We start from the raw sequence: 56,680 nt of genomic DNA on the forward strand, positions 1-56,680 counted from the left end.
CGAAAAGGATGCGCGTGACAATCTGGGTGAGATGGTTTTTAAAACAAAGATACCCAGGAATGTGCGGGTCAGCGAGGCGCCATCCTATGCGCTGCCGGTATTGCAGTATGACTCGGGATCACTTGGTGCGATGGCGTATCGGCATCTGGCCCGTGAGATCATGCATAAGAACAACAAAACCGCAGCATGAGCGGTGGTGAGGAGGCCGACATGAGCACCAGGAAAGCGAAATCCAGAGGGTTGGGCCGGGGATTGTCCGCACTCATGGCGGATGTTAATCCGGAAGCGGGCAACCGGGTATCATCTGACGCGCGCAGACCTGATCTGAAAGTTCCGATCGAAAAGCTGAAGGCAAACCCAAATCAGCCGCGACGCACATTTCAGCCCGAACAATTGGATGAGCTTGCCGCGTCGGTTCGGGAAAAAGGTATCATCCAACCCTTGATCGTACGTCCAACAGGGGTTGGAGAATACGAAATCGTCGCTGGTGAACGCCGGTGGCGGGCTGCTCAGATGGCGCAGCTGCACGAGATCCCTGTGATTGTGCGCGAATTTGATGATACCGAGGTACTGGAAGTTGCGATCATCGAAAACATCCAGCGCGCTGATCTGAACGCAGTGGAAGAGGCCGCCGGATACAGGCAGTTGATGGATCGCTTTGGCCACACGCAGGAAAAGCTTGCTGAGGCTTTGGGGAAAAGCCGCAGCCATATTGCGAACCTGTTGCGGCTTTTGTCTCTGCCAATTGACGTGCAAACTCTTGTTATTGAAGGGAAATTGTCGGCTGGTCATGCGCGCGCACTGATTACGGCGGAAAATCCCTCGGAATTGGCAAAGCAGATCGTCAAGGATGGCCTGTCTGTGCGCGCGACCGAGGCGTTGGTCAAGAAACAGCAGCAGGGCGACACTCCACGACCTGCTTCCAGATCCAGGAATCTGGATGCCGGTAAAGATGCTGATACGCGCGCGCTGGAAAAAGACTTGTCCGCTATTTTGGCCATGAAAGTCTCAATCAACCACAAGGCGGGAACGGAATCCGGTCAGGTTGTTCTGACATATGAAAACCTGGATCAGCTTGACGATCTTTGTGCAAAGCTCAGCCGCTAGGGCGTGTCCAGATAAATATAAGGACGCCGCCCAGAACAATGACCTGAATGATCAGCACGAAGGGCGGAACGGATAGAAGTAAAGACACCCCGAAAACGGCGGCGACCGATAAGGTTGCTGCCTTTTTTGCGGCCGGGCGTATTGCGCCCGAACTCTGCCAATCCAGTATCATTGGCCCGAAAATCCGGTGCAACAGAAGCCAGTTGTGCAACCGTGAAGAGGATCGCGCAAAGAAAAACGCTGCCAGCAACAAAAACGGAACTGTTGGAAGAAGAGGCAGAACAACCCCAATCGCGGCCATCGCAACGCAAAGCAATCCCAGCCCCGCCCAAAGATACTGCATATTCAGCCCATCAATTCCCGGATTACAGCATTCAGCACGGCGCGCCCCGCTGGTGTTGCTCTGAGTCTGTTGTTATCACTTTCGATCATATTAATGCCGACCAGATGGTCCACGGTTTCGTCTGGAAGTGGACGGCCTGACAGAGCCTCCCACCTATCTATATCTAGTCCTTCTGAAATCCTCATACCCATCATAAGGTATTCGTTCGCCTGATCTTCAGGCGAAAGGACATAGCGCTTCTTTTCTCCGTCACCCTTCGCGGCGGCGTCAACCCAACGCTGCGGGTTCAGATGGGTCTCGGTCGCGTGTTTTTGACCACCCACAGTAATTCGCCCATGGGCACCGGGACCAATGCCGACATAATCTCCGTAACGCCAATAGACCAGATTGTGCTGCGACTCTGCACCGGGGCGGGCGTGATTGGACACCTCATAGGCGGGCAGGCCGTGTTTCTCGCAAATCTCTTGTGTTGCAAGGTACATGTCGGCCGCACTGTCATCTTCAGGCAAGCCGCGCAGCTTTCCGACAGCATAACGATCGCCAAAAGCCGTGCCTTCTTCGATTGTCAGCTGATACAGGGACAGGTGATCTACGGCCATGGACAGCGCTTCGTTCAACTCGGCCCACCAAGCGTCCAACGTTTGGTGTTGCCTGGCATAGATCAGGTCAAAGCTCACCCGTTCAAAACAATCACGGGCGATGTCAAAGGCGGCGCGTGCCTCGGCCACAGTGTGAATTCGCCCCAATCGGCGCAGGTCTTCGTCGTTGAGCGCCTGCACGCCCATCGAGATCCGGTTGACGCCTGCGTCACGATAGGCCGCGAACCGTCCGGCCTCGACCGAACCGGGATTGGCCTCGAGAGTGATTTCCATGTCATTGGCGGGCCGCCACAGGGCGCGGGCGGTGTCAATCACGGCAGCAACAGTTTCCGGGTCCATCAGCGACGGGGTTCCACCACCGAAAAAGATCGTGTTCAGCACCCGATCCGGGGTTTCGACGGCCGAGCGCCGCAATTCACTCAGATAGGCGTCAAGCCATTGTTTTTGATCAATGTTTCTGGAAACATGGCTGTTGAAGTCGCAATAGGGGCATTTGGCCTCGCAAAAGGGCCAATGCACGTACAGGCCAAAGCCCCCGCTGCGCCAATCATCCGCCAAAGCAGCCTTTCACGAACTTCTCAACCGCGCGACCGCGATGGCTGATCTTGTTCTTTTCCCAGCGATCCATCTCGGCAAAGGTAATGTCGTATCCTTCGGGAACAAACATCGGATCGTAACCGAATCCACCTGCGCCGCGGATAGGCCAGACCAGATGACCGGGGGCAACGCCCTCAAACACCTCATCATGCCCATCAGGCCAGGCCAGCACCAGCGTGCTGCGGAATTGCGCGGTGCGGGGATGGGGGGCATTCTTTGCCTCAAGCTCAGTATGGGCGCGGGTCATCGCCATCAGGAAGTCGCGCCCATTGGCGGTTTCGGCCCAATCCGCGGTATAAACACCCGGCGCGCCGTCCAGCGCGTCGATGGTGATTCCAGAATCGTCTGACAGGGCGGGCAGCCCGGTGGCTTTTGCGGCGGCGTGGGCCTTGATCCGGGCGTTGCCGACAAAGGTGTCCTCGGTCTCTTCCGGTTCAGGCAGGTCCATGTCCGCCGCACCCACAACCGTCACGCCAAAAGGTTCGAGGAGATGCGCCATCTCCTCAAGCTTGCCTTTGTTGTGGGTCGCAACCAGAAGCCTGTCGCTGTCAAACTTACGGGTCATGCGGTGGCGGCTTTCTGGGCTGCGGCCAGCTCGGCAACACCTTTTTCCGCAAGATCCATCAGCTGATCCATCTGGGCACGGCTGAATACAGAACCTTCGGCGCTCATCTGGACCTCGATCAGTTTGCCTGACCCGGTCATGATAAAGTTGCCGTCGACACCGGCCTCGCTGTCTTCGGGATAGTCGAGATCCAGAACAGGCTGGCCCGCATAGATACCGCAGGACACGGCGGCGACCGGATCAACCAGCGGATCTGAAATCACGTCACCTGCCTTCATCAGTTTGTTGACGGCCAATCGCAAAGCAACCCAGCCGCCGGTGATCGAGGTACAGCGGGTGCCGCCATCGGCCTGGATCACATCGCAATCAACCGTGATCTGACGTTCGCCAAGTGCAACCCGGTCGACGCCGGCCCGCAGGGCGCGACCGATCAGGCGCTGAATTTCCACCGTACGGCCACCTTGCTTGCCCGAGGCCGCTTCACGCCGCATCCGGGTGTTGGTGGCGCGGGGCAGCATACCGTATTCGGCGGTGACCCAGCCAAGCCCCGAACCCTTAATGAAAGGGGGTACCCGATCTTCGATCGTGGCGGTGCACAGCACATGGGTATCGCCCATCTTGATCAGGCAGGAACCTTCGGCATGTTTGGTGAACCCCGTTTCGATTGAAACGGTGCGCATTTCACTTAAGTCTCTTCCAGAGGGTCGCATGGGAAATCCTTTGTTTGCTGGGTTGGGGATACCGCCCCGCAGCGTTACGATGCAACCCCGATTGACCTTTCATTTGCCTGCTATTTAATGATGAACCAGCAGGGGAAAACGCATGAGTGAAGCGAGCAAAATTCTGGACGAGATGAACGACCGGTCGCGCGAGGTGTTCCGGCTGATCGTTGAAAGTTATCTGGAAAGCGGAGAGCCGGTCGGAAGCCGAACCCTGACGCGCAGCCTGTCGGAAAAGGTCAGTGCCGCAACCGTGCGCAATGTGATGCAGGACCTGGAGTTTCTGGGTCTTCTGGACAGCCCGCATATCAGCGCGGGTCGGGTACCGACGCAGCAAGGACTGCGTATGTTCGTGGACGGTTTACTTGAGGTTGGCGATCTGGGCGTCGACGACAAGCAAAAACTTGAAGAAACATTAGGCTCTAACGCGGGCGATGTTGGCGGAATGCTGGATCGGGTCGGGTCAGCTTTGTCACACCTGACGCAAGGTGCGTCGCTGGTCCTGACACCAAAGCATGAAGCAGAAATCAAGCATATCGAGTTTGTTTCCTTGGGGCATGACAAGGCTTTGGTGGTTCTGGTCTTTTCGGACGGCCATGTCGAAAATCGTCTGTTCACTCCACCACCCGGCCAGACGCCCAGTTCGATGCGCGAGGCCGCGAATTTTCTGAATGCGCTGATCGAGGGGCGCACGCTTAGTGAAGTACGCCGTCAGATGCAGAAACAGATTCAAGCGCGCAAGCAGGAAATCGATGTATTGGCGCGCGAGCTGGTCGAAAGCGGGCTGGCCGCTTGGGACGGAGACGGAGCCGACTCGGCTCGTCTGATCGTGCGGGGACGGGCGAATCTGTTGAACGAACCCGGCCAGGCCGGAGAGCTGGAGCGCATTCGCAGCCTGTTTGATGATCTGGAACGCAAGCGCGACATCGCGGATTTCCTTGAATTGACGGAAAGCGGCGAGGGTGTGCGCATTTTTATTGGGTCTGAGAACAAACTTTTCTCACTTTCGGGTTCCTCTTTGGTGGTGTCTCCATATATGAACGCTGATCGAAAGATAATCGGTGCGGTCGGGGTCATCGGGCCCACGCGTCTGAATTATGGACGGATCGTGCCGATCGTGGATTATACGGCGCAACTGGTCGGCAAGCTGATATCCGACCGGAGCTAGAGGGTAAGAGATGGCAGAGCCCAAGAACGAAGATTTTCTGGACGATATCATGGCGGCAGAAGCGGAAGAGCTGGCCGAGGAGTTTGCTGAGATCAGTGACGAGGCGCTCGAGCTGGACGAGCTGCGCGCCGAGCGGGATGAGTATAAAGACAAATTCATGCGCGCGCTTGCCGATGCCGAGAACGCACGCAAACGTGGCGACAAGGCGCGCCGCGATGCCGAGCAGTATGGCGGTTCCAAGCTGGCCCGTGATATGCTGCCCGTTTACGACAACATGAAGCGCGCACTTGAGGCCGCGACTGACGAGCAGAAAGAGGTCGCCGCCGGGCTGCTGGAGGGCGTCGAACTGACCATGCGTGCCCTGAAGGATGTGTTCCAGAAACACGGGATCGAAGTGATTACGCCCCAGGTTGGCGACCGGTTTGATCCGAATGTGCACGAAGCAATGTTCGAGGCCCCGGTGCCGGGCACGCGGGCAGGGGACATCATTCAGGTGTCTGCCGAGGGTTTCATGCTGCACGACCGCCTGTTGCGTCCGGCTCAAGTCGGGGTCTCTTCAACGCCAGCAAGCTGATTGGCTTTTCAAAGCCAAGCCTTCGGCGAGAGTATTTTTGAAAAGATGAAGGGCGGTCAGGATCTGGCCGCCTCTTTCAGTTTGTAGATCAGATCCAGCGCTTCGCGCGGGGTCAGTTCGTCGGGCAGGACACCCTCCAATATCTTGGTCACTGGCGAAGTTTTCGGTGCGGGCGGGGGTGGCGGCGCGGCTGCTGAGAACAGCGGCAGGTCATCAATCAGCGCTTTTTGTTTGCCGCCTTCGCGTTCGGTTTTTTCAAGCTGGTCCAGAACCATCCGGGCACGTTCGACAACAGAAGCGGGTAAACCGGCTAGTTGCGCAACCTGCACCCCATAAGACCGGTCAGCCGCGCCCTTGTGAACCTCGTGCAGGAAGATGACTTCGCCATCCCACTCTTTGACCGCTACGGTGGCGTTATCGACACCTTCGAGTTTACCGGCCAAAGCCGTAAGCTCATGATAATGCGTGGCAAACAATGCGCGACATTTGTTGGCCGCGTGTAGGTGTTCCAATGTGGCCCAGGCAATCGAGAGGCCATCATAGGTGGCGGTACCACGGCCGATTTCGTCCAGGATCACCAATGCACGGTCATCGGCCTGATTCAGGATGGCGGCGGTTTCCACCATTTCGACCATGAACGTCGACCTCCCCCGCGCCAGATCGTCCGAGGCTCCTACGCGGCTGAACAGCTGACTGATGACGCCGATATGCGCCTCTTCGGCCGGGACATAGCTGCCCATTTGGGCAAGCAGTGCGATCAGGGCGTTCTGGCGCAGAAAGGTTGATTTACCGGCCATGTTCGGACCCGTCAGTAACCATATAGCCGCACCGTCTTGGACACTCAGATCGCAATCATTGGAAATGAATGCACCGCCACTTTGCTGCCGGAGGGCGTGTTCCACAACCGGATGGCGACCACCCTGCACATTGAATGCGCGAGAGCCGTCAACCTTTGGACGGCACCAGTTTTCACCCCGCGCAAGATCAGCCAAGGCGGTCGTCAAGTCCAGTTCGGCAAGCCCGCGGGCGGCCTGATTCAATCGGGCAGCGAGGTCCAGTATCGCGCCAGAAAGCCTTTGATAGAGCCGCTTTTCAATCTCCAGCGCCAGATTTCCGGCGTTCAGGATACGAGTTTCGATCTCGGACAGTTCGACGGTTGTAAACCGCACCTGGTTGGCTGTCGTCTGGCGATGAATATAGGCTTCGCTAAAGGGAGGGTTCAGCATCTTTTCGGCATGGGTGGCCGTGGTTTCGATGAAATAGCCCAGCACGTTGTTGTGCTTGATTTTCAGCGAGGTGATGCCGGTGTGTTCGACGTATTTTCGTTGAAACCCGGCGATGACGGACCGGCCTTCGTCGCGCAGGGTGCGGGCCTCGTCCAGTTCAGTATCAAAACCTGGCGCGATAAAGCCTCCGTCGCGGGTCAGAAGCGGGGGTTCGGCCACCAGCGCTTCGTCCAGCAAAGTCAGCAAGTCATCGAAACCAACAAGGTTCTGAAGCGCGGTCGCCAGCAACACAGGCAAATCCTGATCGGTGCAGATTTCGGCAATCGTGGCCGCCTGTGTCAGCCCGTTGCGTATGGCTGTCAGGTCACGAGGTCCGCCGCGCTCGAGTGACAAACGCGACAGGGCGCGGTCCAGATCCGGGGTTTTGCGCAAGGCTTCGCGCAGATCAGACGCGATCAAGCTGTCACCAGCGGCGAAACTGACTGCGTCAAACCGGGCATGGATCACATCCAGATTTCGAGAAGGGCTTGAAAGCCGCTGTTCCAGCAATCGCGCGCCGCCGGGGGTAACAGTCCGGTCAACGACAGAAAGAAGCGATCCTGCGCGCCCGCCAGACAGGGAACGGGTCAGCTCAAGGTTTCGACGCGTTGCAGCGTCGATCTGAACGACTCGATCCTCAGTTTCTTTCAGCGGCGTTTGTAGCAGGGGCAGTTTGCCCTTTTGCGTAATCTCCAGATAGTCGATCAGCGCACCCATCGCGGACACTTCGGCGCGGCCGAAATTGCCGAACGCGTCCAAGGCACCCACGTGAAACAGCCCGCAGATGCGCTTTTCCGCCGCCGTGCTGTCGAAACTGGCGCGCCCGACCGGCGTCAGTGAAATCCCCAGATCAAGCAGCGTTTCGTTCAGCTTTTCCTGCGTTCCATCGGCCACGATCAGTTCGGAGGGCGCAAGCCGGGCAAGCTCGGGGCTGAGCCGGACCGAGGTCAGGGGCATCACGTGAAACGCGCCCGTTGATATATCCGCCCAGGCAAGCGCGGCCTCGTCCCGGACCTCGGCATAGGCAGCCAGAAAGTTGTGTCGGCGCGCCTCAAGCAACGCATCCTCGGTCAGTGTTCCAGGCGTGACGAGTCGCACGACATCACGTTTTACGACCGATTTAGAGCCTCTTTTCTTTGCTTCAGCCGGGCTTTCCAACTGTTCGCAGACCGCAACGCGAAAGCCCTTGCGGATCAGGGTCAGAAGGTACCCTTCGGCTGAATGCACCGGCACGCCGCACATCGGGATGTCTTCGTCATTGTGCTTGCCGCGCTTGGTCAGCGCGATATCCAGCGCCTCGGCAGCGTTGACGGCATCCTCGAAAAACATCTCATAGAAATCACCCATGCGATAAAACAGCAGGGCATCCGGGTGGGCCTCTTTGATTTCGAGGTATTGCGCCATCATTGGCGTGACTGTGGACAAAAGCGGCCCCCTTTTGGCGTATTCCGGGCGCGACCTTACAAATCCCGCATCTTCTGTAAAAGCCGAAAACTCATTCTCGTTGAGGCGGGCGTTCTCCTGCGCTATGAGGCGTCAGCCCTGAAGTCATGGAAACGACATTTAAGATGCCCAAAGCGAAGATCACCAAAGAAGAGGCATTGGCCTTTCACCTGGACCCCACCCCCGGCAAGTGGGAGGTGCAGGCCACCGTCCCCATGACAACGCAGCGAGATCTGTCGCTGGCCTACAGCCCGGGTGTGGCCGTTCCCTGCGAGGCTATCGCGGAAAACCCGGAAACGGCCTATGATTATACCAACAAGGGCAACCTGGTGGCCGTAATCTCGAACGGGACGGCGGTGTTGGGCCTTGGTAACCTCGGCGCGCTGGGCTCGAAACCGGTGATGGAAGGCAAATCGGTCCTGTTCAAACGGTTCGCCGACGTGAACTCGATCGATATCGAGCTGGACACCGAAGACCCGGACGAATTCTGCCGTGCAGTGCGTCTGATGGGGCCAACCTTTGGCGGCATCAATCTGGAAGACATCAAGGCGCCCGAGTGTTTCATCATCGAACAGCGACTGAAGGAAGAGATGGACATCCCCGTCTTTCACGATGACCAGCACGGCACGGCCGTGATCTGTGCGGCGGGCCTGCTGAACGCGCTGCATATCTCGGGCAAGAAGATCGAGGACGTGAAAATCGTTCTGAATGGCGCAGGTGCCGCGGGGATTGCCTGTATCGAACTGCTCAAGGCAATGGGCGCGCGGCACGAAAACTGCATTGTCTGCGATACCAAGGGCGTGATCTATCAGGGCCGGACAGAGGGCATGAACCAGTGGAAATCGGCCCACGCGATCACAACCGACTTGCGCACATTGGAAGACGCGATGAAGGGGGCGGATGTGTTCCTGGGCGTTTCGGTGAAAGGCGCGGTCACGCAGGATATGGTTGCCAGCATGGCCGACAATCCTGTCATCTTTGCGATGGCCAACCCCGACCCCGAGATTACTCCAGAAGAAGCGCACGAGGTTCGCGTGGATGCGATCGTTGCCACCGGGCGCAGCGATTATCCAAACCAGGTCAATAACGTTCTGGGCTTCCCCTACCTGTTCCGAGGCGCGTTGGACATTCACGCCCGCGCCATCAATGATGAGATGAAGATCGCCTGCGCCCACGCACTTGCCAATCTGGCGCGCGAGGATGTGCCGGATGAGGTCGCCATGGCCTATGGCAAGTCGCTGACCTTTGGGCGTGACTATATCATCCCTACTCCGTTCGACCCGCGTTTGATCCACCGTATCCCGCCGGCCGTTGCAAGGGCGGGGATGGACACCGGTGCCGCGCGCCGTCCGATCATCGACATGGACGCGTATGAGCTGAGTCTGAAATCCCGGATGGACCCGACCGCCAGCATCCTGCGCGGTTTGAACGCCCGTGCGCGTCAGGCGCAAAGCCGCATGATTTTCGCCGAGGGCGACGATCCCCGGGTATTGCGCGCAGCGGTCATGTATCAGCGGTCAGGTTTCGGCAAGGCGCTTGTGGTGGGTCGGCCAGACGATGTTAAGGCCAAACTGGAAGCCACGGGCCTGGGCGACGCTGTACGCGAAATCGAGGTCGTGAATGCCGCCAATACCACGCATCTCGAAACCTATTCGAACTTCCTGTATCAGCGCTTGCAGCGTAAGGGATTTGACCGCAAAGATATTCACCGTCTGGCCGCACGGGACCGGCATGTGTTTTCGTCGCTGATGCTGGCCCATGGGCATGGTGATGGTCTGGTCACCGGCGCAACCCGCAAGTCTGCGCATGTGCTCGACCGGATCAACCATGTGTTTGATGCCGATGCCGCCAATGGTGCCGCCGGTGTGACAGCTTTGCTGCATAAAGGCCGGATTGTCCTGATTGGCGACACACTGGTGCATGAATGGCCTGACGAAAACGATCTGGCGAATATTGCCGAACGTTCGGCCGCAGTTGCCCGGCATATGGGGTTGGAGCCCCGCGTGGCTTTTGTCAGCTTCTCAACTTTTGGCTATCCGGTGTCAGAACGTGCTGAAAAGATGCACCGGGCCCCGGCTGTGCTGGATCGGCGCGGCGTTGACTTTGAATACGAGGGTGAAATGACGGTGGACGTTGCCCTGAACGTCGAACAGCAAACGGCCTATCCGTTCTCGCGCCTGACCGGTCCGGCGAATATCCTGATCGTTCCGGCCCGGCATTCGGCATCAATCTCGACCAAGCTGATGCAGGAAATGGGTGGAGCCACCGTGATTGGCCCGATCCTGTCAGGCATCGACAAGCCGATCCAGATCTGCTCGACCGTCTCGACCGCGAACGATATTCTGAATATGGCCATTCTGGCCTCTTGCGACATCGGATAAATCATGACGATCTGGAATCTCGGCTCGATCAACGCGGATATGGTCTATGACCTGCCGCATCTGCCTGCGCCGGGGGAAACCCTGGCCGCCCGTCGGCTGGATCGGTTTCTGGGCGGCAAGGGGGCCAACATGTCGGTGGCCGCTGCGCGTGCGGGATCACGCGTCAGCCATATAGGTGCCGTGGGGCCCGATGGGCGCTGGGCCAAGGATCGACTAACAGAATATGGTGTGGATACACGCCATATCTCTGAGGTGGATGTTCCCACGGGCCACGCCATCATTGCGGTGGATGCCGAGGGTGAAAACCTGATTATCCTGTATCCCGGCGCCAATCACGCATTGGAACCCGCCCATCTGGGGCAGGCGCTGGCCTCGGCAAACACCGGTGATCTGCTGATCTTGCAGAATGAAACCAATGCCCAGGTCGAAGCGGCGCAGCTGGGGCGCAAGCTTGGCTTGACCGTCTGTTATGCCGCAGCCCCGTTTCAGGCACAGGCCGTTCAGGGCGTTCTGCCTTTTCTGGATTTTCTGATCCTGAATGAGGTGGAGGCCGAGCAACTGCGTCAGGAAACCGGTCTGAGCATCGCCGATCTGCCTGTTCGGCATGTCATCGTTACCCTCGGCTCAAAAGGCGCGAGGTACTTGCAGCAGGGCAACGATCCGGTCGAGTTTCCCGCGCATAAGGTGCGGGCGGTGGATACCACAGGGGCAGGCGACACCTTCACCGGCTATGTGCTGGCAGGCATGGATCGCGGAATGCCAATGGAACAGGCCATATTGCAGGCAAACCGCGCCGCAGCTCTGATGGTCATGCGGCACGGAACGGCGGATGTCATTCCCGATCTGAAAGAAGTGCGTGACGCATCCTTTGACTAGGACCCTGCAAATGGCGCTTCCCCGCCCCAAAGCTGCTTGACGCGCGCGTCACGACCACAGGCTTTGCGATACGCTTTGTAGGCGTTGTGCTGACGCTTTGGTCCAAAGCGGGTAAGGACCAGTTTGTTGCCTTTGTAATAATTCTGATGATACGCCTCGGCGGGGTAAAAGGGTCCTGCGCTCAGAACCGGGGTGACAATGGTCTGCCCCAGCGCTTGCTGCGCGTCTGTTTTGGCTTGTTCCGCCAGCGCCTTTTCTCCTGTGTTAGAGACGAATATCGCAGTTCGATAGCTTTCGCCCCGGTCGCAGAACTGGCCACCGGCGTCTGTCGGGTCAACCGACCGGAAAAACATGCTCAGCAACGATGCGCGAGAGACCCGCGCCGGATCGAACGTGATCTGAACCGCCTCGTAATGGCCGGTCCCCCCTTTTGAAACCTGATCATATGTCGGGTCCGCAGATGTCCCGCCGGTGTACCCCGACACCGCATCGATAACGCCGGGCACGGATTCGAAATCGGATTCCACGCACCAGAAACACCCTCCGGCCACCGTCAGCGTTTCGGTTCCTGCAGCCGGGGCAGGCAGCGCGCGCAACAGGGCAGCCAATGCAATCAGTGTAAACAGAAGGGCTGGTCTGACGGTTTCGAAATAAGCAGTCCGCATCATGTCAGGTCTCCTTTTAAGATGAGATTGACGCGGGTTCGACCGCCTTGCAATTGCCTGTCATGCAATGTCACGCGCTGGTGAGACGAGTTTATCGTCTGCGATCACCTGTATACGGCTCATTTGAAGGGTGGGCGAAACCTCCGCTCATTTGCAACAGATCATGCGCGATAGGTATCCCGATGCGGAACTGCGATACACCGCGGGTGGAACCGCCAGTCTGGCTGGACTCGGACCAAAGGCCAGCTTTGCGGCAAATTCAGCCCAGCAGTTGCCCCAGCTTCATCGCAACACCCATATTGCCCGAGATCTTGAGCTTGCCCAAAGCAACGCCGGTCATCGGGTTCAGCTTTCCGGTCAGCAGCTTGGTCAGGTTTTCCTGCGAGATGCGGATTGTGCAATCCGTGTCCCGGTCCTGCGTCGATGCCTGATTGTCCGCCAGAACAATCACACCGTCCGCGCCGCAATCGAATTTGAGCGAACCGTCAAAGCTTTTGCCGTTCAGCCCTTTTTGAATTCCATCGGCGATGTCCTGAAGCATTCGGGATCCTTTCACGGTTTCCGAATGCGTAATGCGTCAGGTGCCGAACAGGCAAGGCTGACCCAACTGGAACTTCTGATCACGATGCGCCGAGGATCTGAACCGTCCGGTCACAAGGCTTACCGCCATAGAAGGCGTCCAGAACAGCACGAAACTCGGGCGGAGCATCTGCCACAGACGAAAACAATGTCATCGAAGATCGCAGCTTTTTCGCGTCAATCCCGCCCAGAACGTCGCTGGCATCGCGTCCTGCGTGCAGCAACATCAGCGAGGCCGCCTGCCTAAGCCGGTCGCGCAGTTCCGGGTGGTTCAGATAGCGTGTCGCCTCGTCCAGATCTTCAATGCCGTAGAGCTGTGCCATATGGGATTGACCTAGCTCGGCCAGTTGTGGAAACACGAACCACATCCAGTGGCTGGTTTTCTGCCCCTGTTCAAGTTCGCGCAGGACATCGGCCCAAACCGTGTCCTGCGCCTCGATGAACATGTCGAGTTCGTCGTCGCTATCGTCTTCGTCGATCACTTGGACAAGCGCTTGTTGCGCGCAGCCAGCAGTTTCAGACGCAGGGCATTCAACTGGATAAAGCCTGCCGCATCTTTCTGATCGTACGCACCTGCATCCTCTTCGAAGGTCACATGCGCCTCAGAGTACAGCGAATGATCCGACCAGCGACCCACGGTCGAGGCCAGACCTTTGTACAGCTTCACGCGAACGGTGCCGGTGACATGCTCTTGCGACCTGTCGATGGCGGCTTGCAGCATCTCGCGCTCGGGGCTGTACCAGAAACCGTTATAGATGAGTTCCGCATATTGCGGCATCAGCTGGTCTTTCAAATGCATCGCGCCACGGTCCATGGTGATGGATTCAATGCCGCGGTGCGCTTCCAGCAGGATGGTGCCGCCGGGTGTCTCGTAGATACCGCGCGACTTCATGCCTACAAAACGGCCTTCGACCAGGTCCAGACGGCCAATACCGTGCTTGCCGCCGTATTCGTTCAGCTTGGTTAGGATCGTAGCCGGGCTCATCGCTTCGCCGTTGATGCTGACCGCGTCGCCTTTTTCAAAGCCGATCTCGATGAACTCAGGCTCGTTCGGGGCGTCCTCGGGGTGGACGGTGCGCTGATAGACATAGTCGGGCGCCATATCGGCAGGGTCTTCCAGAACCTTGCCCTCGGATGAGGTATGCAGCAGGTTCGCATCGACCGAGAACGGCGCCTCACCACGCTTGTCCTTGGCAATCGGAATCTGGTTCTGCTCGGCGAATTCAAGCAGCTTGGTACGGCTGGTCAAATCCCACTCGCGCCAAGGGGCGATCACCTTGATATCGGGGTTCAGCGCATATGCTGCCAGCTCGAACCGGACCTGGTCATTGCCTTTGCCGGTTGCACCATGGGCGACGGCATCAGCACCGGTTTCGGCAGCGATCTCAATCAGGCGTTTCGAGATCAGCGGCCGCGCGATCGAGGTGCCCAGCAGGTACAGACCTTCATATTGCGCATTGGCACGGAACATCGGGAACACGAAATCGCGGACAAATTCCTCGCGGATATCCTCGATATAGATGTTCTCGGGCTTGATCCCCAGCAGTTCGGCCTTTTGGCGCGCGGGCTCCAGCTCCTCGCCCTGACCCAGATCGGCGGTGAAGGTCACGACCTCACAGCCATACTCGGTCTGCAGCCATTTCAGAATGATCGAGGTATCAAGGCCACCGGAATAGGCCAGAACAACTTTCTTGGGCGCGGACATCTGACTTCCCTTTATGCGTAGAACGATTGGCCCCTAGCGGGTTTTGGACGCGGGGGCAAGTTGTGAGGATTGACGCAGTACCTGAAATGGGGTGAAACGGGTGCAGAGAATAACAAGCATTGGTTGAAGGGGCGGTTTCAAATGTTGGGATGGCAGATTTTCTTGCATTCTGTGCGGATGGTATTTGGAAACATCAAGCAGGCGCTACAGATAACGGTTGGCCCTGCTCTAATTGCGACAATCATCATCGTGGGCGTGTTTTTGGCGCTTGGTATTCCGCTTGAGGCGCTTGAAGACAACACAGGCGCGTTGCCGCCAGGTGCAACCGCAGGTTCAGCCTTTGTCTTTGTGGTCGTTTTACTGGCGGTAATGTCCGTTACCATGTTCTGGATCGCGGTGTCATGGCACCGCTTCATCCTGATGGAAGAATATCCCACGGGAATACTCCCGACATTCCGCTTCGACAGGATTCAGGCCTATTTCGGTCGCTTTCTGATGTTGGGAATTTTGATGGCCATTGCATTCCTTCCGATGGGCTTTGTTATGTCAGCACTGAGTGGCGGCTCATTCGGATTCGCGCTTGTCGCTGTTTATGCCATCTTTCTGGTTGTCTGCTTTTATCGCCTTTCTATCGTCTTGCCAGCGGCAGCTATCGGGCACCCGGCGACTCTGGCAGATGTATGGAACAGCACTCAGGGTGCATCGGGGGCTATTATTGTTCTTTTGATCGTGAATTTTCTGTTCCAATTTCTGGTTCAGCTAATATTCACCGGGTTGGCGTTTATTCCTCTGTTAGGCATCTTACTGACATTGTTTTTTGGAATGCTGATCCTGCCGTTGATCAACGTCAGCATCCTGACAACCATGTATGGCGTCTTTATTGAAAAACGCCAACTCTCCTGACCCGCGTACACATATGTATTCCTTGCCCTTATCGCGCTGATGGGGCAGGGAATGCCGCATGACTGACTTCATGACTCGCGCCCGCGCCGCCGAAAAGGCGATGCGCTCTGTGTTCCCGGCAACGCCGTTGCAGCGCAATGCCCACCTGTCCGAACGTTATGGGGCGGATATCTGGCTCAAGCGCGAAGACCTGAGCCCGGTGCGCTCCTACAAGATCCGCGGTGCCTTTAACGCCATGCGCAAGCAGCAGGGGCAGGACCTGTTCGTCTGTGCCAGTGCGGGCAATCACGCGCAGGGCGTGGCCTTCATGTGCAAGCATCTGGGCGTCCGGGGCGTGATCTTCATGCCGGTCACGACGCCTCAGCAGAAGATCCAGAAAACCCGCATTTTTGGCGGGGATAACGTCGAGATTCATCTGATCGGTGACTATTTCGATGACACGCTCGCTGCCGCTCAGGCGTGGTGCGTACAGCAGGGCGGGTATTTCCTGTCGCCTTTTGACGATGCCGATGTGATCGAAGGGCAAGCCTCGCTGGCGGTTGAAATCGAAAGGCAGATGGGCGGTGCGCCCGATCACATTGTACTTCCCGTGGGCGGAGGCGGCATGTCCGCCGGCGTGGCCACTTGGTTCGGGGACCGCACCCATTGCCTGTTCGTCGAACCGGCCGGAGGGGCCTGTCTGCGCGCAGCCCTCGCAGCAGGACACCCTGTTTCGCTGGATCGAGTAGATACCTTTGTCGATGGCGCGGCGGTCGGGCGGATCGGTGAAAAGCCGTTCGAGTTGTTGAAATCACGTCACCTGTCGGATGTTCTGGTCCTGTCCGAGGATCGTATCTGCACCACCATGATTGAGATGCTGAATGTTGAAGGCATCGTGCTGGAACCTGCGGGGGCGCTGGCGATCGAGGCAGTAGGCGATATCCAAAGTTTTGTTCGCGGAAAGACCGTGGTCTGCCTGACATCCGGCGGCAATTTCGATTTCGAACGCCTGCCCGAGGTCAAGGAACGTGCGCAGCGTTATTCCGGTGTGAAAAAGTACTTCATCCTGCGCCTGCCGCAGCGACCCGGCGCCCTGAAGGAGTTCCTGAATATTCTCGGCCCCGAGGATGACATCGCGCGGTTTGAATACATGAAGAAATCGGCGCGCAATTTCGGTTCGGTTCTGATCGGGATCGAAACCCGCAAGCCCGAAAACTTTATGCGCCTGTTTGCCCATCTGGACGATGCCGGGTTCACCTATACCGACATCACCGAGGACGAGACGCTGGCACAGTTCGTGATCTAGTTCAGGTTCTTGTTCAGCTCGGCTTCAAACACGGTTTTTGAGCTGTCGAAAGCGGCCAAAAGCGCCGGCAGATCAACCTCGGCCCCTTTCCCTCCCGCCGCCTGCCGTTCCCCATCCTGGCAGAGTTTCGAGAATTGATCGAACCCCAGGCTCAACGCGCTGCCTTTCAGGAAATGCAGGTTCTGTTCCAGCTCGGCCCGGTTGGTATCGCGGCGCAGGCGGGTGATCACGTCCTGCACCTCTTCCAGAAATATCTCCACCACCTCATCGAATTCCTCGGGGCCGACTTCATCCCGCAACTGCCTGACTCTGGCCCAGTGGATCATCCTATACACCAGCTAATGAATGGTCATGGTTCTGAATAGACGCGTCCGGTAAAAAGCAGGTTAACGGGGCCACGCTTCGGCAATCGTCACTCTTCACCGGATGTTAAATCAGTCGGCGATAGGTTCGCCATAAGTGACGAAACTCATCAGAGCAGAGGGTAAATGGTGCCGGGGGCGAGTCTTGAGGAAACCAGAACTGATCTGGATTTCGGCGCGATCCGCACGGTGCTGGTGGTGGATGACAGCCGCCTGCAACGGCGCATTCTGGTGGCCTCGCTCAGGAAATGGGGGTTCGAGGTGATCGAGGCCGATACAGGCCATGCCGCTTTGGCGCTTTGTGTCGATAATCCGCCCGATCTTGTGCTGAGCGACTGGGTCATGCCGGGGATGAGCGGCCTTGAATTCTGCTGTGCCTTTCGGGCCTTGGAAACGGATCAATACAGCTATTTCATCCTTCTGACATCCAAAAGCGAAAAGCAGGAAGTCGCGCGCGGTCTGGATGCCGGGGCCGACGATTTTCTGATCAAGCCGCTTGAGGCGGACGAACTGCGCGCCCGGATTTCAGCTGGTGCGCGCATTCTGGACATGCAGCGCGAGCTCTCCCAGAAAAACCGCCTGATTGAATCCGCGCTCAAGGAACTCAGGCTTGCGCATGACGCGATCGACAAGGACCTGATGCAGGCGCGGAAAATTCAGGAATCGCTGGTTCCCGAACTGACCCGGACATTCGGCAAATCGCGGGTCAGTTTGTTGCTGAAACCTTGTGGTCATATCGGCGGTGATCTGGTGGGGATGTTCTCGCCCGGGGTGAACCGGCTTGGGTTCTACAGCATCGACGTATCCGGGCATGGTATCACCTCGGCCATGATGACGGCGCGATTGGGGGGGTATCTGTCCAGCAAACATTTTGACCAGAACGTCGCGATGGAGCGGAGGTTCGACAAGTTTTACGCACTTCTACCACCGAAACATGTGGCTGAAACGCTCAATTCCCGGCTGATGGCCGATGAAGGTATCGAAGAGTATTTTACGATGATCTACGCCATCGTCGACCTGCGCAACGGGCATCTGAAGATGGTGCAAGCCGGGCATCCGCATCCCCTGCTGCTGCGGCAGGGTGGTCGCGCCGAGTTTCTTGGTGACGGAGGCTTGCCCATAGGATTGATCGAAGATGCGCGCTTTCAACAAATCGAAACGCAGATGCAGCCCGGCGACAAGCTGCTGTTGTACTCGGACGGGTTTACAGAATGCCAACTGGCTGGTGGAGGTTTGTTGGACGAAGACGGTTTGCGTCAGATGGCCCAACAGAGCATCTCGGAAAGGGGCGGGTCAGAGTTTCTGGACGACTTGTTCTGGCGTTTGACGCAAGTGATGTCACCGAAAGACGGTATCGGAGACGACGTCTCGGCCGTCTTCTTTGAATATAACGGACCTTAAAGCGAGCCGAGGTGTATTTCGGCAAAATGCCGGTCACCGTCATTTCCCAATAAACCGACGGCGTCGGCGGTTTCCATCCACAACGCTTCGTGAAACGCCTCGGTCGGCGGGCCTATGCGGCGTACGGGGTGGGCGCGATAGATCAGGCAGACCTTCTCGGCCCACAGGTCGTATTCCGGCATATAAGTGAAGCGTCGAAAGGCGCCAATCCGTCGAGGTGCAGCAATAAGCCACCCGGTTTCTTCAAAGACTTCACGATGCAGGGCGGTAACAGGTGATTCGCCCGGATCAATACCACCGCCGGGCAATTGCAGGTCGGGTCCGGGTTCTGTCTGGCAGGTCAGCAAAAGGTGACTTCTGCGGGGCAAAAGTGCGTAAACACCGACCCGTCGCGTGTATTTCCGCCCCGGCTCTGGGGTTTCACCGAACCGCCTGATCATGTATGGCCCCTTAAAACCTAATCTGTTCGACCTATATGGTGCCGGTATGCCAACCTGTGGCGCGTAAGGAAACCCCATGTCTCTTGGAACGAAAATCGCGTGGGACGATACCGTCCTGCCCTTTCAACTCGATGTATCGGATATGCGTGGCCGTGTGGCTCGTCTGGATGGTGTGCTGGATGGCATCCTGAAGCAGCATGACTACCCCGAACAGGTCGAGGCGCTGGTGGCCGAGATGGCCCTGCTGACCGCATTGATCGGGCAGACGGTTGCGCTGCGCTGGAAGCTGTCGTTGCAGGTGCAGTCCAAGGGGCCGGTGCGCATGATTGCGACCGACTATTACGCACCCAAGACCGAAGGCCACCCTGCGCAGATCCGGGCCTATGCCAGCTTTGACCGTGAACGTCTAACCAATTCAGCACCCTTCGACCAAGTGGGCGAGGGGTACTTTGCCATCATGATAGATCAGGGCAAAGGCACGCAGCCCTATCAGGGCATCACTCCGCTGACCGGGGCCTCTCTCAGCGCCTGCGCCGAGGCCTATTTTGCGCAGTCCGAACAGCTGCCAACCCGGTTCTCGCTGAGCTTTGGCAAATCGACCGAGCCCGGCGTGAATGAACACTGGCGTGCCGGTGGTATCATGTTGCAGCATATGCCCAAAGCCTCGCCATTCGCCGCCTCGGGGGAAGGCAATGGCGAGATTCTGACCGCCAGCGATCTGGTCGACGGCGAAGAGGGCGAAAACTGGGGCCGGGTCAATATCCTGCTGGACACAGTCGAGGATCTTGAGTTGATCGGTCCTTCAATTGCGCCGACTGAATTGTTGGTCCGGCTATTCCACGAAGAACAGCCACGGGTCTATGATGCGCAGTCCGTGCAGTTTGGCTGCACCTGCTCCGAAGACCGGGTACGGCAGAGCCTGTCGATCTATTCGGCAAAGGACCTCGAAAAGATGACGACGCCCGAAGGTCAGGTCACTGCCGATTGCCAGTTCTGCGGCGCACATTACGTGCTTGATCCGTCAACGGTTGGCTTTGAAGCCGAAGACCGCAAGGGTGCTTGACCCGATTGAACAGATCCGGACGGCACTGCGCCGTCCCGGTCACGGGTCCAGCGACTTTGACCTGAACCCGGACACTGTCCTGCCGCCCGGGCGCCGCCTGCGCCCGGCGGGGGTTCTGGTTGCAATCTCGCTTGCAGATGACACCCCTCGGGTGATTCTGACGAAACGGTCCTCGGCCCTCAAACACCATCCGGGTCAGATCGCGTTCCCCGGCGGCAAACAGGATGAAGGGGATGCAGATGTCACGGCTACGGCCCTGCGCGAAGCACAGGAAGAGATTGGTCTTCCCGCGGATCTTCCAGAAATTCTGGGTTACCTGCCGACGCATGAAACAGTCACCTCTTTCACGGTTACACCCGTGGTGGCCGTTCTTCGAAAGGGATTCCAACCTGTTCCGGAACCCGGCGAAGTCGACGAAGTCTTTTCGACCCCCCTTGCGCATCTCTTGAATCCCAAGAACTATCTGGTTGAATCGCGCCGCTGGCGTGGCCAGAAACGCAGATATTACACAGTTCCGTACGGCCCTTATTACATATGGGGCGCGACGGCCCGCATATTGCGCGGGCTTGCTGCACGGGTGAATGAATGATGCAGATTGAAGAACTTTGGGTCAGCGAACCGGCGACCCAAAAGGTATGCGCCGCCCTGACCTCATCCGGGGCGCAAGCGCTTTTTGTGGGCGGGTGCGTGCGCAATGCGCTGCTGGGCGCGCCGGTTTCGGATATCGACATTGCCACTGACGCCCGGCCTGAACAGGTTGTCGAGATGGCGCAGGCTGCGGGCCTCAAGGCCATCCCCACCGGTATCGACCATGGCACGATTACTGTGGTCAGCGCCGGTATCCCGCACGAGATCACCACTTTCCGGCGTGACGTCGAAACTGATGGCCGCCGCGCCGTCATCGCCTTTTCCGATCACGTCGAAGAAGATGCCGCGCGGCGCGACTTTACCATGAATGCGCTTTATGCACTGCCAGATGGCACCGTGTTAGACCCGCTTGGCGGGCTTCCCGACCTTCAGGCCCGGCGCGTGCGGTTCATCGGCGAGGCTCAAGATCGCATTCGCGAAGACTATCTGCGGTCACTGCGCTATTTCCGGTTTCACGCCTGGTATGGTGACCCGGATGCCGGTTTCGACCCGGACGCGCTGGCGGCCATTGGTGCCAATCTTGATGGGCTGACCTCGTTGTCGCGGGAACGCGTCGGGGCCGAGCTGCTGAAACTGCTGGGCGCACCCGATCCGGCCCCATCCATTGCGACGATGCGCAGCACCGGCGTATTGGCGCAATTGCTGCCGGGCGCGGATGACCGGTCGCTGGCACCGCTGGTCGCTTTGGAACATGCTGCAGGTGCCGAGCCGAACCCCCTGCGCCGTCTGGCGGCTATCGCGACGCCCGATGATGCCGCAACCCTGCGCCTGAGCCGTTCGCAACTGCAACGCCTGACCGGAATGCGGACCGAAGCACAGTCAACCACCAGCGTGGCTGAACTGGGCTATCGGTATGGTGACGAAGGCGGGTTGAACAAAACCCTTTTGCGGTGCGCCTTCTTTGAACAAGCCTGGTCCGAAAACTTCAGACAGGACCTGCACGCAGGTGCAGCCGCGCGTTTCCCGATACAGGCCAAGGACCTGATCCCCGGGTTCACCGGCCCGGCGCTGGGCCAGAAACTGGCCGAGCTTGAAAGCCTCTGGATCGCGTCGGGTTTTGAGCTGTCACGCGAAGACTTGCTTGCAAGCTGATGTTTAGTCTCAAAAGGGAATGACAACTTTTGCCCATTGTGGTTAGGTGCGCCCGTCATATGGATGGAGGAATGCGAATGTATTACGGGATCTGGTTCGGCTAAAGCCGGGACACTTGCCCCGTAAAGGGTGGTGTTCAGGCGCCATCTGTCTTCGCACGTCTTTTTCTCTGCTCAATCGGAGCACACTCCATGTTTCGCTATTTCGAAAACCTTGTTGACCCTTTTGTCGCCTATCATGAGGCTGACACGCCGCCGACCCGGCTGTGGCCGTTCCTGCTGGACTATTCGCGCCCGTTCTACCGGGTCTTTGTCTGGGCTGCGCTGATTTCCATTATCGTCGCCGGTGTCGAGATCGGGTTGATCTATTATATGGGTCGTGTCGTCGACCTGTTGGGCGGTACCCCAACCGAGGTTTGGCAGAACCACGGGACCGAGCTGCTGTTGATCGCGGCCTTTGTCCTGTTTCTGCGCCCTTTGTTGCATCTTGTCGATGTACTGATCCTGAACAACACGATCCTGCCGAACTTTGGCACTCTGATCCGATGGCGCGCCCATAAACACGTTCTGCGTCAGTCGGTTGGCTGGTTCGAAAACGATTTTGCAGGGCGGATTGCCAACCGGATCATGCAGACACCGCCCGCAGCGGGTGAGGTGATCTTTCAGGTCTTTGACGCGATTTCCTTTTCACTGGCCTACCTGGTCGGTGCGGCGATCCTGCTTTATGTAGCGGATGCGCGCCTGTTGATCCCGCTGCTGATCTGGTTTGTGTTCTACGCGATGCTGGTGCGCTGGACGGTTCACCGTGTCGGGCCGGCCTCCAAGGCGGCCTCCGATGCGCGGTCAACTGTTACCGGCCGCGTCGTGGACAGCTATACCAACATTCATTCCGTCAAGATGTTCGCCCATGGCCCGCAAGAACTGGACTATGCCCGCGAAGCGATCGAGGAAACGCGCCGGACATTCCAGATCGAGATGCGGATTTTCACCATCATGGATGCGGTTCTGGTCACCCTGAACGGGGTGCTGATCGTGGGTGTCGTGGGCTGGGCAATTGCCTTGTGGATGCAGGGTTCCGCTTCGGTCGGCGTCGTCGCGGCAGCAACCGCACTGACCCTGCGCCTGAACGCCATGACCGGATGGATCATGTGGGCGCTGACCAGCTTCTTCCGCCAGCTTGGTATCGTGGCTGAGGGGATGGAGACCATTGCCCAACCCATCGATCTGCTTGACGCGCGCGACGCCAAACCCCTGCGGTTGACCAGGGGTGAGATCCAGATCCGCAATCTCTCGCACCATTACGGGCGCGATGCCGGTGGGCTTGACCACATCAACCTGACCATTCAGCCCGGCGAAAAGATCGGCCTCATTGGGCGGTCGGGTGCCGGAAAATCGACTCTGGTAAAGCTGCTTTTGCGATTTTATGACGTCGAACGCGGTGCCATTCTGATTGATGATCAGAACATTGCGGGTGTCACACAGGACAGCCTGCGCAGCCATATCGGCATGGTCCAGCAAGATAGTGCGTTGCTGCATCGCTCTGTGCGTGACAACATCCTTTACGGTCGTCCGGACGCGACCGAGGCGCAGATGATTGCCGCAGCCAAACAGGCCGAAGCGCACGCGTTCATCCTTGACCTGCAAGACCCGCAGGGGCGCACCGGGTATGATGCGCATGTGGGTGAGCGGGGCGTAAAGCTGTCTGGTGGTCAGCGGCAGCGGGTAACGCTGGCTCGGGTGATCCTGAAGGACGCACCAATCCTTTTGCTGGACGAGGCGACATCGGCGCTGGATTCCGAGGTCGAAGCGTCAATTCAGGAAACGCTCTACGGAATGATGCAGGGCAAGACCGTGATCGCCATCGCCCACCGTCTCAGCACCATTGCGCAGATGGATCGCATTCTGGTGATGGACGGGGGCCGCATCGTCGAAGAGGGCGCGCATTCTGATCTATTGGCGCAGGGTGGCCTTTACGCGCAGTTCTGGGCGCGGCAATCTGGCGGCTTCATGAACCCGGAGGCCGCTGAATGAAGATTGCCGATCTCATCTATCCGTTCAGGACCACAGAAACGCCCCCGCCGCAGACATTGGGGGCGTTCATTCGCTGGAGCCTTTCCGGTGCTTGGCCCATGCTGTTTGTCGCCGCGTTCTTTTCGGCCCTGGCTGGCGCGATGGAGGCTGGAACAGCGTGGATTCTGGGGCGTGTGATCGATGTGGCAACATCCAGCGGGCCCGAGCATTTCATGACCGCCGGGAATATGTGGATGATCTTTGGGGCGGTGGTGTTCTTCATGCTGCTGCGCCCGATCCTGTTTGGGCTGTCTTCGATTTCGAACAACTATATCGTGATGCCCAACATCACGCCTTTGGTGCTGGCCAAGCTGAACCGCTGGACGCTGGGCCAGTCTGTCACCTATTTCGACGATGATTTCGCCGGGCGCATTGCCCAGAAACAGATGCAGACGTCGAACGCCATGGCCTCGGTCGTGTCCGAAACGATCAGTGCGATTGTGTTTGCGTTGGCGTCGCTAGCGGGCTCTTTGCTTTTGTTAGGGTCTATTCATCCTTTGGTGATGCTGCCCTTTGCAGCCTGGCTGGTGGTCTATTTCCTTCTGGTGCGCTGGTACCTGCCGCGTATTCGCATACGCTCGGCTGCGCGTGCCGGGGCGCGGGCGATGGTTTCGGGGCAGGTGGTCGACACGATCACCAACATCAAAACCGTCAAGCTTTTTGCGCACTCGGATTTCGAAGATCAGGCCGCGCGGCACTCGATGGTCGAACTGCGGAAAAAATCACTGGCGTTTGGCAAGCTGTCGGCCAGTTTCCGGTTCGTCCTGATGGCGCTTGCCGGCATTTTGCCTGTTCTCCTGCTGGGGGCGACGCTGTGGTTATGGCAGTTCGGATTGGCGACTGCGGGTGACATCGTTGCCGCTGGCGCCGTGTCGGTTCGTATTTCGCAGATGACCGGATGGGTCAGTTTCACGCTGATGGGCCTCTATGCCAATGTGGGTGAGATCGAAAACGGGATGAAGACGCTGGCCAGACGGGACAGGGTCGAGGATGCGCGCAGCGCGAAAGATCTTGATGTAACCGAAGGATCCATCTCGTTTGAAGATGTCAGCTTTGCATACGGTCGGGATGTGGGCGGTGTTACGGACCTGACGCTTACCGTGCAACCGGGCGAGAAGCTGGGAATTGTCGGTGCCTCAGGGGCGGGCAAATCAACACTCGTTTCGCTGCTTCTTCGGCTCTATGATAGGGAAAACGGCGCTATTTGCATCGACGGGCAGGACGTGTCGCAGGTCACGCAGGACAGTTTGCGCCGCCAAATCGGCATGGTCACGCAGGAAACGGCGATGTTCAACCGGTCCGCCCGCGAAAACATCCTCTATGGCCGCCCGGACGCGTCCGAGGCCGAGTTGATCAAGGCCGCAATCAAGGCCGAAGCGCATGACTTCATCCTGAGCCTCAAGGACGCCCAGGGCCGTACCGGCTATGACGCTCATCTGGGCGAGCGTGGCGTAAAGCTCAGCGGTGGCCAAAGGCAACGGATCGCCCTGGCTCGCGCTATTCTTAAGGACGCGCCCATTCTGGTTCTGGACGAGGCAACCTCGGCCCTTGATTCCGAGGTCGAGGCGTCGATTCAATCGGCGCTTCATCGGGTGATGCAGGGCAAAACCGTTCTGGCCATCGCCCACAGATTGTCAACGCTCAGCGAGATGGACCGGATCATCGTTCTGGATCAGGGGCAAATCGTGGAAACCGGAACCCACGAAGACCTTTTGGATCAGGGCGGGCTTTACGCCCGGTTCTGGCATCGGCAATCTGGTGGCTTCATTCAGGCAGAAGCTGCCGAATAAGGGTTTTGTTGCACCCAAAGCCCGGATATCAGGCGCCTCATGACGCAGTATTACACAATCACCCGGCTTGGCCATCAGGGCGACGGCATCGCTGATGGGCCCGTTTATGCCCCGCGCACCCTTCCGGGTGAGGTTGTCAGCGGCACCCTTGTTGATCAGGTGCTGACCGATATCCGCGTCGAGGTGCCGTCTGATGACCGGGTAAAGGCCCCGTGTCGCCATTACAAAGCCTGCGGTGGCTGTCAGTTGCAACACGCCTCTGATGCGTTTGTCGCCGACTGGAAACTGAGCATTGTCCGCAACGCCCTGTCCGCGCAGGGGGTTGAGGCGCCGATGCGTCCGATACACACATCTCCCGAACACTCACGCCGACGCGCCACGATTGCCGTCAGGCGGACCAAGAAAGGCACATTGGCCGGGTTCCATGGACGTGCATCGGATACGATCACCGAAATCCCGGACTGCCGTTTGCTTGACCCGGCCCTGATCGCCGCAATTTCCGTGGCCGAGGCGCTGGCGGTTCTGGGCGGCAGCCGCAAGGGCGTCTTGGCCGTCACGCTCACCCTGTCCGAAGGCGGGCTGGATGTGGCCGTCAAGGGCGGCAAGCCTTTGGATGGGCCGCTGGAGCTGGCACTGGCGCAAGAAACCGAAAAACACGGTCTGGCGCGGCTCAGCTGGGATGGTGAAGTGATCGCCATGCGCCACGCTCCGGTTCAGCGCTTTGGGGCCGCCGTCGTCACGCCGCCGCCCGGTGCCTTCCTTCAGGCGACCAAAGACGGAGAACAGGCTCTATTACAGGTCGTTTCCGAGGCAACACGGGGTGCGAAACGGATTGTTGACCTGTTTGCGGGCAGCGGCACATTCTCATTGCCTCTGGCAGAAAAAGTCGAGGTTCACGCGGTCGAAGGTGCCGCAGAGATGATGCAGGTACTGGATCAGGGCTGGCGCAGGGCGCAAGGTCTGAAACGCGTGACGACCGAGGCCCGCGACCTGTTCCGTCGTCCGTTGATGCCGGATGAACTGAAATCGTTTGACGCAATCGTACTGGACCCGCCCCGCGCCGGTGCCGAGGCGCAGGTGGCCGAGCTGGCACAGGCCAGACGCCCGGTGATTGCCTATGTCTCGTGCAACCCCGTCACCTTCGCGCGCGATGCAAAAATATTGGTTAACGCTGGCTATACCCTTGAATGGGTGCAGGTCGTTGACCAGTTTCGATGGTCGTCACATACGGAACTTGCTGCGCGGTTTACCCTGAACGCCGCATCTTGATCAGACAGGAGAAAGCGACCCATGGGTTTCAGACAGCGTCTGCTGAACATCATCGAAGCGCCTGCATTCGGGCAATTCATAACGGCTGTCATCATCTTTAACGCAGTGCTTTTGGGGATGGAGACGTCGCCGACCCTGATGGAAGCCGCCGGGCCGCTGATCGTGATGCTGGACAAGCTGTGCCTTGCGATCTTTGTGGCGGAAATCGCCATGAAGCTGACCGCGACCGGACGCAGGTTTTTCACAAACGGTTGGAACAATTTCGATTTCCTGATCGTCGGCATTGCGCTTGTTCCCAGCGCCGGAGGCCTGTCCGTTTTGCGAGCCCTGCGAATCCTGCGGGTATTGCGCGTGATTTCCGTTGCGCCAAGACTGCGCCGGGTGGTTGAAGGGTTCATCTCGGCCCTGCCGGGAATGGCCAGTGTGTTCCTGCTGATGGCAATTCTGTTCTATATCGGTGCCGTGATCTCGACCAAGCTGTTCTCGGCAACCTTCCCGGATTGGTTCGGCGATCTTGGCCGGTCAGCCTATACACTGTTTCAGATCATGACGCTGGAAAGCTGGTCGATGGGGATCGTCCGCCCGGTGATGGAGGTTTATCCCTATGCCTGGCTGTTCTTCGTCCCCTTCATTATGGTCACCACCTTTGCGGTGGTGAACCTATTGGTGGGTCTGATCGTAAATTCCATGCAGGACGCGCACCATGCAGAGGATGAGGTCAAAACTGATGCGTATCGTGATGAGGTTCTGGAACGCTTGGAGAGCATCGAGCGGCATCTGACCGAAAACTTGAACATCAAAAAGTGATTTCAGTTTTCGCGTTTTTTGGCATAATAAGCCCCAAAAAACAAAGCAGGCAGTGAAACATGGATCGTCGAGCATTCGGATTGGGGGCGATGGCAACGCTGGGCCTTTCGGCTTGTGCATCAGCCCGACCAAATTTTCTGACTTATGATGGGCCCGAGGTCACCTCGCTGGTGGTCAACAAGGGCGCGCGCAAACTTTATTTGTTGCACCACGAAAAAGTCCTCAAGGAATATGATGTGGATCTGGGATTTGCGCCGCAGGGCACAAAAACCAAACGCGGAGACGGCCGCACACCCGAAGGAAGTTACCTGATCGATCGGCACAACCCCAACAGCCGGTATCACCTGTCTATCGGGATATCGTATCCCAACTCTCAGGACATCGCCAAGGCCAAGGCTGAGGGAGTTGATCCGGGTGGGGACATCTTCATTCACGGGCAGCCAAATCTGCGATCCGAGTTCAAACGCGCCAAGAAAACTCCGGATTGGACCGCGGGATGCATCGCGGTCAAGAATGACGAGATCGAAGAAATCTATGCGATGGTCAACCGAGGGACGCTGATCACTCTGCGCCCTTAGGGGGCACAGGCGCCCACGCTGCAATCCCGAATGTTTCATAGTCGTGCTGGTAGACCTCGGATGCCAGCGCTTCAAGCTGTTCGTCATAGATCTGATCCAGCGTATACGGAACATCTTGCGCGCACGGGCCCGGAACCGGCGGATTGGGGTGGCCTGTTGAGCGGGCCAGATCCGGCAGAGCCGTGATCAGCTCCTCTTCCCGCAGAATCACGTCGGGCATCAGAAAGCTGGCAATGCCATCCAGCGTGCGGGACTGGCTGCACCACGTCCCGTCAACGCGGATCGGCGTCTGACCTTTGAGGTTCATGCGCAGGAACCCGAGGAACGCCAGAAATGCATTCCGATGCTGTTCGACCGAGTAATTGTTGTCGCGCACCTGCCCTGGGATCGGCAGGTCAAGGCGGTTGCGCAGATAATTGCGGACCATCTTGTAACTGCCCGCCCCGGTATCCAGAATGTACTGGCAGAACGCCGAATGCGCCCGTGCCAGCGGGTGGCGCAACACGGTGAACTTCCGGTGTCCGGGGTGGTCTTGCATCCAAGCGCGGATTTCCTTGCGGTTCCGGTTTGTGACCAGATCGTCAGTAGAACAGCCATCCAGCTCGGCCATCCATTGAACAATAATAGGCTCTATTCCGCCGCGAATGGGCAAATACATCAATGTTGATCTGGCTGCGGCGACGTATTGCGGCACCGCCGCGCCCCGGTTTGGTTCGAAACGGGCGGGCTGGTGCAATCCGAACCTGTCCAGCTTGGACAGGGCGTCTTGCATCTCATCGGGGTTGGTGACTTTCGATACGGCAGGAGCCGGGTTTTGCGGTTTCAGAGTATCGTCAAGTTTGCTCAGCCGAGCCTCAACCCCCAGCCATGCGGCCAGACCGTTCAGAACGTCCAACTCGGCCAGGTCGTCATAGGTAATGAAAAAGGCAGACTGACCGGTCTTCTGTAAATGCCGCCGCAACATGTGCTGGTGGCTGTGGACCTGATCCAGATACTCAGAAAACTCGGCCCCGTCGAACGCAACCTGTGCATCGACTCGGCGCTTCACGTTCTTCAGCAGCCATTGCTGCGTGGCGCGCGCGATCTTCAGGGACAGAAAACTGTCCAGCGGATTGCGCGTGAGAATGATCTTGGCACAGCGCGGATCGTTCAGCACTGGCTTCAGAATGCGTGGATCGTGGTCTTGGAAATACCGAAAACCGTTCAAGTCACCCGGTGCCGAACGGATTGCCTTCAACAGCCGCATCGGATCTGCATCGCGGTCTTCCAGCGACAGACCCAGAAGGGTATCGGATTTCAGGTTGCCGGCAAAATGCGGGTTGAAGGCTTCGCCATGGCAGGAAACCCCGTCCAGCGCGTTCAGATTGGCCTCAAGCAGGTTCGACCCTGTGCGCATGGCAGCCAGAACAACGAAGTAGTCAAAATTGGCCGGCATGGATGTTTACTGCACCAGATAGGGTTTGCGATAGGGTTTCGTCTGACGGCCGAACACATCGTCCGAAGGAAAATCGCCCATCAGGTAAGGGTGCATTCCCTGGTTCTTGAGGTTTTGCAGGAACTTCCCGAACCCGGACAGATCGACCATGGTGGGCACTTCGGTCAGGTGGCTGGCCTGATGCGCGCCAATCTCGTCCAGGATTGTCTGCAAGGGCTCCATCGGTGCTTCAATGAAATCGGCCAGAGACCAACTGCGCATCCGCGCCTTGGTCCAGACCGAGGTCAGAACCTCAAGCTGTTTGGTTTCGATCTGTTGCAGACGCGCGGCCTCGCACCGGATATCCGAAAAATTCAGGTTCGACCGGAATAGCGGAATTGCCCAGGCCCCGGTGATGACCGAGATTTGCGCATTCTTGTCCCGCGCCAGAAACCAATTGATGTCCTGCGTGTCGCGGGGGCTGAACTGGAAACACTGGCGTTCGCCGCGTGTGTTCCAGATCAGATTCGACAGAAAGGCCGTCGGATTGTAATCGCGCAGCAAAGCACAATCGCTAAGCGCACCGTTTGTGATGGTTTCACCCTTTGCAAATTCCGCACGCTCGGGTCCAAACAGATGCCCGTGCACGCGAGTGCCAGTGGCCGCGGCCAGCCAATCTTCGAAATCTTCAAACAGTTCGGAAAAGCCCTGAAATACGGAATAGGGTGACGAGGTAAGGCCGTTTTCACTGCCGTGCCGGGGAAACCGGCTTTGCATGTAAAGCCCGTCACGCCCCCGTGTCCGCCGCTCGACCGCCTTGGAAAACACGCGGTCAATCTTGCCGGGATTGGGTTCTGCCGGTTTCATCGCACTGGCCTGATCGGTCAGAAACGCCTGATACAGCCGTTCCGCACGGGGCCAGATCTTGCGGGCAACAAAACAGTCTGATCGCCGCAGCAATTGCAGATGATCGTCGTAAAAAATGTGCGGTCGGCCCTGATAGTCGAACTTGGACAGGGTCAGGGATCGGCTCTCGATATGTGTAGAATACAGCCGCGCCAATGTCTGGAAATAGCTTTCATCCGGAATCCACACATGGCGGAAGTAGCTGTCATATTGTTTGCGCTTGGGGTCCTGTAGAATGGCAGACAGTGTTTGACGGGTCAGGCACCACCACTGGCTGCCCATATGCGGGACGAGACCGTCGGGGATTTTCCTGCGAAACCCGACCGCGCGCTGAAGCTTTACATATGCGTCGAACAATCCGCGCTGTTTTCGCCAGGAAAACGGGAACCGTAGCGTAAACCTCTCATGATCCAACCCGCCGATTGTCCAGCTGACATCAGACGTTGTCGCGCTTTCGATGAAATCGACACGAGGCCGGTCGGCCAGGTAATCGATCAGCTCCTGAACCGGGCGCAGCGGCAGGCAGGCCCCCGACGACAGGAAGACGTGGCGCGTTTCCGGAAATTGCTCCAGCATCAGTTCGGACGCGCTTTGTGAGGCAGCAACGATGCCCCACCCGCCCCAGTCGCATTGATGCCGGTCAGAAAATGCGATCCGGGGGTTGTCGGAACAGGACGCGACGCATCGCGCAAATTCTTCACCGGGCACCTTGCGATCCACATGGATCACAACCGGGCATCCGGCAGCGGTCCAATGACGCGCGACCTGTTCGGCCCGGTCCAGCGAGGTATGAACCAGCATGACGATGCCCAGACCGCTCATGCCCAGTTTCCTTTTGACATCAGGCCCAGAATCTCAAGCTGCCGCCAGTTGATATAGGCCTCAGACCATTCGCACCAGAATACGGGCTTGTCTTCAAGCTGTGCGGCATAGGCCTTGTATTCGCCCGAACCGCTATAGTGCTGGCTGCGCTGCAATTCTTCGCGTGCCTTGTCGCCAAGGGTGTCGATCAGCTTGGCATGAAGCAAAGAACCGCTGGCCTTTTCCCCACCCCATTCGTCGTACACCTGATTCAGCCCGCGCGGCAAAAGCGAGTGGGTCGAGCTGACATAGACATACCGCCGATCCCATTTGACCAGCGGGATCTTGTTCAGTGCCGGGGCTTTGGATGGCTTGTCGCGAAAGAACACCCGCGCCCGCGCGCCCCCCTGAATCCACAGGTTCTTGTAATCGGGGTTCTTGGTGATCGTGTAATTCCCCGGATCGAACCACCGTGCGATTTCAAAGGGATCCTGCCCCTCGCGATAGGTTTCGGCATCGACAGGCCCTTCGGGATACATGTCGATCAGCATGGTGCCAAAGCTGCGCACGGCACTTCCGTCCAGCCAGTCTGTCAAGGCGCGGATCGGGCGGGTGTCGCAGAAGGGGTAGATGAAAAACTCATCCGGGTCGACGCTCAGAACCCAATGTCCATGCGCGTATTTGCGCAAAAGGTAATTCGACCAGTCAAGACCATAGCTTGCACGTTTGTAGCTGCTTGTCGTCCGCCAGACCGATACATCGGCCTGCTCTTTCAGGAATTCGAAACTGCCGTCATCGCTGTCATTGTCGATGAACAGAAAATGGTCGATGCCCAGTTTGCGGTAATATTCCAGAAAGTAGGGCAGGCGAATTTTCTCGTTTCGCACAACGCTCATCAACAGGATATCGTCACGGCGGATGGCAGACGTGTTGGTGCTGGCGGGCTTAAGTTCGCGCCGACGTCTGAGGCAGCGCAGAATACGGCGCTTGCGCCGCAATCTCATCTTGTATGAATCAAACAGGCTCACGCGACTGCCCAACCTTTATTATGACGCGAGCTTTCCCCGAACCTGCCGTGACCTTTGGTTGCGACAGGACATTGTCGGTTTATGCCACTTCTACCTCTTCTGAGGCAACTTTTTTAAACCCCGGAAATGGTAAAGGTGCCGTTGATCCCCCTCGATTTGTTTTCAACGCCAGCCGCCGTCACGCATCAGCCCCATCTCCAGCAACTGCGACCAGCCGGTATATCGCACTGAAAGCGGGGTCCACATGTCTGGTTGATTGAGTATCTGATCGTAATACGCGCCGAACTGGTTCGGGTCATGAAAATGCTGGCGGCGCAGCTTTTCAGTTTTGGACTTTTCAATAATGTCCGGCAGAAATTTCGTGTGCAGCAGAACGCCGGACGGGGTGTCGCCGCCCGGCCCGTCATACTCTGCGTTCAGGCGGCGGGGCAGGGCGGAATGGCACGAGTTTACATAGGCATAGCGCCGCGACCAGTGCATGAGCGGGATCTTGTTCAGCGTCGGGGATCGCTGCTGCGTCTGGGCAAAAAACACCCGCTCGCGTGCGCCGCCCTGAACCCACAGGTTTCCCATCGGGCTTTGCCGCTGCGCACGATACGGGCCTGCGTCAAACCAGTTCAGCACCTCGATCGGGTCCGTTTCCGGGTCATAGGTTTGGCCGCCCAACGGCCCTTTTGGATACAGATCCAGCATCAAAGCGCCAAACCCGACCCGCCCCTGCCGGTCCAGCCATTCTGTGAGCTCATGCAGGGAATGGCGGTCGTGCCGGGCATAAACCAGCAACTCATCCGCATCGACCATCAGGCACCAGTGGCCATGGCCGTAACGCATCTGTAGCCAGCTGAGCCAGTCCAGCCCAAAGCGTGATCCGCGATAGCTGGACCGGGTCTGCCAAAGGGACACATCCGGTTGCCCTTGCAGGTAGTCAGCCGAGCCGTCATCGCTGCCGTTGTCGACGATCAGAAAATGGTTCACGCCCAGCTGGCGGTAGTGACGGAAGAACCAGGGCAGGCGGGTAATCTCATTGCGCAAGGTGGTAAAGGCCAGCACGTCGCCGCCCCGTATCCTGCTTGTCTGATCTTTCAGGCAGGTCAGTTGATGTCGGCTGCGCATCGAGCGCCAAAGAAGGCGTCGCCGTTTCCATCGCAACCGGTATTCCTGTCGCCAACCGATATCAGGGAGTGTCTGAACCGTATTGGACGTCACCGGGGCCTCATTTCTCGTAGTGGCCGTTCTGATGCCAGCGCCAGGCATCCGCAATCATCGTCTCTAACGTTGACCTTTTCGGCTTCCATCCCAGTTCGGTTTGGGCGCGGACAGAGCCGGAAACCAGCTTGGTGCAATCGCCCGCCCGACGGGCACCGACCGAATACGGCACCGAGCGGTTGGTGACGGACTTGGAATGCTCGATCACCTCAAGCACGGAAAACCCCGAGCCGGTGCCCAGATTGAAAACACGGCTTTCTTTTCCCTGTTCCAGCCAGCCCAGCCCCAGAACATGTGCGTCGACCAGATCACAGACATGGACATAATCGCGAATACATGTGCCGTCCGGCGTATCGTAATCGGTGCCAAAAACGGTCAAACCCTCGCGCTTGCCATCAATCGCATCCAGCATCAGGGGGATCAGATGGGTTTCAGGCCGGTGAAACTCGCCCACTTCGCCTTCGGGATCGGCACCAGCAACGTTGAAATACCGGAAAATGACATGGCGCAGCCCATGGGCCGCTTCGAAATCCCTCAGGATGTCCTCGATCGCGCGCTTTGATGCACCATAGGCATTCAGCGGGTGTTGGGCGGTGGCCTCGTCCAGCACCACATTGTCATGCTCGCCATAGGTGGCGCATGTGGACGAGAACACGAAATCCAGACAGCCCGCCGCAACCGCAGCCTCGATCAGCGTCAGCGATCCGGTGACATTGTTCGACCAGTACAAACCGGGCTGCTGCATCGCGTCGCCCACTTGGCTGAGCGCCGCAAAATGCATCACCGCAACCGGCTTGTGTTTGGCAAATACCTCGTCCAGGCGTGCCCGGTCCAACAGGTCGCCCTGTTCAAACGGCCCGTATTTCACCGCATCCTGCCAGCCGGTGACCAGATTGTCATAGGTCACGGGAACATAGCCCGCCTGCGCAAGCGCCTTGCAGGCATGCGACCCGATATATCCGGCACCACCGGTCACGAGGATTGGTTTCATGAAGCGTCCTTTGGAACCAGATTGCCTGTCATCGAGATATGGGAACCGCGGGGCGTCATGGGCAAAACCGGCTACTCCAGCCCCATCGCAGCCATCATCTCTTCGATCTTGGGCACGTCCTGCGGGTTGTTCAGCTCCCAGAACTGACGGCTCTTGGCGTCAACCTCGACGCACAGAACCTTGCGGCCATTTTCCATGAACCTGAGTTGTTCAAGACCTTCCAGCTTTTCCAGAGGGCCTGTTGGCCAGCCCGGATAGGCCGCCAACGCATCGGGCCGATAGGCATAGACGCCGACATGGTGAAACACCGGCGTGGGTTCATCCCCGCCATAGGTTTCTGAGGTGAAAGGCACGACCTCTTTCGAGAAATACATCGCGCTGTTGTCGCGCCCGAACACGGCGGTTGTTCCGCCAACGCGGCCATGTTTGCGGTCGTTCAGCAGGCTGTTCAAAGCATCCCCGTCGCAACGCAGGACCGGTGTGGCCACGCCAGCATCGGGTGCCGCGCGCAGCCCCGTGATCAGGTCCTCGACAAACCAATGCGGTGTCAGGGGTGCATCGCCCTGAAGGTTGACCACGATGTCATATCCGCTGCCCAGAACCTTGTGCGTCTCGGCGCAGCGTTCGGTGCCGTTCTGGCAATTTTCCGAGGTCATCACCACCTCGGCGCCAAAGCCTTCGGACAGCTCGCGGATGCGGTCGTCATCGGTTGCGACCACAACCCTGTCCACGCCCGCGACAGAAGTGGCCGCCCGCCAGGACCGTTCGATCAGTGTCATCGAAACGCCGGTCGCGCCGGTCAGCGGCACCAATGGCTTGCCCGGATAGCGGGTCGAGGCATAGCGGGCGGGGATGGCGATCAGAACTGACATCAGGCCTCCTTCAACTTAACACCCGGAGCGTACGCGATAAAAAACGGGTTCGCATAGCCCTCTTTGCCATAGAGAAGCGGCGCGTGATCGTCAAACCGCACAACCCGGCCTCCGGCCCCGGCCAGTACCGCGTGCCCTGCCGCCGTATCCCATTCCATCGTGCGCCCGACCCGCGGATAAAGATCCGCCTCGCCCGTCGCAACCAGACAGAACTTGAGAGACGATCCAGCGCTTTTGCTGTCCTTGACCTGATACTTGTTGATGTAATCCTCGGTGGCCTGATCCCGGTGCGACTTTGACGCCACGACCAAAAGCGCGGAATTGTCCGGGTTAGAGACTGATATTGGGGTCAGGGTGCCGGGTGCATCCTTGTCAAACGCGCCCGTTTCCTCGACCGCCTGACCATCGGGCTGCGTATAGAACATGCGACCCCGCGCTGGGGCATAGACCACGCCCCGTGTCGGCGTTCCGTTCTCGACCAGTGCGATGTTGACGGTGAAATCGCCACGGCGGTTGATGAATTCCTTGGTGCCATCCAGCGGATCGACAATCAAAAAGGTATCCCCCTTTTCGGAATGCGAGGCGGCCTGTTCTTCGGTGATCAGCAGGATATCGGGGAAGGCCTGACGCAACCCGGCTGAAATCAGCGCATCGGCTGCCTCATCCGCTTCGGTCACAGGGCTGGAGTCTGATTTGACTTTGACGTCGAAATCGTCTGCCTCATAGATTTCCATGATCCTGTCGCCTGCCTCAAGGGCCAGACGCCGGATGACGGGAATAAGCGCGTCGTAGGTCACAAAAATGCTCCGTTCCTGTGGTTTGTTGATCCAAACTCGTGACCGACTTATGATGCGACGGTTACCGAACGGCAAGATATTCATGCCAGGTTAGGGACGACGAGGCAGGAAAGACCCTTTAAGTGTTCTATTACAAGCGCAATCAAACGCTGCTGGGCGGTGCACTGACGACTGCGGAACTGGTGTTCCACGCGGTGGTGCGGAACGTGCGCGCGCAGCATCCGAATGCGGTGATCGCGATCCTGCTTAACGTTGTGCAATTGCTGGTGATGATGGTCACCTTCTATCTGCTTATGTCGCTGATGGGCCGGGGCGGGGTCGCCAGGATCAGGGGCGAATTTCTGCTGTATGTCCTGTCGGGTGTGTTCCCGTTCATGTTGCACATACAATCGATCGGCGCGATTTCCGGGGTTGGATCCTCCAATAACCCGATGATGCTGCATTCGCCGATGAACGTAATGGTCACGATTCTCGCGGCGGCCTTCAGCACTTTCTATAAGTTCCTGCTGGCCATGTTCATCATCCTGTTCGTCTACAGTGTCGCGGTTGCTCCGCTTGAGGTGCAGAACCCCGGCGGCGCCTTCGCAATGCTGGTGCTGGCCTGGTTTACCGGCTGCGCGGTGGGGCTTGTGTTCATGGCGTTGAAACCGTGGGCCCCGACGACCGTTTCGATGCTAACCAATATATATCGCCGTCTGAACATGGTGTTTTCCGGCAAGATGTTCATTGCGAACGCATTGGGTGGCGGGCTGTTGATGATGTTTGCCTGGAACCCGCTGTTTCACATCATCGACCAGACCCGCGGGTTCGTGTTCCGCAACTATTATCCAAGAAACACCAGCTGGGAATACGCGGCCTGGGTTGGAATCGCCCTGTTGATGATCGGTCTTATGGGTGAATTCTTTACCCGTCAGCACGTCTCGAAAAGCTGGAATGCGCGCCGCTAACGCGCCACCCGCAGCGTAAGATTTATGCGCCCGCCTTTGGGCAGCAGGCGCGAGGATCCGAACCTGATCCGATCCACACCGTGATAGGCAAGCCGCGCCGGACCGCCCATGACGACCACATCCCCCGAGCTCAGCCAGATCGACTCGGTCTTGCCGCCGCGCGTCGTGCTGCCAATCCGAAACAAGGCATCGTCGCCCAGCGAAACCGACAGGACGGGCCATGAAAAATCTGCCTCGTCCTTGTCCTGGTGCAGGCCCATTTTTGCGCCTTCCCCGTAGTAGTTGATCAAACAGCAATCGGGCGCTCGCTCGGTGCTGACCAGATCGCGCCAGATATCCAGAATGGCGGCGGGGATTTCCGGCCAGTCACCACCTTTGGGGTGCTGATCCTGATACCGGTACCCCGCCTTGTCGGTCACCCAACCCAGATCGCCTGCCGAGGTCATCCGAACTGACATCTCCTTGCCCGAAGGAGTAACCGGTCGGAACAGGGGCGCGGCTTTCAGAATCGGGCGCAAATCCGCGATCACCCGCGACTGGGCCGCAGGATCAAGATAACCTTTCCTGATATCGAACCCCCGCAAAACCAATCGCGCCATTCCGGAAACCCCAATCCTTTCCAATTCCTTGCCAAAAAAGGCATCAGAATCCCTAAAACCTGCGTTCTACGGTGCTTGCAGGCCTCAGGTCTCGCCCTTATATACGCCGGGACGCGCGATGGTAGTGCTGTCGCGCACATCAGATCGGGGGCGGGATGCCGTAACGGGTCCTGTCGTCGAGACATCGCCTTGAAGAGAAAGGGATTGCAAAAATGGGAAAAGTAATCGGGATTGACCTCGGGACCACAAACTCGTGCGTGGCCATCATGGACGGTTCGCAGCCGAAGGTTATCGAAAACGCCGAAGGGGCGCGGACCACGCCCTCGATCGTCGCCTTCACTGAAGATGAGCGACTGGTCGGTCAGCCTGCAAAGCGTCAGGCGGTCACCAACCCCGACAACACGATCTTTGGCGTCAAGCGCCTGATCGGCCGTCGTGTGGATGATGCCGAAGTCGAAAAAGACAAGAAAATGGTGCCTTATACCATCGTTGATGGTGGCAATGGCGACGCGTGGGTTCAGGCCCGCGGTGAAAAATACTCCCCAAGCCAGATCTCGGCCTTCACTCTGGGTAAGATGAAGGAAACCGCGGAAAGCTATCTGGGTGAGGAAGTCACGCAGGCGGTCATCACCGTTCCCGCATACTTCAACGACGCACAGCGTCAGGCCACCAAAGACGCCGGTAAAATCGCCGGTCTGGAAGTGCTGCGGATCATTAACGAACCGACAGCTGCCGCTCTGGCCTATGGTCTGGACAAGCAGGAAACCCAAACCATCGCAGTCTATGACCTTGGTGGTGGTACCTTCGACGTGACCATTCTGGAAATTGACGACGGCCTGTTCGAGGTCAAATCGACCAACGGCGACACCTTCCTGGGCGGTGAAGACTTTGACATGCGCATCGTCAACTACCTGGCGGATGAGTTCAAAAAGGAACACGGTGTCGATCTGTCTGCTGACAAGATGGCCCTGCAGCGTCTGAAAGAAGCCGCGGAAAAAGCCAAGATCGAACTCAGCTCGACCTCGCAGACCGAGATCAACCAGCCGTTCATCTCGATGGGTTCGAACGGTCAGCCGCTGCACATGGTCATGAAACTGACCCGTGCCAAGCTGGAATCTCTGGTCGGTGATCTGATCAAGAAGTCGATGAAGCCGTGCCAAGCTGCTCTGAAAGACGCAGGTCTGTCGGCTGCTGACGTGGACGAGGTTGTTCTGGTCGGTGGTATGACCCGGATGCCGAAAGTGATCGAAGAAGTCACCAAGTTCTTCGGCAAAGAGCCGCACAAGGGTGTGAACCCGGACGAAGTGGTTGCCATGGGTGCCGCCATTCAGGCCGGTGTTCTGCAGGGCGATGTCAAGGACGTGGTTCTGCTGGATGTGACCCCGCTGTCGCTGGGCATCGAGACGCTGGGTGGCGTGTTCACTCGCCTGATCGACCGCAACACCACGATCCCGACGAAAAAGTCTCAGGTCTTCTCGACTGCCGAGGACAACCAGAACGCCGTGACCATCCGCGTGTTCCAGGGCGAACGTGAAATGGCTGCGGACAACAAGATCCTGGGTCAGTTCAACCTCGAAGACATCCCGCCCGCACCGCGCGGCATGCCCCAGATCGAGGTGACCTTCGACATCGACGCCAACGGCATTGTCTCGGTTTCGGCCAAGGACAAAGGCACCGGCAAAGAACAGAAGATCACCATCCAGGCATCGGGCGGTCTGTCCGACGAAGACATCGAAAAGATGGTCAAGGACGCCGAAGAGAACGCGGAAGCCGACAAGGAACGCCGCGAGCTAGTCGACGCCAAGAACCAGGCGGAAAGCCTCATCCACTCGACCGAAAAGTCGATGGAAGAGCATGCCGACAAAGTCGACCCGACCACGATCGAAGCCATCGAACTGGCCATCGCCGCACTCAGGGACGAGCTGGAAACCAACAATGCCGACAAGATCAAGTCTGGCATCCAGAATGTCACCGAAGCAGCGATGAAGCTGGGTGAGGCCATCTACAAGGCGCAGTCCGAAGAGGCCGAGGACGAGCCTGTCGCAGCGGATGCCGCACATGGTGATGACGATATCGTCGATGCCGAGTTTGAAGATCTGGACGACGAAAAGCGTAACTAACGGGTAACCGGGCCAATGTGGGCCGGTCCGGATGCCGGGCCGGCCTATTTACGTTGAGGCAGAAGGAAATACTGATGTCAAAACGCGACTATTACGAAGTGCTCGGTGTGTCCAAGGGCGCTTCGGCGGATGAGATCAAGAAAGGTTTTCGCACGAAAGCCAAAGAGTTGCATCCGGACCGCAACAAGGACAACCCGGATGCCGAGGCGCAGTTCAAGGAAGCCAACGAGGCTTATGACGTGCTGCGCGATGCCGATAAAAAGGCGGCCTATGATCGCTTTGGCCATGCCGCATTTGAAAACGGCATGGGCGGCGGTGGTCGGCCTGGCGGCGGCTTTGGGCAGGGCGATTTCTCCAGCGCGTTCTCGGATGTATTCGACGACCTGTTCGGCGATTTCATGGGCGGGCAACGTGGTGGTGGCGGCCGACGCGCCGCGCGCGGCTCTGACCTGCGCTATAACCTGCGCGTATCGCTGGAAGAGGCGTTCTCGGGCCAGCAGAAAACCATCAATGTACCTACAGCCGTGGCTTGTTCCTCCTGCGAAGGAACCGGTGCAGAAGGCGGGGTCGAGCCGACAACCTGCCCCACCTGTTCCGGTATGGGTAAGGTGCGGGCGCAACAGGGCTTCTTTACGGTCGAACGAACTTGCCCCACCTGTTCGGGTCTGGGTCAGATCATCAAGAACCCCTGCAAATCCTGTAAGGGTGCAGGCCGCGTCGAAAAAGATCGCGCTTTGTCGGTCAACATCCCCGCTGGTGTCGAAACCGGAACGCGTATTCGACTGGCGGGTGAAGGCGAGGCCGGAATGCGCGGTGGCCCTCCGGGCGACCTCTACATCTTTGTGGAAGTGTCTGATCACAAGTTGTTCGAACGCGACAGCGTAAACCTTTATTGCCGTGTACCGGTCAGCATGGCCAAGGCCGCGCTGGGCGGATCGATCGAGGTTCCGACAATCGATGGCGGGCGTGGGCGGGTGCAGATCCCGGCTGGCAGCCAGTCGGGTCGGCAAATGCGTCTTCGCGGCAAAGGCATGCCCGCATTGCGCGGCGGCGGTGTTGGCGACATGTTCATCGAACTGGCGGTTGAAACCCCGGTCAACTTGACCACCCGCCAGAAAGAACTTCTGCGCGAGTTTGATGATTTGGGCGAAGACAACCACCCGGAATCAAAAAGCTTTTTCTCATCCGTCAAATCCTTCTGGGACGGTATGAAAAGCTGACAACCAGGGTTACCCGGGGGCTCTGCCCCCGCCGCCCGTTCCGGGCGCCTCCCCCGGGATATTTCCAGCCAGATGAAGCAGGGATCCGTTATTCATCTGGCTCTAAATATCCCGGAGCGCGAGGCAGAGCCTCGCAAAACACTCCCTAAAGACACTCAATTGGCCTTATCAGATGACCAAAAGTGGCAATGCATTTGCCAAATTGGGTCTTGATTCCGACCGTCGACCCTGAAATTGTCCACGACAACCGTTGGGGTGCCCGTATCAGGGCTGAGAGGCGCAGCCGCGCTAACCCATCGAACCTGATCCGGGCAATTCCGGCGTAGGGAACGGTCTTATGAACACAGACGTTTTCCTTACCTCGTTGCCCAAAAAAGATGGAGCAACGAAATGGCGGCAATTGCCCTGACCATTGCTGGGTCTGACAGTGGCGGAGGCGCCGGGATTCAGGCCGATCTGAAAGCGATGTCCGCGTTGGGTGTATTCGGCGCAAGCGTCATTACCGCCATTACAGCGCAGAACACGCAAGCCGTCACTGCGGTGCATGGGGTTCCTCTGGATGTCATTGCTGCTCAAATCGACGCGGTGCTGAGTGATCTGGACGTGAAGGCCATTAAGATCGGTATGCTTGCCACGCCAGAGATCATTCACGCAGTGGCTCGAGGTCTGGAAACGTTCAAGGGCCCCATAATTCTTGATCCCGTCATGATCGCAAAATCCGGAGATGCCTTGCTGGCGCAGGAAGCGGTCCGGACGCTGCGCGAAGTGATGGTGCCAGCAGCGACTGTGCTGACACCCAATCTGCCCGAAGCGGCGTGTTTGCTGGATGCGACACCGGCGCAATCACCGGACGAGATGGCCGCACAAGGCCAGGCCCTGTGTGATCTGGGCGCAGGTGCGGTTTTGATGAAGGGCGGGCATGGGTCCGGCGATGTCTGCCACGATCTGCTGGTCGACCCCTCAGGTATCGTGGCCGCGTTTCAGGCCCCGCGTCAGAACACGAAGAACACCCACGGAACCGGATGCACCCTGTCGTCATCGATCGCCGCCGGACTGGCCAGGGGCCTGCCGCTGAGGGATGCGGTCGCGCAGGCGCATGATTATCTCCAAGGGGCCATCGCGCGGGCGGATGAGCTGAAGATTGGTGCCGGGCACGGCCCTGTGCACCACTTCCATCGGATCTGGCCCGCGTGACGCTCTGGTCGGTCATAGGTGCAGGCGTTGCGGGTCTGGCCGTGGCCAGTGAGCTTGTGTCACGCGGCGCAAGGGTGCAGGTTTTTGATCCGGGCGGCCCGCCCGGCCCGCATGGGTGTTCCTGGTGGGCCGGTGGGATGCTGGCGCCTTGGTGTGAATATGAAAATGCGGAAGAACCGGTTCTGCGGCTGGGGCTGGAAGCCATCGAATGGTGGGTGCAGCGAACGCAGGTAAACAGAAGTGGAACCCTTGTTGTTGCCAACGCACGTGACCTGCCCGACCTGCGTCGGTTTGCACGCAGGACCGAAGGGTTCAGCGAGTTTGATCGCGCGAAAATAATCAAATTAGAGCCTGATCTGAGCAAGTTTAGCAAAGCTCTGTATTTTGAAAACGAAGCGCACCTTGATCCTCGCCAGGCATTGCGCGATCTGCATCGTCACCTGCAAGGCGCAGGCGTGGAATTCCACCGAAAGCTGGCTCCGGCGCAACTGGACAACGCCATTGACTGCCGGGGCCTGCACGCGCGCGAATATCTGCATGACCTACGCGGCGTGAAGGGTGAAATGCTGGTTCTCCGCTGCCCCGATGTGAACCTTTCGCGCCCGGTGCGGCTGTTGCATCCGCGGATGCCGCTCTACATCGTTCCGCGCGGGGACGGCGTCTACATGCTGGGTGCAACCATGATCGAATCCGAGGACAGCAGCCGCATCACCGCCCGCTCGATGCTGGAACTGCTCAGCGCGGCCTATGCCGTGAACCCGGCCTTTGGCGAGGCCGAGGTGCTGGAGATCGGTGTCGACCTGCGCCCCGCTTTTCCGGACAACCTGCCGCGTATCCGGCGCTTGGGTCGGACAATCTATGCCAACGGGCTTTATCGCCATGGCTATCTGCTGGCCCCTGCGTTGGCGCGGGGTGTCGCTGATCTGGCATTGGACAACACACATTCGGAGATGGTCGATGAAGATCGTGCTTAACGGCGAGACGCGGGACGTGCGCGCTGAAACCCTGTCGGATCTGTTGCTGGAATGCGGCTTCTCGGGCCGTGTGGCCACCGCCGTGAACGAAGATTTCGTGCCGTCAAGCCTGCGCATTGCGCACAAACTGACCGATGGCGACCGGATCGAAGTTGTCGCGCCGATGCAGGGGGGCTGAGGATGAGAACGTTCTACGGCATCGAGTTGCCGAACCCGCTGATGCTGGGCACCGCCCAATATCCCAGCCCCGCCATTCTGGAACAGGCCTTTCGTGAAAGCGGTGCGGCGGTTGCCACGGTATCGCTGCGGCGGGAATCCGGCGCAGGGCAGACATTCTGGCAGATGATCCGCGAGCTTGGTGTCCTGATCATGCCAAATACGGCTGGCTGTCATACGGTGAAAGAGGCGGTGACCACAGCCCATATGGCGCGCGAAGTGTTTGACACCAAATGGATCAAGCTGGAACTGATTGGCCACACCGACAGTTTGCAGCCGGATGTGTTCCAGCTGGTCGAGGCTGCGCGAATCCTGACCGAAGACGGGTTTGAGGTGTTTCCCTATACCACCGATGATCTGATCGTGGGCGAACGCCTGCTGGACGCGGGGTGCGAAGTGCTGATGCCGTGGGGCGCGCCTATCGGGTCTGGGCGTGGGCTGAACAACGAGTACGCCCTGCGGTCGATGCGGGCCGAGTTCCCTGACACGCCGCTGGTGGTGGATGCCGGGATCGGCCTGCCCAGCCACGCGGCCCACGCAATGGAACTGGGCTATGATGCCGTTCTGCTGAACACAGCTGTGGCCCGTGCCGGTGATCCCGTTCTGATGGCAAAGGCGATGGCGCAGGCAATCCATGCCGGACAACTGGCCCATCAGGCAGACCCGGTCGAGGCGCGTGATATGGCCGAGCCTTCGACCCCTGTTGTTGGAAAGGCCTTCCTGTCATGACGCTGGACCGTTTCTATCCGATCTTCGATCACTCGGACTGGCTGCGGCGGATGCTGCCCCTGGGTGTCAAGCTGATGCAGCTGCGTATCAAGGATCAACCGGTTGAGGTGGTGCGCGATCAGATTGCCGCCTCGCTCGATCTGTGCCGCGACTACGGGGCGGTTCTGGTGATCAACGATTACTGGCAACTCGCCATCGATCTGGGCTGCGACTGGGTTCATCTGGGGCAAGAAGATCTGGATGATGCTGATCTGAAAGCGATCCGAAAAGCGGGTCTAAAGCTGGGTGTTTCCACTCATGACGATGATGAGCTTGAGCGGGTTCTGGCCATGGATCCTGATTACGTGGCGCTGGGCCCGGTCTATCCGACCATCCTGAAAAAGATGAAATGGCATCAGCAGGGCCTTCCCCGCGTGGCCGAATGGAAGGCGCGGGTTGGCAACATTCCTCTGGTCGGTATTGGCGGCATGAGCGTCGAGCGCGCAGCAGGGGTGCTGGCAGCAGGGGCCGACATTGTCTCGGCCGTCACGGACATCACGCTGAACACCGACCCCGAAGCGCGGGTGCGTGCCTGGATCGAGGTCACGAGATGAGCCGGTATGTCCGCCAAACGCTGCTGCCCGAGGTTGGGATCGAAGGACAGGCCCGCCTGACTGCGGCCCGTGTTCTGGTGGTCGGCGCAGGTGGTCTGGCCGCGCCGCTACTGCCACTATTGGCCGGGGCCGGGGTGGGGCATATCACGATTGTAGATGGTGACATCGTCGATTTGTCGAACCTGCATCGCCAGACAATGTTTTCCGAAACAGATTGCGGGCAGTCAAAGGCTGAACGCGCCGCTGACCGATGCCGTGCGTTGAACGCCGAAATCGATGTGATTGCCAAGAAACAGGCTCTAACAGGGGAATATGCACCCAATCTGGTGTCGCAGGCGGATATTATCCTGGATTGTGCTGACAGCTATGCGGTCAGTTATATGCTGTCGGATACCTGTCTGGCACAAGGCAAGCCACTGATCAGCGCCTCGGTGCTGGGGCTTTCAGGATATGTGGGCGGCTTCTGCGGCGGTGCGCCTTCTCTGCGTGCCGTTTTCCCCGACGCACCGGAAAGTGGCGCAAGCTGCGCCACGGCGGGTGTTCTGGGTCCCGTTGTCGGTGTGATCGGGTCCATTCAGGCGCAGATGGCGCTGAGCCTGATCTTGCCGCTTGACCCATCACCCCTAGGGCAGATGGTGCAATATGATGCGCGAACCCTACGCAGCACCGGGTTTCGTTTTGATGACGCGCCGGAACCGTCAAGCTGTTTCCGCTTTCTCGCTGCCAGTCAGTTGAGGGAGACAGACCAGATTATCGAACTGCGTGACCCGAACGAAGCTCCGGTTCCGGCTCACCCGAATGCAACGCGCATTTCACCCGAAGAAATACAAAAAATAGACCCAAACAAGGGGCAACGCCTCGCCCTTTGCTGTGCCACCGGGCTGCGCGCATGGCGCGCTGCCGAGAAAATCCAACCGATTTGGCCGGGCGAGATTGTGCTCGTCGCGGCCTCAGCCTCTTGAGAAAAGGAAACGTGAGATATGAAAAAGCTGATGACAGCCCTTGCCCTTCTGGCCGCCGCGCCAGCCTGGGCCGAAGACAAAATGACCGTCCTTCTGGACTGGTTTATCAACCCTGACCACGGGCCCATCATCGTGGCGCAGGAAAACGGCTATTTCGCCGAACAGGGGTTGCAGGTCGAAGTCGTTGCCCCCGCCGACCCATCCGCACCGCCGCGTCTGGTGGCTGCCGGTCAGGCGGATCTGGCGGTATCCTATCAACCGCAACTGCATTTGCAGATCCACGAAGGGCTGCCGCTGAAACGGGTCGGCACGCTGGTCGCGACGCCCCTGAACTGCCTGCTGGTTCTGAAAGACGGCCCGATCAAATCGCCCGCTGACCTCAAAGGCAAGAAAATCGGCTTTTCCGTCGCCGGTGTGGAAGAGGCCATTCTCAGCACCGTGCTTGGCAAATACGACGTCGCGCTGGATGATGTTGAGATGATCAACGTGAATTTCTCGCTCTCGCCCTCGCTGATGACCGGTCAGGTGGATGCGGTGATCGGCGCCTATCGCAACTTCGAGCTGAACCAGATGGATATCGAAGGCCGCCCCGGCACCTGTTTCTATATCGAGGAAGAAGGCGTGCCGTCTTATGACGAACTGATCTATGTCGCCAACCCCGATACGATGGACAAAGACAAGATCGCCCGTTTCCTGGCCGCGACCGAAAAAGCGACTCAGTACATCGTCAACAACCCGGAAAAAAGCTGGGAGGTCTTCTCAGCCACTTCACCCGAACTGCAGGACGAGCTGAATGCACGCGCATGGGTCGACACGCTGCCGCGCTTTGCCCTGCGTCCCGCCGGGTTTGACGCTGGCCGTTATGCCCGGTTCGAGGCATTCCTGAACGACAGCGGCATGATCGACACCGTCCTGCCCGTCAGTGACATTGCCATCGACGTAACCGCGCAATGAGCGATTATGGCAAAGCCTTTGCGCTGATGCGCGATGCGGCGCAGGGGCCGTGGCGGGATTACACCCGCCACGCTTTTGTCGAAGCCCTGAAAGACGGCACCCTGCCACGCCCGGCGTTCCTGCACTATCTGCGTCAGGATTACGTGTTCCTGATCCATTTTGCGCGCGCCTGGGCGCTGGCCGTGGTGAAATCGGAAACACATGCGGAAATGCTGGCAGCGTCGCGTACCGTGAACGGCCTGATCAGCGAAGAGATGAAGCTGCATATCGGTATTTGCGAAGCAGAAGGCATTTCGCAGTCCGATCTGTTTGCAACGCCGGAACGGCCCGAGAATCTGGCCTATACCCGCTTTGTTCTCGAGGCGGGCTATAGCGGTGATCTGCTGGATCTTCTGGCAGCACTTGCACCCTGCGTCATGGGATATGGTGAGATAGGCACCCGCTTGGCTGAGGAGGCAACATCAACGACCTATCGTGGCTGGATCGATACCTACGCGGACGAGGGCTACCAGAACGCCTGCACCGCCGTGGGCGAATTGCTGGATTCGGCTCTAACAAGGCGGATTGGGGCGGATTTCCAAACGTCGCCTCGCTGGGATCGTCTGTGCAGGACGTTCCGCACGGCCACGGAGTTGGAAGTCAATTTCTGGCAGATGGGTCTGACCCCATGACCCCGGCGCCCGATCTGACCATCAGCGGCACAGCCATGATCGATGGCGCGACTCTGTTCGCGCCGCTGACCCTGACGCTTGACGCAGGGGCGTGGACCTGTCTGTTGGGTGGATCGGGTGTTGGCAAAACCACGGTTTTGCGGTTGATTGCCGGGCTGGAAACCGGGGCTGAATTCACGGGCCGGATCACCGCCAGCGATGGCCAGTCGGTTTCAGACCGGGTTGCTTATATGGCGCAGGACGACCTGTTGCTGCCTTGGGCGAGTGTTGCGCAAAACGTCTCACTGGGCGCGCGGCTGCGGGGCGAGAAAGTTGACGTTGACCGGCGCGACCGCCTGATCGAACGGATGCGCTTGCAGGACCATATGACCAAGAAACCGCCCGAGCTTTCGGGCGGGCAGCGGCAACGTGTGGCACTGGCCCGCACCTTGATGGAAGACCGGCCGATTGTGTTGCTGGATGAACCCTTTTCAGCCCTTGATGCCCGAACCCGTGCCGATATGCAGGATCTGGCTGCCGAGGCGCTGCGGGGCCGCACTGTCCTTCTGGTAACCCACGATCCGGGCGAGGCCGCGCGTCTGGGGCAATCCATCGTCGTCATGACACAGCACGGGCTGACACCGTGCGATCCGCCGGTTGCTCCAGCCCCGCGCAGCGTCGATGATTTGCAGACGCTGGAAACACAAGGCGCGCTTTTGCGGCTGCTGCGGGAGGGCGGGGTATGAAGTCCCTCTCTGTTCTGGCAGCAACCCTGTTTGCCCTTGCCATCTGGCAGGGGACCGTGACCCTGACCGGATTGCCAAAGTTCATCCTGCCCGGCCCCGTGGTGGTTGCCGAGACCTGGTGGCAGAACCGCTGGCTGATTGCCGAACACACCTGGATCACAGCCATTGAGGTCATTATCGGCCTTGCCTGCGGCACGCTGCTTGGCGTTGTCACTGCATTGCAGCTGGCCAATTCCCGCGTCGCACGAGTTTTGGTGCAGCCAATGCTGGTGTTCACGCAGGCCCTGCCGGTCTTTGCACTGGCCCCGTTGCTGACCCTGTGGCTGGGTTATGGCCTGTTGTCCAAGGTCGCGATGGCGGTCCTGATCATCTATTTCCCGATCACGTCGTCCTTTTTTGACGGTTTGATGCGGACACCGCAGGGGTATCTGGACCTTGCGCGCACGATGCAGGCCAGCAAGCGCACTGTGTTGTGGCACATCCGTATCCCTGCGGCGTTGCCGTCTCTGGCCTCGGGGATGAGGCTGGCGGCGGTGTATGCGCCGATCGGTGCCGTGATCGGTGAATGGGTCGGTTCATCGCAAGGTCTGGGATATCTGATGCTGCTGGCCAATGGCCGTGCCAAGACGGACCTGATGTTTGCGGCGATGCTGACGCTGGGCGTATTTTCGATCCTTCTGCACATGATTGTCCGCCGCGCCACCGCGCGTATGGCAGGAGAGGCTCATTAACCTTTCGGAAAGTGATTCTGCGTCAGGGTAAACGCATGACACAGGACGCCTTTGCCGATGACCCCATGCTGTTTGATACGGACGAAGCGCCAGCGCAGCCGCTGCCGAATGGTCGGTTACCCTCCTACATCAAAGACCATCGCAAGCGGCTGCGCGAACGGTTCATGGCGGGCGGATCCGCAGCGATCCCGGATTATGAGTTGCTGGAACTGGTTTTGTTCCGGTCCATCCCTCGGCAGGATGTGAAACCATTGGCGCGGGCATTGATGAATGCCTTTGGCGATTTCAACCGTGTGTTGACGGCACCCGAAGAACGGCTGCGGCAGATCAAGGGCGTTGGTGATACGGTTATCACCGATCTGAAAATCCTCGAAGCCTGCGCGCATCGGATGGCACGGGCGCGGGTGATGCAACGACACGTAATATCCAGCTGGGACGCGCTGCTGGATTATTGCCACACGACAATGGCGCATCGCGAGACCGAGCAATTTCGCGTTTTCTATCTGGATCGCAAGAACGTCCTGATCGCGGATGAGGAACAGGCCAAAGGCACCGTGGATCACGTGCCGGTCTATCCGCGCGAAGTGGCGAAACGGGCGTTGGAACTGAATGCCTCGGCCCTGATATTGGTGCACAACCATCCTTCGGGCGACCCAACGCCGTCACAGTCAGATATCGACATGACCAACCGCATTCAGGATGCCTGCTCCGCCCTGGGGCTGACCCTGCATGACCACCTGATCATCGGCAAATCGACCGAGCTCAGCTTTCGTTCCGAAGGGTATCTCTAGCGGCTACTGCACCCAAATCTCGACCCGCCGGTTGACCTTGCGGCCCCATTCGGTGTCATCGCAGGCCATGGGCATCGCTTCACCAAATCCTTCGGCGGTGACCGTGATACTATCAGGGATCGGGGCTTCAAGCGCGGCGATAACCGCGTTTCGCACGGTTTGCGCGCGCCGTAGGGCGATGCGGGCATTTGAAACGGCACCCCCGTCCCCATCGCTGAAGCCTGCAAACACCACCTTGCGCGCCTGCAACGTACCCGCGTCCAGCATTTGTGCCAGTTGCTGAATATTGGCGCGTGACTGCGCGTCCGGACGGGACGATCCGGGTTCGAACCGAACCGACAGGGACAGGCGCGACAAGGGGCGCAGGGTCTTGATCATGCGCTGCAACTCCTCAAGTCCGACCTCAGTTCCACCAGTGACGACCGCATTGGCAAGCCGGTCCCCCTGTACGCCAACCGGCAGGGTTTCAGCAGATTGATCCACATATCCAGCGTCACGTATGGCCATCTGCGCATCGGGGCTTTGGCTATAGGCCAGAAACTGCCGCGCAATCCGGGGCAGGCGTCGTTCCGGCAGATACAGGAACATGGGCATATTCAGTGGGTAATCTTCAGTCTTGATCGACTGGCGGGTCGCGGCCAGCGGATGCCCGCACCCGCCGGTCAACGGCAAAGCGCGGGTGCCATGGGCCGATGCCTTGCTGGCGATCCCGATGGAGAACGGATCCTTAGCCACGGCCGCGGTCAGGTCATGTATGCGTTTGTGGTGGATCGCCGTATCGGTCAGGTCCACACCGGCGGTTTTCAGAACCTGATCCTCGACCGCCTGCGCCAGCCCCGACCCGGCCTCTGGCACATGCAGTGCAATAGGGGCATCCGGCCCACCCAGCTGCGCCCAGTTGCTGACCTCTCCGGACAGAATGCGGGCCAGGTCCGCCAGCGAAACCTGCCGCATCACGCTGTCGGGGGCCACGACCGGGACCATGGCATCCAGTGCAATGACCCGCGACCGACGGGCGCGCTTCAGATCACCCAACCCCGCAGCTTCGGCAGCCTCCCGCTCGGCCTCGCGCATCTCGCGCAGGGCCATCACGATATCCGCCCGGTCTGCGATCAGGTCGCTGAACCCGCGATCCGTGGTGCCCACGTCAAAGAAAAACCGCGCAAGCGGCGCCGACCGGCCTGCCTGATGCAACTCGTAAATAAAGGTGTCCTCATCCACGCGGGCGGGGGTCGCGGTCAGGTCTTCCTGACGGGCAAAGCCGATGATCAGGGCGGGCAGCACCGTTTCGGCCATCACCGATGATCCGGAAAACTGCACTTCGGCGACGAAATCGATCAGGTTGGGGCAGGCGGGTCCCTCGCATGTGACGCCGGAACCATCCACGGTCAACGTCCCGAATTGCGTATCGACGCGATAAAACTCACCGTCAAAGCTCAGCAGATTGCCTGTCACTTCGACCTTGCCATCATGCGAGGTCAACGTGATGTCCTGCCCAAAAGCACCGGTCGCCACCGCCACGGAAAACAGCGCAGCCACCGCCACACGGAAAAATGTCATAAGAGGTTCAAGCCTGCCTGCGGATTACTTTGCCGCGATTGTCAGGTCTGAGAGCAGATTATTCAACACCAGAAACTCGCCCGAGCGCGAACAATCCGGCAAGGTCACGGACATGTCGCGCGACCGCAGGCGGCGGTCCGACAACAGCTCCAGCGACTGCACGTTCAGCGTGTGGCCGCAGTTTGCATCGGTCACTTCGGCCTCGACGGTCAGGTCAATCGTGCCCGACTGATCCGAAGTGCTGGCCGGGAAAGAATACACTTCGATATTCTGAGTAATCCCGGAATCGGATTGACCCAAGCGCATAACCTTACCGGCGCCTTCGGCAGATGCGTCATCCCAGACATGGCCATCCGCGCCATAGCTGGCGCCAAATTCCAGCGCGTGAATCTGCAACTCGGTATCACCCTGCCATTGCAGGACAACACGATCAAAACCGGCGATTTCGGGGACGTGAGTGGTGGCGACGGTGCCTGTTTCATCTTCGAAGGAAAACAGGAAAATCGCATATTCCGAAAGGGCCGGGATCGCCATATCCAGCGCGCCGCTGGCATCCGTCATCTGGCTAACAGTCAGGCCGCTATGGTGAATTTCAATCCGCTCGTTCTTGTGGCAGGGCGCTTTCAGCGACAAGTGTGCCAAGGCACCGGGTGCTGCGTTTGCGTGCGCGCTGATCCGGCAGTTCGATGTCTTGGGGGCAGTGGGTACAGCGCGGGGTGCCGGTGTAACAGTGACCGGATCGGCATCTGATACTGTAGCCGACGTCAGCACGATACCGTCCAGTCCCGACAGAATCGAAGACTGATCGGCAACAGAGGCCACATCGACACCGCCCTGCGCGCGGTTCTGCTGCGCAGCCGGTCCGTTCTGCATCAGATAGCCTATGCCCAGGGCACAAGCGACCGTTCCGCACATGGTTACGTAGTTGCGAACTACAAACAAGACACCCTCCCCAGTTGAAGGAGCAGCTTGCACTCTCGCCACCAATCGCGGCCAATTTGTGGCCGCGAGACGGACTCATTGTGATGAAAGGGTGTTAACGTTAGGTCAATCTGCCGTGGCAGTGTTTGAACTTCTTTCCGGATCCGCAGGGGCACAGGTCGTTTCGCGACGGGTTACCCCAGGTTGACGGATCGCCCTCATCAAACCCCGGCAGGGCATCGCCTGACGCCGCCGCTTCGGCCTTGGCCTCGGCTTGGCTTGCGGCTTTGTCCACGGCCTGTTGTGCCTGCGCCTGTTGCGCCGCCATCTGCGCCAGCATTTCCTTCTGCTCTTCTTCGGTCAGCGGCCGCACGCGCGACAATTGCTGTGTCACGGTTTCCCGCAAACCGTCCAGCATGGTTTCGAACAGCTGGAAGCTTTCGTTTTTGTATTCGTTCAGCGGATCGCGCTGGGCATAGCCGCGGAAACCCACGACCGAGCGCAAGTGTTCCAGCGTCAGCAGATGCTCGCGCCATTTGGCATCGATGGTCTGCAACAGCACCTGCTTTTCGATGTTGCGCATGTTTTCGGGACCAAAGGCAACCGCCTTCTGGGCCATCATCTCATCTGCGGCCTTAACCAAGCGCTCCCGCACTTGCTCGTCATCCACGCCTTCTTCGGCAGCCCAGTCCTGAACCGGGGCGTCGATGGTCAGCTTGTCCTTGATCGCCGCATGCAGACCGTCGGTATCCCACTGATCCGCATAGGATTTCGGCGGCATGTATTCGTCAATGAGATCGTCAATCACCTGCTCGCGCATATCCGAGACGATCTCGGACAGGTCATTGGCCGACATGATTTCGCGGCGCTGGCTAAAGATTACCTTGCGCTGATCGTTCATCACGTCGTCGAATTTCAGAACGTTCTTGCGCATGTCGAAGTTGCGGCCCTCGACCTTGGACTGCGCGCGTTCCAGCGACTTGTTCACCCAGGGGTGAATGATCGCCTCGCCTTCTTTCATGCCCAGCGTGGTCAGCACCTTGTCCAGCCGTTCCGAGCCAAAGATGCGCATCAGGTCGTCTTCAAGGCTCAGGTAGAACACGGTACGACCCGGGTCGCCCTGACGGCCCGAACGGCCGCGCAGCTGGTTGTCGATGCGGCGACTTTCGTGGCGTTCGGACGCCATCACATAAAGGCCTCCTGCGGCCAGAACCTTTTCTTTTTCTTCCGCGTGGCGTGCTTCTTCTGCGGCACGCAGGTCTGACGGATCAGCCTCGGGGTTGTCCGCCATCGCTTGCAGCACCTTCATTTCGACATTGCCGCCCAGCTGAATGTCGGTGCCGCGACCGGCCATGTTGGTGGCGATGGTCACCGCGCCCAGACGGCCCGCATCGGCGACAATCTGCGCCTCCTGCTCGTGCTGGCGGGCGTTCAGAACATTATGCGCGATGCCTTCCTTGGTTAGCATCTGGCTCAGCAGTTCCGATTTCTCGATCGAGGTCGTGCCCAGCAGGACCGGCTGGCCCGTTTCCTGCGCCTTCTTGGTTTCTTCGATCATCGCGCCGTATTTTTCCATGGCGGTGCGATAGACCTGATCGTCCTCGTCCACACGGGCAATCGGCTTGTTGGTCGGAACCTCGACCACGCCCAGGCCATAAATCTCGGCAAATTCCTCGGCCTCGGTCAGGGCGGTCCCGGTCATGCCGCCCAGCTTTTCGTATAGGCGGAAATAGTTCTGGAAGGTCACGCTGGCCAGCGTCACGTTCTCGGGCTGAATCTGCACGTTTTCCTTGGCTTCGATGGCCTGGTGCAGACCCTCGGACAGGCGGCGGCCCGGCATCATGCGGCCCGTGAATTCGTCGATCAGAACGACATTGCCGTCGCGCACGATGTAATCCTTGTCGCGCTGGAACAGCTTGTGCGCGCGCAGACCCTGATTCACGTGATGCACCACGGTCGTGCTTTCCGGGTCATACAGTGAATGGCCTTCGGGAATCAGACCGGCAGCCAACAGTTGTTGCTCCAGAAACTCGTTGCCCTCATCCGTGAAGGTCACGTTGCGGGCCTTTTCGTCTAACGTGTAGTGTTCGTCGGTCAGGCTCGGGATCAGCGCATCGATGGCGGTATACAGGTTCGAGCGGTCCTGTGCCGGGCCCGAGATGATCAGCGGCGTCCGCGCCTCGTCGATCAGGATCGAATCGACCTCGTCCACAATCGCGAAATTGTGGTGTTTCTGGTAAACCTGCTCCAGATCGGCCTTCATGTTGTCGCGCAGATAGTCAAAACCCAGCTCGTTGTTGGTGGCATAGGTGATGTCGCATTTATAGGCGGCCAGTTTCTCTGCATCGGGCTGGCCCGACCAGATCACGCCGGTGGTCATGCCCACGGCAGCAAACACCTTGCCCATCCATTCCGCGTCGCGCTTGGCCAGGTATTCGTTCACCGTGACCACATGCACGCCCTTGCCGGTCAGCGCGTTCAGATACGCCGGGAAGGTCGCGACCAGTGTCTTGCCCTCACCCGTCTTCATTTCCGAGATGTTGCCCTGATGCAGGAAAACACCGCCCATCAGCTGCACGTCAAAGGCGCGCAGCCCCAGCGCGCGGCGGGCACCTTCGCGCACGTTGGCAAAGGCTTCGGGCAGCAGATCGTCAAGGCTTTCGCCATCCAGCGCGCGTTTGCGCAGGTCTTCTGTCTTGTCGATCAGGTCCTGATCGGACAGCTTCTCGAACTCGGGTTCCAGCGCGTTGATCTTTTCGATCAGGGGGCGGGCCGCCTTGATCTTGCGGTCGTTCGGTGTTCCGAACACCTTTTTGGCGAGCGTTCCGAGTCCCAGCATGTTCACTCCAGCGGATCTGTTCTTGTCTTGGTTTTTGACAGGCTTGCCCACCTTGCGCGCAACCCATAGATACGGGGGGTGAAAGGCGGCCCTGTCCAAGGCTTCAAAGCGATGTAAGCGGCAGGTTCCAGAGTGTCAACGCTGCGCCCTGCCGCGGCAAGGAAATAGGATGATTCAATGCCCAAAGGCCTCACTTTTCTGCCATCGCTGGCTCTGACCGCCATGATGGCCTTGCCGCTGGCCGCCGAAACCCAGCCGGATGCATCCACCGTGGTGGCGCGTGTGAACGGGGATGAGATCACTTTGGGTCACGTGATCGCTACCGTTGCCGCCCTGCCGCCGCAATACCAGCAGGCCGAAGATGACGTATTGTTCGACTTCGTGCTGGAACAGCTGATCCAGCAGCAATTGCTGGGGCAACAGCAGGATGGGCTGAACAAACTGAACACGCTGCGGCTGAAAAATGAAGAACGCTCACTTCTGGCGGTTCAGACCGTCACAGCCCTGACCGATACCGTTGTCACGGACGAGGCCATTCAGGCAGCCTACGACGCGCAGTACAACGATTTCGCGGGTGAGGACGAATTCGATGCCAGCCACATTCTGGTCGAGACCGAAGAACAGGCCAACGACCTCAAGGCGCAGCTTGATGACGGCGCCGATTTCGCCGAACTCGCGCGCGAGCACTCCACCGGTCCGTCCGGCCCCAATGGCGGCGCGCTGGGCTGGTTCGGCAAGGGCCAGATGGTACCGGAATTCGAAACAGCCGTGGTCGCGCTCGAAAAAGGGCAGGTGTCCGACCCGGTTCAGACGCAGTTCGGCTGGCATGTGGTCAAGCTGAACGACAAGCGCAAAACCGAAGCGCCCGCGCTGGACGCCGTGCGCGAAGAGCTTGCACAAACCGTTCAGCAGGACGCCATTCAGGCGCGCATCGATGAACTGACACAGCAGGCCCAGATCGACCGCCCCGCTTTGGAAGGTGCCGGACCCGAAGTCCTGCGCCAGCTGGACCTGATTCAGGAGTAACCCCCGTGGCCAAGATCACCAAGGTTTCGCCGCTGGCGCCAGCGTCCTTCCCTGATTTGCCTGCAATTGACGGTGTGCGGTTCGCCACCGTCGCGGCGGGCGTGCGATATCAGGGCCGCACCGATGTCATGCTGGCCGTGCTGGACCCGGGCACATCTGTGGCCGGGGTCTTTACCCGTTCGGCCACACGGGCGGCACCGGTTCTGGATTGTCAGGACAAGATCGGCGGGCCCAGTGACGGCCCGGCGGCGATCCTGGTGAACTCGGGCAATGCCAATGCCTTTACCGGGCATTATGGTCAGACCTCGGTGGCCGAAGTAACGCAGGCCGTCTCGAAGGCGACTGGTGTTCCGGTCGAGCGGGTCTTTACCTCCTCCACCGGCGTGATTGGTGAGCCGCTGGCTCATGACCGCATCATTGCCAAGCTTGAAACGCTGAAGGCGGGTCTCAGCCGTCACGCGATCGAAGATGCCGCACGCGCGATCATGACCACGGACACCTTCCCGAAAGGGGCCGTGGCGCAGGTCGAAATTGATGGCAAAACAGTCTCTATTGCGGGGATTGCAAAGGGTTCGGGCATGATTGCGCCAGATATGGCGA

The 56,680-nt window shown here is 58.8% G+C and carries 55 protein-coding genes and 1 riboswitch (2 of these 56 only partly in view); of the genes, 33 read left to right on the forward strand and 22 right to left on the reverse strand.

Features of this window, described 5'->3' with window-relative positions; genetic code table 11:
- On the forward strand, nt 1–190 hold the final stretch of the coding sequence (locus ACR0BF_RS09750; RefSeq protein WP_209506882.1) for a ParA family protein. Its footprint begins 614 nt before the window's first position; 190 of the gene's 804 nt are visible here — the last part of the coding sequence; its start codon lies beyond the left edge, outside the window; its stop codon occupies nt 188–190.
- A gap of 20 nt (nt 191–210) precedes the next feature.
- Nucleotides 211–1,107, forward strand: a complete 897-nt coding sequence (locus ACR0BF_RS09755) for a ParB/RepB/Spo0J family partition protein (RefSeq protein ID WP_480624795.1) — start codon at nt 211–213, stop codon at nt 1,105–1,107.
- On the opposite strand, the gene ACR0BF_RS09760 is transcribed toward ACR0BF_RS09755, so the two are convergent.
- Genes ACR0BF_RS09760 through rph form a run of 4 tightly spaced genes read right to left on the reverse strand, consistent with a single transcriptional unit; the run spans nt 1,097 to nt 3,921 of the window.
- The gene (locus ACR0BF_RS09760) at nt 1,097–1,450 is read right to left on the reverse strand and encodes a YbaN family protein (protein ID WP_480624796.1); all 354 of its coding nucleotides are present in this window, start codon (nt 1,448–1,450) and stop codon (nt 1,097–1,099) included. The two genes, ACR0BF_RS09755 and ACR0BF_RS09760, sit on opposite strands and share 11 nt — an antisense overlap.
- 2 nt (nt 1,451–1,452) lie before the next feature.
- A complete protein-coding gene (gene hemW, locus ACR0BF_RS09765; RefSeq protein WP_480624797.1) occupies nt 1,453–2,607 on the reverse strand; it encodes a radical SAM family heme chaperone HemW in 1,155 nt (384 codons plus the stop codon).
- Nucleotides 2,597–3,211 (reverse strand): RdgB/HAM1 family non-canonical purine NTP pyrophosphatase, encoded by a 615-nt coding sequence (gene rdgB / locus ACR0BF_RS09770; RefSeq protein ID WP_480559184.1) that lies wholly within the window; start codon nt 3,209–3,211, stop codon nt 2,597–2,599. The genes hemW and rdgB overlap by 11 nt, the downstream gene beginning before the upstream one ends.
- Complete coding sequence (rph, locus tag ACR0BF_RS09775) at nt 3,208–3,921, reverse strand: ribonuclease PH (RefSeq protein ID WP_480624798.1); 714 nt, start codon at nt 3,919–3,921, stop codon at nt 3,208–3,210. Before rph ends, rdgB begins: the two co-directional genes overlap by 4 nt.
- 112 nt (nt 3,922–4,033) lie before the next feature.
- On the opposite strand from rph, the gene hrcA reads away from it, so the two are divergent.
- Together hrcA and ACR0BF_RS09785 are read left to right on the forward strand one after the other, a co-directional pair.
- Complete coding sequence (gene hrcA, locus ACR0BF_RS09780; RefSeq protein ID WP_480494022.1) at nt 4,034–5,098, forward strand: heat-inducible transcriptional repressor HrcA; 1,065 nt, start codon at nt 4,034–4,036, stop codon at nt 5,096–5,098.
- A gap of 10 nt (nt 5,099–5,108) precedes the next feature.
- Complete coding sequence (locus ACR0BF_RS09785) at nt 5,109–5,672, forward strand: nucleotide exchange factor GrpE (protein WP_480494021.1); 564 nt, start codon at nt 5,109–5,111, stop codon at nt 5,670–5,672.
- 56 nt (nt 5,673–5,728) lie between these two features.
- Here ACR0BF_RS09785 and mutS read toward each other — a convergent pair whose 3' ends face one another.
- A complete protein-coding gene (mutS, locus tag ACR0BF_RS09790; protein WP_480624891.1) occupies nt 5,729–8,344 on the reverse strand; it encodes a DNA mismatch repair protein MutS in 2,616 nt (871 codons plus the stop codon).
- A gap of 161 nt (nt 8,345–8,505) precedes the next feature.
- Here mutS and ACR0BF_RS09795 point away from each other — a divergent pair, with 161 nt between their 5' ends.
- Both ACR0BF_RS09795 and ACR0BF_RS09800 read left to right on the forward strand, forming a co-directional pair.
- Nucleotides 8,506–10,761: an NADP-dependent malic enzyme gene (locus ACR0BF_RS09795; RefSeq protein ID WP_480494020.1), complete on the forward strand. Its 2,256-nt coding sequence runs from the start codon at nt 8,506–8,508 to the stop codon at nt 10,759–10,761.
- Nucleotides 10,762–10,764: 3 nt separating this feature from the next.
- Nucleotides 10,765–11,637 carry a ribokinase gene (locus tag ACR0BF_RS09800; RefSeq protein WP_480518221.1) on the forward strand — a complete coding sequence of 291 codons (873 nt, stop codon included), beginning with the start codon at nt 10,765–10,767 and terminating at the stop codon, nt 11,635–11,637.
- Here the strand turns inward: ACR0BF_RS09800 and msrA are convergent.
- The 4 genes from msrA to ACR0BF_RS09820 all read right to left on the reverse strand — a co-directional run bounded on the left by msrA (nt 11,634) and on the right by ACR0BF_RS09820 (nt 14,586).
- Nucleotides 11,634–12,305, reverse strand: coding sequence for a peptide-methionine (S)-S-oxide reductase MsrA (gene msrA, locus ACR0BF_RS09805; RefSeq protein ID WP_480474382.1), 672 nt, complete (start codon nt 12,303–12,305; stop codon nt 11,634–11,636). The genes ACR0BF_RS09800 and msrA overlap by 4 nt on opposite strands.
- Nucleotides 12,306–12,561: 256 nt before the next feature.
- Complete coding sequence (locus ACR0BF_RS09810) at nt 12,562–12,843, reverse strand: SCP2 sterol-binding domain-containing protein (RefSeq protein WP_267363740.1); 282 nt, start codon at nt 12,841–12,843, stop codon at nt 12,562–12,564.
- A gap of 79 nt (nt 12,844–12,922) precedes the next feature.
- Entirely contained in the window at nt 12,923–13,327 is a 405-nt protein-coding gene (locus ACR0BF_RS09815; protein ID WP_480624892.1) for a DUF1810 domain-containing protein, read from the reverse strand.
- A 32-nt stretch (nt 13,328–13,359) separates the two neighbouring features.
- The gene (locus ACR0BF_RS09820) at nt 13,360–14,586 is read right to left on the reverse strand and encodes an argininosuccinate synthase (RefSeq protein ID WP_209506894.1); all 1,227 of its coding nucleotides are present in this window, start codon (nt 14,584–14,586) and stop codon (nt 13,360–13,362) included.
- Nucleotides 14,587–14,727: 141 nt separating this feature from the next.
- Here ACR0BF_RS09820 and ACR0BF_RS09825 point away from each other — a divergent pair, with 141 nt between their 5' ends.
- Nucleotides 14,728–15,489 carry a hypothetical protein gene (locus ACR0BF_RS09825; RefSeq protein WP_480624799.1) on the forward strand — a complete coding sequence of 254 codons (762 nt, stop codon included), beginning with the start codon at nt 14,728–14,730 and terminating at the stop codon, nt 15,487–15,489.
- A gap of 58 nt (nt 15,490–15,547) precedes the next feature.
- Complete coding sequence (gene ilvA / locus ACR0BF_RS09830; RefSeq protein WP_480624800.1) at nt 15,548–16,774, forward strand: threonine ammonia-lyase IlvA; 1,227 nt, start codon at nt 15,548–15,550, stop codon at nt 16,772–16,774.
- Here ilvA and ACR0BF_RS09835 read toward each other — a convergent pair.
- Nucleotides 16,771–17,100 carry an Hpt domain-containing protein gene (locus ACR0BF_RS09835; RefSeq protein ID WP_480624801.1) on the reverse strand — a complete coding sequence of 110 codons (330 nt, stop codon included), beginning with the start codon at nt 17,098–17,100 and terminating at the stop codon, nt 16,771–16,773. The genes ilvA and ACR0BF_RS09835 overlap by 4 nt on opposite strands.
- A gap of 162 nt (nt 17,101–17,262) precedes the next feature.
- Between ACR0BF_RS09835 and ACR0BF_RS09840 the strand changes: the two genes are divergently transcribed.
- Complete coding sequence (locus ACR0BF_RS09840) at nt 17,263–18,537, forward strand: PP2C family protein-serine/threonine phosphatase (protein ID WP_480518211.1); 1,275 nt, start codon at nt 17,263–17,265, stop codon at nt 18,535–18,537.
- Here ACR0BF_RS09840 and ACR0BF_RS09845 read toward each other — a convergent pair.
- Nucleotides 18,534–18,977 (reverse strand): NUDIX hydrolase, encoded by a 444-nt coding sequence (locus tag ACR0BF_RS09845; protein WP_480518209.1) that lies wholly within the window; start codon nt 18,975–18,977, stop codon nt 18,534–18,536. The genes ACR0BF_RS09840 and ACR0BF_RS09845 overlap by 4 nt on opposite strands.
- 76 nt (nt 18,978–19,053) lie before the next feature.
- Here ACR0BF_RS09845 and hslO point away from each other — a divergent pair, with 76 nt between their 5' ends.
- The 8 genes from hslO (at nt 19,054) to ACR0BF_RS09885 (ending at nt 28,293) form a co-directional block, all read left to right on the forward strand.
- Nucleotides 19,054–20,040: an Hsp33 family molecular chaperone HslO gene (hslO, locus tag ACR0BF_RS09850; RefSeq protein WP_480506871.1), complete on the forward strand. Its 987-nt coding sequence runs from the start codon at nt 19,054–19,056 to the stop codon at nt 20,038–20,040.
- Nucleotides 20,033–20,629: a CoA pyrophosphatase gene (locus ACR0BF_RS09855; protein ID WP_480482502.1), complete on the forward strand. Its 597-nt coding sequence runs from the start codon at nt 20,033–20,035 to the stop codon at nt 20,627–20,629. Before hslO ends, ACR0BF_RS09855 begins: the two co-directional genes overlap by 8 nt.
- Nucleotides 20,626–21,780, forward strand: coding sequence for a CCA tRNA nucleotidyltransferase (locus tag ACR0BF_RS09860; protein WP_480624802.1), 1,155 nt, complete (start codon nt 20,626–20,628; stop codon nt 21,778–21,780). The genes ACR0BF_RS09855 and ACR0BF_RS09860 overlap by 4 nt, the downstream gene beginning before the upstream one ends.
- Nucleotides 21,781–21,971: 191 nt before the next feature.
- Nucleotides 21,972–23,810 (forward strand): ABC transporter ATP-binding protein, encoded by a 1,839-nt coding sequence (locus tag ACR0BF_RS09865; RefSeq protein ID WP_480474372.1) that lies wholly within the window; start codon nt 21,972–21,974, stop codon nt 23,808–23,810.
- Entirely contained in the window at nt 23,807–25,639 is a 1,833-nt protein-coding gene (locus ACR0BF_RS09870; RefSeq protein ID WP_480624803.1) for an ABC transporter ATP-binding protein, read from the forward strand. The genes ACR0BF_RS09865 and ACR0BF_RS09870 overlap by 4 nt, the downstream gene beginning before the upstream one ends.
- Nucleotides 25,640–25,678: 39 nt before the next feature.
- Nucleotides 25,679–26,908, forward strand: coding sequence for a class I SAM-dependent RNA methyltransferase (locus ACR0BF_RS09875; RefSeq protein ID WP_480624804.1), 1,230 nt, complete (start codon nt 25,679–25,681; stop codon nt 26,906–26,908).
- Nucleotides 26,909–26,929: 21 nt separating this feature from the next.
- Nucleotides 26,930–27,715 (forward strand): ion transporter, encoded by a 786-nt coding sequence (locus ACR0BF_RS09880; protein ID WP_480482493.1) that lies wholly within the window; start codon nt 26,930–26,932, stop codon nt 27,713–27,715.
- Between the two features lie 59 nt (nt 27,716–27,774).
- Nucleotides 27,775–28,293 carry a L,D-transpeptidase family protein gene (locus ACR0BF_RS09885; RefSeq protein WP_480474368.1) on the forward strand — a complete coding sequence of 173 codons (519 nt, stop codon included), beginning with the start codon at nt 27,775–27,777 and terminating at the stop codon, nt 28,291–28,293.
- On the opposite strand, the gene ACR0BF_RS09890 is transcribed toward ACR0BF_RS09885, so the two are convergent.
- The 7 genes from ACR0BF_RS09890 to cysQ form a co-directional block, all read right to left on the reverse strand.
- Nucleotides 28,277–29,728, reverse strand: coding sequence for a nodulation protein NodH (locus tag ACR0BF_RS09890; protein ID WP_480624805.1), 1,452 nt, complete (start codon nt 29,726–29,728; stop codon nt 28,277–28,279). The two genes, ACR0BF_RS09885 and ACR0BF_RS09890, sit on opposite strands and share 17 nt — an antisense overlap.
- A 6-nt stretch (nt 29,729–29,734) precedes the next feature.
- Nucleotides 29,735–31,435: a DUF5927 domain-containing protein gene (locus tag ACR0BF_RS09895; protein WP_480474366.1), complete on the reverse strand. Its 1,701-nt coding sequence runs from the start codon at nt 31,433–31,435 to the stop codon at nt 29,735–29,737.
- Complete coding sequence (locus ACR0BF_RS09900; RefSeq protein WP_480482893.1) at nt 31,432–32,418, reverse strand: glycosyltransferase family 2 protein; 987 nt, start codon at nt 32,416–32,418, stop codon at nt 31,432–31,434. Before ACR0BF_RS09900 ends, ACR0BF_RS09895 begins: the two co-directional genes overlap by 4 nt.
- A gap of 186 nt (nt 32,419–32,604) precedes the next feature.
- Complete coding sequence (locus ACR0BF_RS09905; RefSeq protein ID WP_480624806.1) at nt 32,605–33,648, reverse strand: glycosyltransferase family 2 protein; 1,044 nt, start codon at nt 33,646–33,648, stop codon at nt 32,605–32,607.
- A 7-nt stretch (nt 33,649–33,655) separates the two neighbouring features.
- On the reverse strand, nt 33,656–34,639 hold the full coding sequence (gene galE / locus ACR0BF_RS09910; protein WP_480624807.1) for a UDP-glucose 4-epimerase GalE: 984 nt from the start codon (nt 34,637–34,639) through the stop codon (nt 33,656–33,658).
- Nucleotides 34,640–34,710: 71 nt separating this feature from the next.
- Entirely contained in the window at nt 34,711–35,511 is an 801-nt protein-coding gene (locus ACR0BF_RS09915; protein ID WP_480624808.1) for a 3-deoxy-manno-octulosonate cytidylyltransferase family protein, read from the reverse strand.
- Nucleotides 35,511–36,308 (reverse strand): 3'(2'),5'-bisphosphate nucleotidase CysQ, encoded by a 798-nt coding sequence (gene cysQ / locus ACR0BF_RS09920; RefSeq protein ID WP_480624809.1) that lies wholly within the window; start codon nt 36,306–36,308, stop codon nt 35,511–35,513. The genes ACR0BF_RS09915 and cysQ overlap by 1 nt, the downstream gene beginning before the upstream one ends.
- A 122-nt stretch (nt 36,309–36,430) precedes the next feature.
- On the opposite strand from cysQ, the gene ACR0BF_RS09925 reads away from it, so the two are divergent.
- On the forward strand, nt 36,431–37,255 hold the full coding sequence (locus tag ACR0BF_RS09925) for an ABC transporter permease (RefSeq protein ID WP_267364436.1): 825 nt from the start codon (nt 36,431–36,433) through the stop codon (nt 37,253–37,255).
- Here the strand turns inward: ACR0BF_RS09925 and ACR0BF_RS09930 are convergent.
- Complete coding sequence (locus ACR0BF_RS09930; protein WP_480554325.1) at nt 37,252–37,854, reverse strand: alpha-ketoglutarate-dependent dioxygenase AlkB family protein; 603 nt, start codon at nt 37,852–37,854, stop codon at nt 37,252–37,254. The two genes, ACR0BF_RS09925 and ACR0BF_RS09930, sit on opposite strands and share 4 nt — an antisense overlap.
- A 212-nt stretch (nt 37,855–38,066) precedes the next feature.
- On the opposite strand from ACR0BF_RS09930, the gene dnaK reads away from it, so the two are divergent.
- The 13 genes from dnaK (at nt 38,067) to radC (ending at nt 49,734) form a co-directional block, all read left to right on the forward strand.
- Entirely contained in the window at nt 38,067–39,974 is a 1,908-nt protein-coding gene (dnaK, locus tag ACR0BF_RS09935; protein ID WP_480624810.1) for a molecular chaperone DnaK, read from the forward strand.
- Between the two features lie 74 nt (nt 39,975–40,048).
- Nucleotides 40,049–41,194 carry a molecular chaperone DnaJ gene (dnaJ, locus tag ACR0BF_RS09940; protein WP_480474359.1) on the forward strand — a complete coding sequence of 382 codons (1,146 nt, stop codon included), beginning with the start codon at nt 40,049–40,051 and terminating at the stop codon, nt 41,192–41,194.
- 241 nt (nt 41,195–41,435) lie between these two features.
- Nucleotides 41,436–41,540, forward strand: a riboswitch (TPP riboswitch).
- A gap of 44 nt (nt 41,541–41,584) precedes the next feature.
- Nucleotides 41,585–42,388: a bifunctional hydroxymethylpyrimidine kinase/phosphomethylpyrimidine kinase gene (gene thiD / locus ACR0BF_RS09945; protein ID WP_480518182.1), complete on the forward strand. Its 804-nt coding sequence runs from the start codon at nt 41,585–41,587 to the stop codon at nt 42,386–42,388.
- Complete coding sequence (gene thiO, locus ACR0BF_RS09950; protein WP_480624811.1) at nt 42,385–43,362, forward strand: glycine oxidase ThiO; 978 nt, start codon at nt 42,385–42,387, stop codon at nt 43,360–43,362. Before thiD ends, thiO begins: the two co-directional genes overlap by 4 nt.
- Nucleotides 43,346–43,540 (forward strand): sulfur carrier protein ThiS, encoded by a 195-nt coding sequence (gene thiS / locus ACR0BF_RS09955; protein ID WP_480474356.1) that lies wholly within the window; start codon nt 43,346–43,348, stop codon nt 43,538–43,540. Before thiO ends, thiS begins: the two co-directional genes overlap by 17 nt.
- A 2-nt stretch (nt 43,541–43,542) precedes the next feature.
- Nucleotides 43,543–44,307, forward strand: coding sequence for a thiazole synthase (locus ACR0BF_RS09960; protein WP_480518178.1), 765 nt, complete (start codon nt 43,543–43,545; stop codon nt 44,305–44,307).
- Nucleotides 44,304–44,900, forward strand: coding sequence for a thiamine phosphate synthase (locus ACR0BF_RS09965; protein ID WP_480518176.1), 597 nt, complete (start codon nt 44,304–44,306; stop codon nt 44,898–44,900). Before ACR0BF_RS09960 ends, ACR0BF_RS09965 begins: the two co-directional genes overlap by 4 nt.
- Nucleotides 44,897–45,862, forward strand: coding sequence for a ThiF family adenylyltransferase (locus ACR0BF_RS09970; RefSeq protein ID WP_480624812.1), 966 nt, complete (start codon nt 44,897–44,899; stop codon nt 45,860–45,862). The genes ACR0BF_RS09965 and ACR0BF_RS09970 overlap by 4 nt, the downstream gene beginning before the upstream one ends.
- A gap of 18 nt (nt 45,863–45,880) precedes the next feature.
- Entirely contained in the window at nt 45,881–46,816 is a 936-nt protein-coding gene (locus ACR0BF_RS09975) for an ABC transporter substrate-binding protein (RefSeq protein ID WP_480474352.1), read from the forward strand.
- Entirely contained in the window at nt 46,813–47,487 is a 675-nt protein-coding gene (gene tenA, locus ACR0BF_RS09980; RefSeq protein ID WP_480624813.1) for a thiaminase II, read from the forward strand. The genes ACR0BF_RS09975 and tenA overlap by 4 nt, the downstream gene beginning before the upstream one ends.
- A complete protein-coding gene (locus ACR0BF_RS09985) occupies nt 47,484–48,212 on the forward strand; it encodes an ABC transporter ATP-binding protein (protein WP_480554331.1) in 729 nt (242 codons plus the stop codon). Before tenA ends, ACR0BF_RS09985 begins: the two co-directional genes overlap by 4 nt.
- A complete protein-coding gene (locus tag ACR0BF_RS09990; RefSeq protein ID WP_480624814.1) occupies nt 48,209–48,943 on the forward strand; it encodes an ABC transporter permease in 735 nt (244 codons plus the stop codon). The genes ACR0BF_RS09985 and ACR0BF_RS09990 overlap by 4 nt, the downstream gene beginning before the upstream one ends.
- A gap of 35 nt (nt 48,944–48,978) precedes the next feature.
- Nucleotides 48,979–49,734, forward strand: coding sequence for a RadC family protein (gene radC / locus ACR0BF_RS09995; protein ID WP_480624815.1), 756 nt, complete (start codon nt 48,979–48,981; stop codon nt 49,732–49,734).
- A 3-nt stretch (nt 49,735–49,737) separates the two neighbouring features.
- Here radC and ACR0BF_RS10000 read toward each other — a convergent pair whose 3' ends face one another.
- The 3 genes from ACR0BF_RS10000 to secA all read right to left on the reverse strand — a co-directional run bounded on the left by ACR0BF_RS10000 (nt 49,738) and on the right by secA (nt 55,054).
- Entirely contained in the window at nt 49,738–51,294 is a 1,557-nt protein-coding gene (locus ACR0BF_RS10000) for a phosphate ABC transporter substrate-binding/OmpA family protein (RefSeq protein ID WP_480624816.1), read from the reverse strand.
- Nucleotides 51,295–51,318: 24 nt separating this feature from the next.
- Nucleotides 51,319–52,236, reverse strand: a complete 918-nt coding sequence (locus ACR0BF_RS10005; RefSeq protein ID WP_480624817.1) for a hypothetical protein — start codon at nt 52,234–52,236, stop codon at nt 51,319–51,321.
- Nucleotides 52,237–52,336: 100 nt separating this feature from the next.
- Nucleotides 52,337–55,054, reverse strand: coding sequence for a preprotein translocase subunit SecA (secA, locus tag ACR0BF_RS10010; RefSeq protein WP_480624818.1), 2,718 nt, complete (start codon nt 55,052–55,054; stop codon nt 52,337–52,339).
- A gap of 177 nt (nt 55,055–55,231) precedes the next feature.
- Here secA and ACR0BF_RS10015 point away from each other — a divergent pair, with 177 nt between their 5' ends.
- Together ACR0BF_RS10015 and argJ are read left to right on the forward strand one after the other, a co-directional pair.
- Nucleotides 55,232–56,080 (forward strand): peptidylprolyl isomerase, encoded by an 849-nt coding sequence (locus tag ACR0BF_RS10015; RefSeq protein ID WP_267363935.1) that lies wholly within the window; start codon nt 55,232–55,234, stop codon nt 56,078–56,080.
- Between the two features lie 5 nt (nt 56,081–56,085).
- Nucleotides 56,086–56,680: the start of a bifunctional glutamate N-acetyltransferase/amino-acid acetyltransferase ArgJ gene (gene argJ, locus ACR0BF_RS10020; protein ID WP_480493997.1), read on the forward strand. 632 nt of this gene lie beyond the right edge of the window; the window shows 595 of its 1,227 coding nt (coding positions 1–595); the start codon lies at nt 56,086–56,088; its stop codon lies off the right edge, out of view.

The organism is Ruegeria sp. AG7, from assembly GCF_056541545.1.

Excerpts from the sequence above, each read along its gene's own strand:
- ACR0BF_RS09755 (WP_480624795.1), top strand. The coding sequence starts at position 211 with ATGAGCACCAGGAAAGCGAAATCCAGAGGGTTGGGCCGGGGATTGTCC.
- ACR0BF_RS09760 (WP_480624796.1), bottom strand. The coding sequence starts at position 1,450 with ATGCAGTATCTTTGGGCGGGGCTGGGATTGCTTTGCGTTGCGATGGCC.
- rdgB (WP_480559184.1), bottom strand. The coding sequence starts at position 3,211 with ATGACCCGTAAGTTTGACAGCGACAGGCTTCTGGTTGCGACCCACAAC.
- rph (WP_480624798.1), bottom strand. The coding sequence starts at position 3,921 with ATGCGACCCTCTGGAAGAGACTTAAGTGAAATGCGCACCGTTTCAATC.
- hrcA (WP_480494022.1), top strand. The coding sequence starts at position 4,034 with ATGAGTGAAGCGAGCAAAATTCTGGACGAGATGAACGACCGGTCGCGC.
- ACR0BF_RS09785 (WP_480494021.1), top strand. The coding sequence starts at position 5,109 with ATGGCAGAGCCCAAGAACGAAGATTTTCTGGACGATATCATGGCGGCA.
- mutS (WP_480624891.1), bottom strand. The coding sequence starts at position 8,344 with ATGATGGCGCAATACCTCGAAATCAAAGAGGCCCACCCGGATGCCCTG.
- ACR0BF_RS09795 (WP_480494020.1), top strand. The coding sequence starts at position 8,506 with ATGCCCAAAGCGAAGATCACCAAAGAAGAGGCATTGGCCTTTCACCTG.
- ACR0BF_RS09800 (WP_480518221.1), top strand. The coding sequence starts at position 10,765 with ATGACGATCTGGAATCTCGGCTCGATCAACGCGGATATGGTCTATGAC.
- msrA (WP_480474382.1), bottom strand. The coding sequence starts at position 12,305 with ATGATGCGGACTGCTTATTTCGAAACCGTCAGACCAGCCCTTCTGTTT.
- ACR0BF_RS09810 (WP_267363740.1), bottom strand. The coding sequence starts at position 12,843 with ATGCTTCAGGACATCGCCGATGGAATTCAAAAAGGGCTGAACGGCAAA.
- ACR0BF_RS09815 (WP_480624892.1), bottom strand. The coding sequence starts at position 13,327 with ATGTTCATCGAGGCGCAGGACACGGTTTGGGCCGATGTCCTGCGCGAA.
- ACR0BF_RS09820 (WP_209506894.1), bottom strand. The coding sequence starts at position 14,586 with ATGTCCGCGCCCAAGAAAGTTGTTCTGGCCTATTCCGGTGGCCTTGAT.
- ACR0BF_RS09825 (WP_480624799.1), top strand. The coding sequence starts at position 14,728 with ATGTTGGGATGGCAGATTTTCTTGCATTCTGTGCGGATGGTATTTGGA.
- ilvA (WP_480624800.1), top strand. The coding sequence starts at position 15,548 with ATGACTGACTTCATGACTCGCGCCCGCGCCGCCGAAAAGGCGATGCGC.
- ACR0BF_RS09835 (WP_480624801.1), bottom strand. The coding sequence starts at position 17,100 with ATGATCCACTGGGCCAGAGTCAGGCAGTTGCGGGATGAAGTCGGCCCC.
- ACR0BF_RS09840 (WP_480518211.1), top strand. The coding sequence starts at position 17,263 with ATGGTGCCGGGGGCGAGTCTTGAGGAAACCAGAACTGATCTGGATTTC.
- ACR0BF_RS09845 (WP_480518209.1), bottom strand. The coding sequence starts at position 18,977 with ATGATCAGGCGGTTCGGTGAAACCCCAGAGCCGGGGCGGAAATACACG.
- hslO (WP_480506871.1), top strand. The coding sequence starts at position 19,054 with ATGTCTCTTGGAACGAAAATCGCGTGGGACGATACCGTCCTGCCCTTT.
- ACR0BF_RS09860 (WP_480624802.1), top strand. The coding sequence starts at position 20,626 with ATGATGCAGATTGAAGAACTTTGGGTCAGCGAACCGGCGACCCAAAAG.
- ACR0BF_RS09865 (WP_480474372.1), top strand. The coding sequence starts at position 21,972 with ATGTTTCGCTATTTCGAAAACCTTGTTGACCCTTTTGTCGCCTATCAT.
- ACR0BF_RS09870 (WP_480624803.1), top strand. The coding sequence starts at position 23,807 with ATGAAGATTGCCGATCTCATCTATCCGTTCAGGACCACAGAAACGCCC.
- ACR0BF_RS09875 (WP_480624804.1), top strand. The coding sequence starts at position 25,679 with ATGACGCAGTATTACACAATCACCCGGCTTGGCCATCAGGGCGACGGC.
- ACR0BF_RS09880 (WP_480482493.1), top strand. The coding sequence starts at position 26,930 with ATGGGTTTCAGACAGCGTCTGCTGAACATCATCGAAGCGCCTGCATTC.
- ACR0BF_RS09885 (WP_480474368.1), top strand. The coding sequence starts at position 27,775 with ATGGATCGTCGAGCATTCGGATTGGGGGCGATGGCAACGCTGGGCCTT.
- ACR0BF_RS09890 (WP_480624805.1), bottom strand. The coding sequence starts at position 29,728 with ATGCCGGCCAATTTTGACTACTTCGTTGTTCTGGCTGCCATGCGCACA.
- ACR0BF_RS09895 (WP_480474366.1), bottom strand. The coding sequence starts at position 31,435 with ATGAGCGGTCTGGGCATCGTCATGCTGGTTCATACCTCGCTGGACCGG.
- ACR0BF_RS09900 (WP_480482893.1), bottom strand. The coding sequence starts at position 32,418 with ATGAGATTGCGGCGCAAGCGCCGTATTCTGCGCTGCCTCAGACGTCGG.
- galE (WP_480624807.1), bottom strand. The coding sequence starts at position 34,639 with ATGAAACCAATCCTCGTGACCGGTGGTGCCGGATATATCGGGTCGCAT.
- ACR0BF_RS09915 (WP_480624808.1), bottom strand. The coding sequence starts at position 35,511 with ATGTCAGTTCTGATCGCCATCCCCGCCCGCTATGCCTCGACCCGCTAT.
- ACR0BF_RS09930 (WP_480554325.1), bottom strand. The coding sequence starts at position 37,854 with ATGGCGCGATTGGTTTTGCGGGGGTTCGATATCAGGAAAGGTTATCTT.
- dnaK (WP_480624810.1), top strand. The coding sequence starts at position 38,067 with ATGGGAAAAGTAATCGGGATTGACCTCGGGACCACAAACTCGTGCGTG.
- dnaJ (WP_480474359.1), top strand. The coding sequence starts at position 40,049 with ATGTCAAAACGCGACTATTACGAAGTGCTCGGTGTGTCCAAGGGCGCT.
- thiD (WP_480518182.1), top strand. The coding sequence starts at position 41,585 with ATGGCGGCAATTGCCCTGACCATTGCTGGGTCTGACAGTGGCGGAGGC.
- thiS (WP_480474356.1), top strand. The coding sequence starts at position 43,346 with ATGAAGATCGTGCTTAACGGCGAGACGCGGGACGTGCGCGCTGAAACC.
- ACR0BF_RS09960 (WP_480518178.1), top strand. The coding sequence starts at position 43,543 with ATGAGAACGTTCTACGGCATCGAGTTGCCGAACCCGCTGATGCTGGGC.
- ACR0BF_RS09965 (WP_480518176.1), top strand. The coding sequence starts at position 44,304 with ATGACGCTGGACCGTTTCTATCCGATCTTCGATCACTCGGACTGGCTG.
- ACR0BF_RS09970 (WP_480624812.1), top strand. The coding sequence starts at position 44,897 with ATGAGCCGGTATGTCCGCCAAACGCTGCTGCCCGAGGTTGGGATCGAA.
- ACR0BF_RS09975 (WP_480474352.1), top strand. The coding sequence starts at position 45,881 with ATGAAAAAGCTGATGACAGCCCTTGCCCTTCTGGCCGCCGCGCCAGCC.
- tenA (WP_480624813.1), top strand. The coding sequence starts at position 46,813 with ATGAGCGATTATGGCAAAGCCTTTGCGCTGATGCGCGATGCGGCGCAG.
- ACR0BF_RS09985 (WP_480554331.1), top strand. The coding sequence starts at position 47,484 with ATGACCCCGGCGCCCGATCTGACCATCAGCGGCACAGCCATGATCGAT.
- ACR0BF_RS09990 (WP_480624814.1), top strand. The coding sequence starts at position 48,209 with ATGAAGTCCCTCTCTGTTCTGGCAGCAACCCTGTTTGCCCTTGCCATC.
- radC (WP_480624815.1), top strand. The coding sequence starts at position 48,979 with ATGACACAGGACGCCTTTGCCGATGACCCCATGCTGTTTGATACGGAC.
- ACR0BF_RS10000 (WP_480624816.1), bottom strand. The coding sequence starts at position 51,294 with ATGACATTTTTCCGTGTGGCGGTGGCTGCGCTGTTTTCCGTGGCGGTG.
- secA (WP_480624818.1), bottom strand. The coding sequence starts at position 55,054 with ATGCTGGGACTCGGAACGCTCGCCAAAAAGGTGTTCGGAACACCGAAC.
- ACR0BF_RS10015 (WP_267363935.1), top strand. The coding sequence starts at position 55,232 with ATGCCCAAAGGCCTCACTTTTCTGCCATCGCTGGCTCTGACCGCCATG.